The 56,148-nt window shown below is 68.2% G+C and carries 55 protein-coding genes and 2 tRNA genes (2 of these 57 running past the window's edge); 24 read left to right on the top strand and 33 right to left on the bottom strand.

The annotated features are described in order from the left end of the window. A protein-coding gene (locus MF609_RS09110) for an arylesterase (protein WP_242415981.1) crosses the window boundary here: on the top strand, positions 1-300 show its 3' portion. 432 nt of this gene lie to the left of the window's left edge; 300 of the gene's 732 nt are visible here — the last part of the coding sequence; its start codon lies beyond the left edge, outside the window; its stop codon occupies positions 298-300. A gap of 140 nt (positions 301-440) precedes the next feature. Continuing rightward, a complete protein-coding gene (locus tag MF609_RS09105) occupies positions 441-2,543 on the top strand; it encodes a TonB-dependent siderophore receptor (RefSeq protein ID WP_242415980.1) in 2,103 nt (700 codons plus the stop codon). A 59-nt stretch (positions 2,544-2,602) separates the two neighbouring features. Here MF609_RS09105 and MF609_RS09100 read toward each other — a convergent pair whose 3' ends face one another. From MF609_RS09100 to MF609_RS09055, 10 genes are all read right to left on the bottom strand, one after another. Further along, positions 2,603-3,784 (bottom strand): M24 family metallopeptidase, encoded by a 1,182-nt coding sequence (locus tag MF609_RS09100; protein ID WP_242415979.1) that lies wholly within the window; start codon positions 3,782-3,784, stop codon positions 2,603-2,605. A gap of 109 nt (positions 3,785-3,893) precedes the next feature. Beyond that, positions 3,894-3,969 (bottom strand) — tRNA-Phe (locus tag MF609_RS09095). Positions 3,970-3,998: 29 nt separating this feature from the next. Next, positions 3,999-4,199, bottom strand: coding sequence for a DNA gyrase inhibitor YacG (locus MF609_RS09090; protein ID WP_242415978.1), 201 nt, complete (start codon positions 4,197-4,199; stop codon positions 3,999-4,001). Continuing rightward, complete coding sequence (locus MF609_RS09085) at positions 4,177-5,151, bottom strand: ribonuclease (protein ID WP_242415977.1); 975 nt, start codon at positions 5,149-5,151, stop codon at positions 4,177-4,179. The genes MF609_RS09090 and MF609_RS09085 overlap by 23 nt, the downstream gene beginning before the upstream one ends. Beyond that, complete coding sequence (locus MF609_RS09080; protein ID WP_242415976.1) at positions 5,144-5,713, bottom strand: Maf family protein; 570 nt, start codon at positions 5,711-5,713, stop codon at positions 5,144-5,146. The genes MF609_RS09085 and MF609_RS09080 overlap by 8 nt, the downstream gene beginning before the upstream one ends. Positions 5,714-5,755: 42 nt before the next feature. Continuing rightward, complete coding sequence (gene infA, locus MF609_RS09075; protein ID WP_003049127.1) at positions 5,756-5,974, bottom strand: translation initiation factor IF-1; 219 nt, start codon at positions 5,972-5,974, stop codon at positions 5,756-5,758. A 299-nt stretch (positions 5,975-6,273) separates the two neighbouring features. After that, positions 6,274-8,211 (bottom strand): alpha/beta hydrolase family protein, encoded by a 1,938-nt coding sequence (locus MF609_RS09070; RefSeq protein ID WP_242415975.1) that lies wholly within the window; start codon positions 8,209-8,211, stop codon positions 6,274-6,276. Between the two features lie 138 nt (positions 8,212-8,349). After that, entirely contained in the window at positions 8,350-10,524 is a 2,175-nt protein-coding gene (locus MF609_RS09065; protein ID WP_242415974.1) for a sodium-translocating pyrophosphatase, read from the bottom strand. A gap of 123 nt (positions 10,525-10,647) precedes the next feature. Further along, positions 10,648-11,523, bottom strand: coding sequence for a thiamine-phosphate kinase (gene thiL / locus MF609_RS09060; protein ID WP_242415973.1), 876 nt, complete (start codon positions 11,521-11,523; stop codon positions 10,648-10,650). Beyond that, positions 11,520-12,551 (bottom strand): DUF2332 domain-containing protein, encoded by a 1,032-nt coding sequence (locus MF609_RS09055; protein ID WP_242415972.1) that lies wholly within the window; start codon positions 12,549-12,551, stop codon positions 11,520-11,522. Before MF609_RS09055 ends, thiL begins: the two co-directional genes overlap by 4 nt. A gap of 50 nt (positions 12,552-12,601) precedes the next feature. On the opposite strand from MF609_RS09055, the gene hisG reads away from it, so the two are divergent. From hisG to nusB, 3 genes are all read left to right on the top strand, one after another. After that, complete coding sequence (gene hisG / locus MF609_RS09050) at positions 12,602-13,252, top strand: ATP phosphoribosyltransferase (RefSeq protein ID WP_242415971.1); 651 nt, start codon at positions 12,602-12,604, stop codon at positions 13,250-13,252. Further along, positions 13,249-14,556, top strand: a complete 1,308-nt coding sequence (hisD, locus tag MF609_RS09045; RefSeq protein WP_242415970.1) for a histidinol dehydrogenase — start codon at positions 13,249-13,251, stop codon at positions 14,554-14,556. Before hisG ends, hisD begins: the two co-directional genes overlap by 4 nt. Positions 14,557-14,995: 439 nt before the next feature. Next, positions 14,996-15,463, top strand: a complete 468-nt coding sequence (gene nusB / locus MF609_RS09040) for a transcription antitermination factor NusB (RefSeq protein ID WP_242415969.1) — start codon at positions 14,996-14,998, stop codon at positions 15,461-15,463. Positions 15,464-15,779: 316 nt separating this feature from the next. Here nusB and MF609_RS09035 read toward each other — a convergent pair whose 3' ends face one another. From MF609_RS09035 to MF609_RS09020, 4 genes are read right to left on the bottom strand one after another with little or no spacing between them, the layout of a single operon-like run. Further along, positions 15,780-16,658, bottom strand: a complete 879-nt coding sequence (locus MF609_RS09035; protein WP_242415968.1) for an alpha/beta fold hydrolase — start codon at positions 16,656-16,658, stop codon at positions 15,780-15,782. After that, a complete protein-coding gene (locus MF609_RS09030; protein ID WP_242415967.1) occupies positions 16,655-17,557 on the bottom strand; it encodes a pirin family protein in 903 nt (300 codons plus the stop codon). The genes MF609_RS09035 and MF609_RS09030 overlap by 4 nt, the downstream gene beginning before the upstream one ends. Beyond that, positions 17,557-18,261: a glutathione S-transferase gene (locus tag MF609_RS09025; protein WP_242415966.1), complete on the bottom strand. Its 705-nt coding sequence runs from the start codon at positions 18,259-18,261 to the stop codon at positions 17,557-17,559. The genes MF609_RS09030 and MF609_RS09025 overlap by 1 nt, the downstream gene beginning before the upstream one ends. Next, on the bottom strand, positions 18,258-18,548 hold the full coding sequence (locus tag MF609_RS09020; RefSeq protein ID WP_242415965.1) for a BolA family protein: 291 nt from the start codon (positions 18,546-18,548) through the stop codon (positions 18,258-18,260). The genes MF609_RS09025 and MF609_RS09020 overlap by 4 nt, the downstream gene beginning before the upstream one ends. 90 nt (positions 18,549-18,638) lie before the next feature. Here MF609_RS09020 and MF609_RS09015 point away from each other — a divergent pair, with 90 nt between their 5' ends. After that, positions 18,639-19,199 carry a J domain-containing protein gene (locus MF609_RS09015; protein ID WP_242416020.1) on the top strand — a complete coding sequence of 187 codons (561 nt, stop codon included), beginning with the start codon at positions 18,639-18,641 and terminating at the stop codon, positions 19,197-19,199. Between the two features lie 184 nt (positions 19,200-19,383). On the opposite strand, the gene MF609_RS09010 is transcribed toward MF609_RS09015, so the two are convergent. The 4 genes from MF609_RS09010 to MF609_RS08990 are packed head-to-tail and all read right to left on the bottom strand — an operon-like array spanning position 19,384 to position 21,753. After that, positions 19,384-19,845, bottom strand: coding sequence for an SRPBCC domain-containing protein (locus tag MF609_RS09010; RefSeq protein WP_242415964.1), 462 nt, complete (start codon positions 19,843-19,845; stop codon positions 19,384-19,386). Continuing rightward, positions 19,842-20,609 (bottom strand): VOC family protein, encoded by a 768-nt coding sequence (locus MF609_RS09005; protein WP_242415963.1) that lies wholly within the window; start codon positions 20,607-20,609, stop codon positions 19,842-19,844. The genes MF609_RS09010 and MF609_RS09005 overlap by 4 nt, the downstream gene beginning before the upstream one ends. Further along, entirely contained in the window at positions 20,606-21,331 is a 726-nt protein-coding gene (locus MF609_RS20155; RefSeq protein ID WP_473829126.1) for a DUF1428 domain-containing protein, read from the bottom strand. The genes MF609_RS09005 and MF609_RS20155 overlap by 4 nt, the downstream gene beginning before the upstream one ends. After that, positions 21,328-21,753 carry a VOC family protein gene (locus MF609_RS08990; RefSeq protein WP_242415962.1) on the bottom strand — a complete coding sequence of 142 codons (426 nt, stop codon included), beginning with the start codon at positions 21,751-21,753 and terminating at the stop codon, positions 21,328-21,330. Before MF609_RS08990 ends, MF609_RS20155 begins: the two co-directional genes overlap by 4 nt. A 68-nt stretch (positions 21,754-21,821) precedes the next feature. On the opposite strand from MF609_RS08990, the gene MF609_RS08985 reads away from it, so the two are divergent. The 4 genes from MF609_RS08985 (at position 21,822) to MF609_RS08970 (ending at position 24,576) form a co-directional block, all read left to right on the top strand. Next, the gene (locus MF609_RS08985) at positions 21,822-22,502 is read left to right on the top strand and encodes a winged helix-turn-helix transcriptional regulator (protein ID WP_242415961.1); all 681 of its coding nucleotides are present in this window, start codon (positions 21,822-21,824) and stop codon (positions 22,500-22,502) included. A 60-nt stretch (positions 22,503-22,562) separates the two neighbouring features. After that, positions 22,563-23,561, top strand: a complete 999-nt coding sequence (gene cobS, locus MF609_RS08980; protein ID WP_242415960.1) for a cobaltochelatase subunit CobS — start codon at positions 22,563-22,565, stop codon at positions 23,559-23,561. Between the two features lie 211 nt (positions 23,562-23,772). Beyond that, positions 23,773-24,159 (top strand): acyl-CoA thioesterase, encoded by a 387-nt coding sequence (locus MF609_RS08975; protein WP_055758154.1) that lies wholly within the window; start codon positions 23,773-23,775, stop codon positions 24,157-24,159. A gap of 123 nt (positions 24,160-24,282) precedes the next feature. Then, complete coding sequence (locus MF609_RS08970; RefSeq protein ID WP_242415959.1) at positions 24,283-24,576, top strand: hypothetical protein; 294 nt, start codon at positions 24,283-24,285, stop codon at positions 24,574-24,576. A gap of 189 nt (positions 24,577-24,765) precedes the next feature. On the opposite strand, the gene MF609_RS08965 is transcribed toward MF609_RS08970, so the two are convergent. Further along, the gene (locus tag MF609_RS08965; RefSeq protein ID WP_242415958.1) at positions 24,766-26,604 is read right to left on the bottom strand and encodes an AcrB/AcrD/AcrF family protein; all 1,839 of its coding nucleotides are present in this window, start codon (positions 26,602-26,604) and stop codon (positions 24,766-24,768) included. A 56-nt stretch (positions 26,605-26,660) separates the two neighbouring features. Here MF609_RS08965 and MF609_RS08960 point away from each other — a divergent pair, with 56 nt between their 5' ends. Next, positions 26,661-27,131 carry a GtrA family protein gene (locus tag MF609_RS08960; protein WP_242415957.1) on the top strand — a complete coding sequence of 157 codons (471 nt, stop codon included), beginning with the start codon at positions 26,661-26,663 and terminating at the stop codon, positions 27,129-27,131. Position 27,132: 1 nt separating this feature from the next. Continuing rightward, positions 27,133-27,855 carry a class I SAM-dependent methyltransferase gene (locus tag MF609_RS08955; protein WP_242415956.1) on the top strand — a complete coding sequence of 241 codons (723 nt, stop codon included), beginning with the start codon at positions 27,133-27,135 and terminating at the stop codon, positions 27,853-27,855. Here the strand turns inward: MF609_RS08955 and MF609_RS08950 are convergent. The 3 genes from MF609_RS08950 to MF609_RS08940 are packed head-to-tail and all read right to left on the bottom strand — an operon-like array spanning position 27,845 to position 31,333. Next, complete coding sequence (locus MF609_RS08950) at positions 27,845-29,170, bottom strand: S41 family peptidase (protein ID WP_242415955.1); 1,326 nt, start codon at positions 29,168-29,170, stop codon at positions 27,845-27,847. The two genes, MF609_RS08955 and MF609_RS08950, sit on opposite strands and share 11 nt — an antisense overlap. Before the next feature lie 4 nt (positions 29,171-29,174). After that, the gene (locus MF609_RS08945; RefSeq protein ID WP_242415954.1) at positions 29,175-30,401 is read right to left on the bottom strand and encodes an ABC transporter permease; all 1,227 of its coding nucleotides are present in this window, start codon (positions 30,399-30,401) and stop codon (positions 29,175-29,177) included. Next, the gene (locus tag MF609_RS08940; RefSeq protein ID WP_242415953.1) at positions 30,398-31,333 is read right to left on the bottom strand and encodes an ABC transporter ATP-binding protein; all 936 of its coding nucleotides are present in this window, start codon (positions 31,331-31,333) and stop codon (positions 30,398-30,400) included. Before MF609_RS08940 ends, MF609_RS08945 begins: the two co-directional genes overlap by 4 nt. A gap of 59 nt (positions 31,334-31,392) precedes the next feature. On the opposite strand from MF609_RS08940, the gene queG reads away from it, so the two are divergent. Then, positions 31,393-32,457 (top strand): tRNA epoxyqueuosine(34) reductase QueG, encoded by a 1,065-nt coding sequence (gene queG / locus MF609_RS08935; RefSeq protein ID WP_242415952.1) that lies wholly within the window; start codon positions 31,393-31,395, stop codon positions 32,455-32,457. Here the strand turns inward: queG and MF609_RS08930 are convergent. The 3 genes from MF609_RS08930 to MF609_RS08920 form a co-directional block, all read right to left on the bottom strand. Then, complete coding sequence (locus MF609_RS08930; protein ID WP_242415951.1) at positions 32,437-33,912, bottom strand: GGDEF domain-containing protein; 1,476 nt, start codon at positions 33,910-33,912, stop codon at positions 32,437-32,439. The genes queG and MF609_RS08930 overlap by 21 nt on opposite strands. A 49-nt stretch (positions 33,913-33,961) precedes the next feature. Continuing rightward, positions 33,962-34,621 carry a peptidoglycan-binding protein gene (locus MF609_RS08925; RefSeq protein WP_242415950.1) on the bottom strand — a complete coding sequence of 220 codons (660 nt, stop codon included), beginning with the start codon at positions 34,619-34,621 and terminating at the stop codon, positions 33,962-33,964. 69 nt (positions 34,622-34,690) lie between these two features. After that, a complete protein-coding gene (locus MF609_RS08920) occupies positions 34,691-35,032 on the bottom strand; it encodes a hypothetical protein (protein ID WP_242415949.1) in 342 nt (113 codons plus the stop codon). A gap of 98 nt (positions 35,033-35,130) precedes the next feature. Between MF609_RS08920 and MF609_RS08915 the strand changes: the two genes are divergently transcribed. Beyond that, on the top strand, positions 35,131-36,147 hold the full coding sequence (locus MF609_RS08915; RefSeq protein WP_242415948.1) for a glycosyltransferase family 2 protein: 1,017 nt from the start codon (positions 35,131-35,133) through the stop codon (positions 36,145-36,147). 254 nt (positions 36,148-36,401) lie between these two features. Here the strand turns inward: MF609_RS08915 and MF609_RS08910 are convergent, their stop codons facing one another. The 3 genes from MF609_RS08910 to MF609_RS08900 form a co-directional block, all read right to left on the bottom strand. After that, positions 36,402-36,653, bottom strand: coding sequence for a ribbon-helix-helix domain-containing protein (locus MF609_RS08910; RefSeq protein ID WP_242415947.1), 252 nt, complete (start codon positions 36,651-36,653; stop codon positions 36,402-36,404). Further along, complete coding sequence (cobT, locus tag MF609_RS08905; protein ID WP_242415946.1) at positions 36,650-38,479, bottom strand: cobaltochelatase subunit CobT; 1,830 nt, start codon at positions 38,477-38,479, stop codon at positions 36,650-36,652. Before cobT ends, MF609_RS08910 begins: the two co-directional genes overlap by 4 nt. Positions 38,480-38,591: 112 nt before the next feature. Continuing rightward, positions 38,592-38,759, bottom strand: a complete 168-nt coding sequence (locus tag MF609_RS08900; RefSeq protein ID WP_242415945.1) for a hypothetical protein — start codon at positions 38,757-38,759, stop codon at positions 38,592-38,594. Between MF609_RS08900 and MF609_RS08895 the strand changes: the two genes are divergently transcribed. Further along, on the top strand, positions 38,758-39,753 hold the full coding sequence (locus tag MF609_RS08895) for a ligase-associated DNA damage response exonuclease (RefSeq protein WP_242415944.1): 996 nt from the start codon (positions 38,758-38,760) through the stop codon (positions 39,751-39,753). The genes MF609_RS08900 and MF609_RS08895 overlap by 2 nt on opposite strands. A 147-nt stretch (positions 39,754-39,900) precedes the next feature. On the opposite strand, the gene MF609_RS08890 is transcribed toward MF609_RS08895, so the two are convergent. Together MF609_RS08890 and MF609_RS08885 are read right to left on the bottom strand one after the other, a co-directional pair. Next, on the bottom strand, positions 39,901-40,266 hold the full coding sequence (locus MF609_RS08890) for an immunity 8 family protein (RefSeq protein ID WP_242415943.1): 366 nt from the start codon (positions 40,264-40,266) through the stop codon (positions 39,901-39,903). 169 nt (positions 40,267-40,435) lie between these two features. Continuing rightward, entirely contained in the window at positions 40,436-41,131 is a 696-nt protein-coding gene (locus MF609_RS08885; RefSeq protein WP_242415942.1) for a hypothetical protein, read from the bottom strand. A gap of 284 nt (positions 41,132-41,415) precedes the next feature. Here MF609_RS08885 and MF609_RS08880 point away from each other — a divergent pair, with 284 nt between their 5' ends. The 5 genes from MF609_RS08880 (at position 41,416) to MF609_RS08860 (ending at position 46,023) form a co-directional block, all read left to right on the top strand. Further along, entirely contained in the window at positions 41,416-41,850 is a 435-nt protein-coding gene (locus MF609_RS08880) for a DUF3576 domain-containing protein (RefSeq protein WP_242415941.1), read from the top strand. 10 nt (positions 41,851-41,860) lie between these two features. Continuing rightward, entirely contained in the window at positions 41,861-44,356 is a 2,496-nt protein-coding gene (gene leuS, locus MF609_RS08875) for a leucine--tRNA ligase (RefSeq protein WP_242415940.1), read from the top strand. After that, positions 44,353-44,850, top strand: a complete 498-nt coding sequence (gene lptE / locus MF609_RS08870) for an LPS assembly lipoprotein LptE (RefSeq protein ID WP_242415939.1) — start codon at positions 44,353-44,355, stop codon at positions 44,848-44,850. The genes leuS and lptE overlap by 4 nt, the downstream gene beginning before the upstream one ends. After that, positions 44,847-45,851 carry a DNA polymerase III subunit delta gene (gene holA, locus MF609_RS08865; protein WP_242415938.1) on the top strand — a complete coding sequence of 335 codons (1,005 nt, stop codon included), beginning with the start codon at positions 44,847-44,849 and terminating at the stop codon, positions 45,849-45,851. The genes lptE and holA overlap by 4 nt, the downstream gene beginning before the upstream one ends. Positions 45,852-45,936: 85 nt before the next feature. Further along, positions 45,937-46,023: transfer RNA gene (locus tag MF609_RS08860), tRNA-Leu, on the top strand. A gap of 43 nt (positions 46,024-46,066) precedes the next feature. On the opposite strand, the gene MF609_RS08855 is transcribed toward MF609_RS08860, so the two are convergent. Together MF609_RS08855 and MF609_RS08850 are read right to left on the bottom strand one after the other, a co-directional pair. Next, positions 46,067-47,584 carry a hypothetical protein gene (locus MF609_RS08855; protein ID WP_242415937.1) on the bottom strand — a complete coding sequence of 506 codons (1,518 nt, stop codon included), beginning with the start codon at positions 47,582-47,584 and terminating at the stop codon, positions 46,067-46,069. Further along, positions 47,581-49,287, bottom strand: coding sequence for an Hsp70 family protein (locus MF609_RS08850; protein ID WP_242415936.1), 1,707 nt, complete (start codon positions 49,285-49,287; stop codon positions 47,581-47,583). The genes MF609_RS08855 and MF609_RS08850 overlap by 4 nt, the downstream gene beginning before the upstream one ends. A gap of 148 nt (positions 49,288-49,435) precedes the next feature. Here MF609_RS08850 and MF609_RS08845 point away from each other — a divergent pair, with 148 nt between their 5' ends. The 3 genes from MF609_RS08845 to MF609_RS08835 are packed head-to-tail and all read left to right on the top strand — an operon-like array spanning position 49,436 to position 55,068. Continuing rightward, entirely contained in the window at positions 49,436-52,174 is a 2,739-nt protein-coding gene (locus tag MF609_RS08845) for a TonB-dependent receptor (RefSeq protein ID WP_242415935.1), read from the top strand. Positions 52,175-52,207: 33 nt separating this feature from the next. Further along, positions 52,208-54,025 (top strand): methyl-accepting chemotaxis protein, encoded by a 1,818-nt coding sequence (locus MF609_RS08840; protein ID WP_242415934.1) that lies wholly within the window; start codon positions 52,208-52,210, stop codon positions 54,023-54,025. A gap of 5 nt (positions 54,026-54,030) precedes the next feature. Next, on the top strand, positions 54,031-55,068 hold the full coding sequence (locus MF609_RS08835; protein ID WP_242415933.1) for a DUF2332 domain-containing protein: 1,038 nt from the start codon (positions 54,031-54,033) through the stop codon (positions 55,066-55,068). Here the strand turns inward: MF609_RS08835 and MF609_RS08830 are convergent. Further along, positions 55,055-55,645, bottom strand: a complete 591-nt coding sequence (locus tag MF609_RS08830; protein ID WP_277991134.1) for a phosphoribosyltransferase — start codon at positions 55,643-55,645, stop codon at positions 55,055-55,057. The genes MF609_RS08835 and MF609_RS08830 overlap by 14 nt on opposite strands. 337 nt (positions 55,646-55,982) lie before the next feature. Between MF609_RS08830 and MF609_RS08825 the strand changes: the two genes are divergently transcribed. Further along, positions 55,983-56,148: the beginning of an alpha-L-fucosidase gene (locus MF609_RS08825; RefSeq protein ID WP_242415931.1), read on the top strand. It continues 1,517 nt past the right edge of the window; the window shows 166 of its 1,683 coding nt (coding positions 1-166); the start codon lies at positions 55,983-55,985; its stop codon lies off the right edge, out of view.

Below are 56,148 nucleotides of genomic sequence, written 5' to 3'. Positions count from 1 at the left end.
GCGGAAACGCGGGCGAATTTCGTCGCGATGCTGGACGAACTGAAAGCACGCGGCATTCCGGTGGTGCTGACCGGCATGATGGTGCCGCCCAATCTGGGGCCGGACTATGCCGCGCAGTTCAACCGCATCTGGCCCGACATGGCGAAGCGGTACGACGCGACGCTCGACCCGTTCATCCTCGCCGGGGTGATCGGCAACCGCGCGCTGATGCTGCCGGACGGGATTCATCCCAATGCGCAGGGGGTGGACCGGATCGTGGCGCGGTTGGGACCGGTGGTGGCGGCGCGGTTGCGGGGGTAGGCGCCGGCGCCGCGAATCGGGTCATCGCGCGGTGTCTGGCAGCAGAATATTACGCGAACCCAACAACATGCCACAATGCTATTGCGAGTATGTATCAATAGCAATATTGGGCCTCACATCTCATGAGGGGGACCCAATCGATGAAGTCTGTCATTCTAGGCGGCGTGGCGCTGGCAACGTTGGTCGGCGCGCCGGCATGGGCCGCCGCGCCGGACGAGCGGGATCGTGCGACGTCCGCCGTCGCGGAAGAACCGGACCAGCACGAAATCCTGGTGGAGGGGCACCGGGACAAAATGTTCACCGGTACGAAGACTGATACGCCGCCGATCGAGGTGCCGCAGCCGGTCACCGTCATCTCCGATGATGTCTATCTGGCGCAGGGGGCGATCAACATCGCCGATACCGTCCGCTATGCCGCCGGGATCAACGCCGACCCCTATGGCCGCGATACCCGCGTGGACAGTTTCGTCATTCGCGGGGTCAATGCGCTGCAGTTCCGCGACGGTATGCGCGACATCTTCAGCTTCTATGCCAGCATCGCCGCCGACCCCTATAACTTCTCGCGGGTGGAGGTCGTGCGCGGCCCGGCGTCGGTCCTGTTCGGGCAGGGGTCGATCGGCGGACTGGTGAACCTCGTGTCGAAGACGCCGCTGTTCACCAACAGCGCGAATATCGACCTCGTCTATGGCAGCTATGACCGCAAGGAAGCGCTGGCCGATGTCAACGCCGTGCTGGGCGACCGCGTGGGGGCGCGGGTCGTGGCGCGGGTGCGCGATGCCGATACCTATGTCGACCATGTGCCCGACGACCGGGTGATGCTCGCGCCGTCGGTTACCTGGCGTCCGGGGGAGCGTACCGACGTCACGCTGCTTGGCTTGTATCAGGAGGACCGGACCGGTTCGACGTCCAACTTCCTGCCGGTGATCGGCACGCTGCGGGACAATCCCGGCAACCCGCCGCTGTCGCGTTACCTGTTCGTCGGCAAGCCGGGATATGACCGGTATGACGGGCGGCTGTTGCAGGGTTCGGGGATCGTCACCCACCGCTTCACCGACGATGTGAAGCTCAGCCTGAAGGCGCGCTACATCGACAGCGACGTCGATTATTACGCGCATTATGCCGACAGCTACAGCAACCCGACCAACCCCTATGTGCCGGGCAGCAACGGCCGGCGCATCGGCCTATATGCCGGGTCGTCGGTGGCGCGGTTGAACGTGTTCTCGACCGACAACAACGTCCAGTGGCGCTTCGACACCGGGCAGGCGGTCGAGCATGTCCTGCTGGCCGGCGTCGATTACAGCTGGAACCAGGTGCGCAAGAGCGACAACTACGCCTATCAGGTCATCGACCTCTACGATATCGACTATGGATCGATCATCGAGCCGCCGCTGACCGCGCCCTTCACCCGTGAGACGCAGAAGCAGCTGGGCCTGTATGTTCAGGACCAGATCCGGCTGTGGGATCGCGTTTCGGTCGTGCTGGGCGTGCGCCGCGACCGGGTGCGCGGGTCCAGCCTGAACACCGTGACCGGCATCACCACCCGCACCACCGACAATGCCACGACGTTCCGCGCCGGTATCATCGGCGAGGTGGTCGCGGGCCTGTCGCCGTTCGTCAGCTATACCGAAAGCTTCCGGCCGATCGCGGGGCGGACCACCGCCGGCACCCCCTTCCGCCCGCAGACCGGCAAGCAGTTCGAAGGCGGCGTGAAGTGGGCGGCGGACGGCGCGACGCTGGTCACGCTCACCGGTTTCCACATCACCGAACGCAACCGGCCGGTGCCCGACCCCGCCAACCCGCTCGGCCAGATCCAGGCCGGGGAACTGACGACCAAGGGGTTCGAGGTGGAGGCGACGCGCGCGCTGCCCGACAATTACGATCTGACGCTGGCCTATGGCTTCAACGATGTCGACGGCGATACGGGTGAGGTCGGCTATCTGTCGCGGCATACCGCGTCGGCCTGGGCGACCAAGACGATCCCGTTCGACCGGGCGACGCTGCGGCTGGGCGCGGGCGTGCGCTATATGGGCGAACAGGTGTCGAGCAATGCCGCCTGGACCCTCGTCACCCCGGCCCGCACGATGGTCGACGCGCTGGTGGAACTGGCGCGGGACCGCTGGCGGCTGCGGTTGAACGTCACCAACCTGCTCGACGATCGCAGCTTCGCGACCTGCCTTGCCCGCGGCGACTGTTTCGTGTCCGCGCCGCGCAACGTGATGCTGTCGATGGGCTATCGGTTCTAGAGCGCGGGGCCACGGGCGGGGGGCGGCAGGATCGCGGCAGCGCCCCGCCGTCCGGGTCGCTACCCGAATGGCCGATCGATCGACGGCTGCGGCTGCGTGAACCACCTCGCCCCGTCCTCCGTCACATGGAAATGATCCTCCAGCCGGATGCCGAAGCGGTCGGGGACGACGATCATCGGTTCGTTGGAGAAGCACATGCCGGGCGCGAGCGGGGTCGTGTCGCCGCGCACCAGATAGGCCGGTTCGTGGATCGAGAGGCCGATGCCATGGCCGGTGCGGTGGGGCAGGCCCGGGAGGCGATAATCGGGGCCTAGCCCTTCGCGGACCAGTATCGCGCGGGCGGCGGCGTCGACCTGCTCGCACGGGACGCCGGGGGCGGCGGCGGCGAAGGCGGCGGCCTGCGCGGCATGTTCGATGTCCCAGATCGCGCGGACTTCGTCGGCAACGGGTCCGAAGGCATAGGTGCGGGTGATGTCGCTGTGATAGCCCTCCACCCGGCAACCGGTGTCGATCAGCACCAGTTCGCCTTCCGCCAGCGCGCGGTCGCCGGGCAGGCCGTGGGGAAAGGCGGTGGCACGGCCGAACTGGACGATGCAGAACGTCGACCCGCCGCCGCCGATGGCGCGGTGGGCGTCTTCGATGAAGCGGATGACTTCGCTCGCCAGGATGCCGGGGCGTAAGGTCCGCGCGGCGGCGGCCTGTACCGCCAGCGTCATGTCCTTCGCCTGTTGCAGCAGCGCGAGCTCGGCGGGGGATTTGACCATGCGGCAGCCGTCGATCGCCGGCGCGCCATCGGTCAGCGTCAGGCCATGGCGGGCGAGCTTCTGTCCCCAGGCGAAGGGCAGCAGCGGGTCGACCGCGAGGGTCGCACCGGCGGGCAGGGCATCGGCGACCAGCGTGGTCGGGTCGGCATCCTCCTCCCACAGCAGCAGCTCGGCGGGGATGGTCAGGTCGGCCTCCAGCGTGCCGCGCTCGAATGCCGGGCAGACGATGCGCGGGGTGCCGGCGACGGGCAGCAGCAGCGCGACCATCCGCTCGCTCGGCCCCCATGGGATGCCGGTGAAATATTGCAGCGACGCGCCGGTATGGACCAGCAGCGCCTGTGCCCCCGCCGCCTCGGTCAGGGCGCGGGCGCGTTCGATCCGCGCCAGGCGTTCGGCCGTGGTGATCGCCGGGGCGGGGGTGGCCCAGGGAGCGATCGCCGCCAGCTGCGCCGCTGCGTTCGATCCGCCGATGGTCATGTCCGCACTCCCGATATCGTTGCCGACGCGGCATAGCGTGCGGCGCCGGTGATGGCGATATGGCAGGCGCGGTCCTGCGCGGGCTGGTCGGTCAGCAGGGAGGGGAAAGTGGTGCCCGGAGACGGATTCGAACCGCCGACACTGCGATTTTCAGTCGCATGCTCTACCAACTGAGCTATCCGGGCACGCCCGGTTGTCCGGGAGAGCGCGCCTGTTAGCGGGGCGAATCGTCGCTGTCCAGCCCGGTATCGCGATTTTCGTCGGACGATGCCGCCGGGCCGGCGATGCGATAGCCTTCGCCCATCCAGTTCAGCATGTCGCGGTCGCGACAGCCGCGGCTGCAGAAGGGGCGATAGGCGGCGTCCGTCGGGGCGGAACACAGCGGGCAGTTGTTACGGGAAGCGGGCCTGGACATCGCCGCCGGATATGGCGAGGCCGGCGTCGCCCCGCAAGGCGAGCGTCGCACCGAGCGTGCGTTCCACGGTGCTAACCCAATCGGGACGCGCGGCGATGGCGGCGAGGACGGCGGGGTGCGCGGTCAGCGTGCGCTCGCCGCTGCCGCGGTCGCGCTCGGCCTGACGCAGCAGGGCGCGGGCATAAGCGGGGACGTGCGCGAAGAGTTCGGGGAGCGAGGCGCGGGTGCGGCGGCGCACGATCTGCAGGAAGCCGAAGCCATTGACGGCGGTGCGCTCGAAGGGTTGCGGCAGGACGGCGTCGACCGCTTCGGCGGCGGCAAGGCGCACGCCCTTGTCGCCGACGGTCGGCAGGTCAATGCCGATCGATCCGGCAAGGTCGAGCCGGGCGATGGCGCGGGCGGCTTCGCGTGCGCCGGTGACCGCCAGTTCGGCGGGAGCGAGATCGCCGTCGATGTCGATCAGCGTCATGGCAGGCGTCAGCGAAATGGTCAGCGCGCCGCCGGGAAAACCGACCTGCCCGGTGGCCGCTTCCTCGATCAGCAGCGGCCAGCCGGCATCGCCCAGCAGGTCCCGGTCGAACGGGCCGACGATGCGCGCTTGCGGAAGATCGGCGAGCGAGGGGCCGTCGCACGGGGTCGCGTCGGGCAGGGCAGGGCGGGCGCGGGCGCGCTTGGGCTTGCCGGGTTCGGGCGTGGCGGGGCGGGTGATCTCGACCAGCAGCGTCGCGCCTTCGGTCACGGTGCGGGGCAGGGGGTGGAGCAATGCTTCTCCGCCGTCCCAGGCGACGATCCCCTCGTTGCGCACGGGAATGCGGCGGACGAGGCGGGCGGGGAGGATCGTGCCGGCGCGGAGTGCATCGTCGGGTTCGATCCGCGCCTCGACGATGGCGTCATTGACGATGCGCGCGGCACGGATTTCACCGATGCCGCGCTCGACGATCCAGTCAGCCAAGCGGGACGCCGGCGGTTTCGAGCAGCGCCCGCGTGTCGAACAGCGGCAGGCCGATCACGCCGGAATGGCTGCCCGACAGGAAGCGGACGAACGCTTCGGCCCGACCCTGGATGGCATAGCCGCCGGCCTTGCCCAGCCCCTCGCCGCAGGCGACATAGGCGTCGATCTCACGCTGCTCCAGCCGCTTGAAGGCGACGATGGTATCGGCGATGCGCACGCGCGCGGTGCCATCGGGCATCAGCAGGCAGATGGCCGACAGGCAATGGTGACGGCGACCCGACAGCAGGCCGAGCAGTTCGCGCTGGACGTCTTCGGTGGTGGCGGGCGGCAGGATGCGGCGGCCGAGCGCGATGGTCGTATCGCCGGCCAGCACGACCGCTTGCGGCTGCGGACCGATCGCGCGCGCCTTCGCCTCGGCAAGGCGCTGCGCATAGGGGCGCGGAAGTTCGCCCTTCAGCGGGGTCTCGTCGATATCGGGTGCCTCCACCCGGTCGGGCACCGCGCCGATCCGCGCCAGCAGGTCGCGGCGACGGGGCGAGGTCGAGGCAAGGATCAGGCGCATGGGATCGGGCACTGGGCCGTCGAACCGGACACGCGAACCCGCTTACTTGAAGCGGTAGGTGATGCGACCCTTGGTCAGGTCATAGGGGGTCAGTTCGACGAGAACTTCGTCCCCGACCAGCACGCGGATGCGGTTCTTGCGCATCTTGCCGGCGGTGTGCCCCAGGATTTCGTGATCGTTCTCGAGCCGGACGCGGAACATCGCGTTGGGCAGCAGTTCGACCACCTGGCCGCGCATTTCGAGAAGTTCTTCCTTCGCCAAACAAATACCTCATGAGATTATGGCGCACCGGCAACCGGGCGGGTTCCCATAGGCGCTAAACGATAAAAAGGAAAGCGCGAACGACCGGACCCGTGCGGGGCACGGCCGGTCGATGCTGTCGGTATGAGATAGGGGGTGGGGAAGGGGAGGGCAAGGGTGGCTCCACCTTCGTCATTCCCGCGAAGGCGGGAATCCATAACCGTCGACCTCACGGCAGGAGGCGCGACCGCCCCGTCTATGGATCCCCGCCTTCGCGGGGATGACGAACGCATGGGGCAGGCGGGGGCGGCGAGCGCCCCCTATGACGGGTTGTGCTCCTTCAGGAACGCGGTCATCTCGCTCAGGAATTGCAGCCGGTCCTCGCTGCGCGAGAAGAAATGGTCGCCCAGCGGCTGTTCGACATAGCGGTACGGCTTTCCCGCACGCTTCAGTTCGGCGGCGAGGGTGCGCGACTGGGCGACCGGCACGCGCTTGTCGACCTTGCCATGCATCAACAGGATCGGGGTCGAGAAGTCGGCGGCGTGGAAGCGCGGCGAGATCAGCTGGAAATCGGGGGCCTGGGTCTTCAGCCAGTCGCCGATGGTCCGGCCGTTCAGGAACTGGCTGTCATAGCGGCGCAGCGCGGCGAGGTCGGACACGCCGGCATAGCTGATCGCGCAGCGATACAGCTTGCCGTCGCGCTGGGCTGCGCGCATCGCCGCATAGCCGCCGTACGAAGCACCGACCATGCAGACGCGCTTCGGGTCGGCGATGCCCTGTTTCGCGAGATGGGTGACCGCGTCGTTCAGGTCGTCCTGCATCTTCAGGCCCCATTCGCCCGCGCCCTTCTTGGCGAAGGCGACGCCATATCCCGACGATCCGCGATAATTGGGCTGGATCACGACATAGCCGATCTCCGCCAGATATTGCGTCCACCAGTCCCAGCCTTCGCTGTCGCGCGCCGACGGGCCGCCATGCGGCAGGACGATCAGCGGCAGGTTCTTTTGCCCGACGCGGTGGCGCGGCATGGTCAGCACCGCTTCGATCGGGGTTCCGTCGCGCGCGGCATAGCGGATGGTGCTGACGGGGGAGAGGCGGCGGCTTTTCAGCGTATCGCTGTTCCACGCGATGCGGTTCATCCTGGGATTGCCGGTGTCCCAGAAATACAGGCCGCCGGGCTGCGACGGCGCGCCGACCTCGATCAGGAAGCGGCTGCGGTCGCGGTTCCACGAGATGATCTGCGCGCGGCGGTCGCCGACCGAACCGTCGATCGCGGTCTGCAATTCCTTCAGCCGTTCGTCGAACCAGATCGAACGGCCGTGACGATCGGTCACACGCGCGCCGATGACGTCGTTCTCCTGCTGGTTGTCGACGATCCCGTCGACGTCATAGCCCTCCAGCCCGTAGAGTTTCCGGCCGAGCTTCAGGTCGGGCAGCGACACTTCGTAAAGCGAGGTGAAGCCGTCTTCATCATCGAACGCAACGGCGCTGGCGCCGTCGGCGCGGAAGGTCAGCGGGATGGTGATGCCGTCCTCGTCCTTGCGCGCGCGGCGCGCGATGGTGCGGAACGTGTCGCGGTTGTTGGCGCGGTAGAGCAATGCGGCGCTGCGCGAGCTGTCATTATACTGATAGGCGGCGCGGACCTGCCCCTCGCCATCGGCATACCAGTTGTAGACGTTGGGACGCCCCTCCGCCACGCGGCGCGATTTGCCGGTGGAAACATCGATCTCGAACACCGACGGGTTGAAATCGGCTTCGGTTTCGATGCCGGTCTGTTTCGACAACAGGATGCGCGGGCTGCCGTCATGCGCGACCCACAGGACATTGTCGGCATGGATGCCGGAATTGGTCCAGTCGAGCTTGCGGGTGGTCTTCAGGTCGGTGCTCAGCGCCAGCACCCGGGTGACGTAGATTTCATGCCCGAAATAGTCCTGCTGCGCGCCGAGGCCGACGATGACCCAGTCGTCATTGACCCAGCGCCACCAGTTGATGTCGGTGTTCTCGGGCGCGCCCATGGTATGGCGCTGCGTGGCGTCGACCAGCGAGGTGAGGAGCAGGACCTGGCGTCCGTTCACCGCGCCCTTGGCCATCACGCGGGTGCCGTCGGGCGACAGGCTGGGCGATTCGAGCAGCGGCAATTCGGCAAAGGCGGTGATCGGCACGGGGGCTGCCGGATCGACCGCCGTCGCGGGCGGTGCCGGGGTCTGCGCCGGCAGGGCGGTCGCCAGCGCCAGTCCGATCCATGGTAACAGCCGCATTCCGATCCCCCCAGATGCGGCGGGGTCGGGGGGAGCGCGCCGCCGCCCCCCGGTAGCGTGCATCCGTCCCCGATCGAAAAGCCCCCGCCGTTCGGACGCGATGGTAGCGTGGCCGCTGCGGGGCGCAATCCGCAATCGTCAGCCGGCACCACCCCCGGCGAGCGCGGCGAGCAGCAGCAGCGCGACGATGTTGGTGATCTTGATCATCGGGTTGACGGCCGGGCCGGCGGTGTCCTTGTACGGATCGCCGACCGTATCGCCGGTGACGGCAGCCTTGTGCGCCTCCGACCCCTTGCCGCCATGATTGCCGTCCTCGATATATTTCTTGGCATTGTCCCATGCGCCGCCGCCGCTGGTCATCGAGATGGCGACGAACAGGCCGGAGACGATGACGCCGAGCAGCATCGCGCCGAGTGCCGCGAAGCCCTGCGCCTGCCCCGCCACCAGCTTCACGATGTAATAGACCGCGACGGGCGACAGGACGGGGAGGAGCGAGGGCACGATCATCTCGCGGATCGCGGCGCGGGTGACGATGTCGACGGTGCGGCCATATTGCGGGCGGCTGGTGCCGGCCATGATGCCGGGATCGGCGGCGAATTGCGCGCGGACATCCTCCACCACCGAACCCGCCGCGCGGCCGACCGCGGTCATGCCGAACGCCCCGAACAGATAGGGGAGCAGCGCGCCCAGCAGCAGCCCGACGATGACATAGGGGTTGGACAGCGAGAAATCGACGGTCAGGTCGGGGAAGAACAGCTTCAGGTCGGTGGTGTAGGCGCCGAACAGGACGAGCGCGGCGAGCGCGGCCGAGCCGATCGCATAGCCCTTCGTCACCGCCTTGGTCGTGTTGCCGACGGCGTCCAATGCGTCGGTGCGGTGGCGGACTTCGTCGGGCAGATTGGCCATTTCGGCGATGCCGCCGGCATTGTCGGTGACAGGGCCATAGGCGTCGAGGGCGACGACCATGCCGGCCAGCGCCAGCAGCGCGGTCGCGGCGAAGGCGACGCCGATGATGCCGGCGAGCTGGTAGGAGGCGATGACCGCGACGACGATCACCAGCGTGGGGAGGGCGGTCGATTCGAGGCTGATCGCCAGCCCCTGAATGACGTTGGTGCCATGGCCGGTGACGCTGGCGCGCGCGATCGACTTGACCGGGCGATAGGCGGTGCCGGTGTAATATTCGGTGATCCACACCAAAGCGGCGGTGACGCCGAGGCCGATCATCATGCACCAGAACAGGTCCATGCCGGTGAACGATGCCCCCGCGACCGGGGCTTGCGCGCCCAGTGCCCCCTCGACCGTCAGCGCGTCGCCGGCCGGATCGAGGAAGCCCGCGCCGCCGATGACGGCGTTGAGGTCGCCCAGCGCCCAGCTGGCGGCGAAATAGATGGCGGGGACGGCGAGCAGCGCGGTGGTCCAGAAGCCCTTGTACAGCGCGCCCATGATCGACTGACCGCGTCCCAGCCGGACCATGTAGGTGCCGAGGATCGAGGTGACGATGCACACCCCGCCGACGACCAGCGGCAATGCCATCAGGCGGAGCAGTTCGGCGGGCGGCGCCTGGATCAGCAGCGCGATCGACACCATGGTCAGGCCGATGGTGACGACATAGGTTTCGAACAGGTCGGCGGCCATGCCGGCGCAGTCGCCGACATTATCGCCCACGTTATCGGCAATGACGGCGGGGTTGCGGGGGTCGTCTTCCGGGATGCCCGCCTCGACCTTGCCGACGAGGTCCGCGCCGACGTCGGCCGCCTTGGTAAAGATGCCGCCGCCCAGCCGCGCGAAGATCGAGATCAGCGATGCGCCGAAGGCGAGGGCGGTCAGTGCCTCGACCACCTCCCGGTCGCCCGGACCGTGCCCCGCGATGGCGACGAGATACCAGAAGATGCCGGCGATCGCGAACAGGCCGAGGCCCGCGACCAGCATGCCGGTAATCGCGCCGGAGCGGAACGCCATGGTCAGGCCGCCCTGCAGCGATCCGCGTGCGGCCTCCGCCGTGCGGACGTTCGCGCGGACCGAAATCTCCATGCCGGCATAGCCCGCCACGCCCGACAGCACCGCGCCGATGACGAAGCCGACCGTCGACAGCGGGCCGAGCGTGGGAAAGAGGATGATGGCGACGATGACGCCGACGATGGCGATGGTGCGATACTGGCGGCCGAGATACGCCTTGGCCCCTTCCTGAATGGCGGCGGCGATATCCTGCATCCGGGCGTCGCCGGCGGGTGCGCGCAGCACCTGCATGGCGGTGAAGATGCCGTAGAGCACGGCCAGTGCCGCACATGCCATGGCCAGATAGACGATCGTCATCCGCAAACCCCTCCTGAACGGGGCCGCCCGGCTGTCTCGTCGGGTCGATGCCCTTGAAGCGCGGCAGCTTATGCCGATGGGCGGGGGGTGCAACCTTTAAATCCGCCCCGGCGCGGGGAGGGGCTAATGCTGGTAGCCGAGGCGGTCGGGCAGGGGGATGGGATGGCCGTGCCGGAGCAGCGTCAGCCCCGCGCCCTCCACAAATCGCCCGATGCGGGTGGCGGGGACCGGCGGCTCGGTGTCGCAGGCGAACAGCAACTCGTAATCGTCGCCTGCCGTCGCCGCAGTCAGGGCATCATGGCCGAACGCCTGCAGGTCGTCGGACAGCGGAACGGCGGCCACGTCGATCTCCACCACAAGGCCGCTGGCTGCCGCCATCCGGCCGGCGTCGATCAGCAGGCCGTCGGACACGTCCATCATCGCATGGACATGGCGGGCGAGCGCCTGTCCTTCGGCCAGACGCGGGGTCGGACGACGATAGCGGGCGAGGAGCGAGGCCGGTCCGGCAGCGCCTTTTGCGATGGCAAGGCCGGCGCCGGCATCGCCGATCGTACCAGTTATCCACAGGCTATCCCCAGGTCGCGCGCCGCCCCGGCGGGGGGCATGGGCGCTGCGACCGAGCGCGGTCAGCGAGAGGATGCGGGGGGCATCGGGCGGCAGCTTGACGGTGTCGCCGCCGAGCAGCGGGCAGTCGAACGCGCGCAGCACCGCATCGAGGCCGGAGAGGAAGGCGCGGTCCCAGTCGTCGTCGCCGATCGGGTAGCCGAGCATCACGCCGACCGGCACCGCGCCCTTGGCGGCGAGGTCGGACAGGTTGGTCGCGACCAGCTTCCACGCGACGTCGGTGGGCGGGTCGCTGGGCAGGAAATGGACGCCCGCGACGATCATGTCCTTGGTCAGCACGAGGTCGCCGAGATGGGCGGCATCGTCGGTCAGGTCGTGCGCCCCGGCATGGAGCGGCAGGCGGCGCAGCGCGGCGATGAAGTCGGCCTCGGTCACAGCGCCTCGATCCACGCGCCATGGGCGTGGGCGGTGGCGAGCATCCGGGGTTCGGGCCGGCCCGGCCAGTGCTGGACGATCAGTTCCTGGCGTTGCAGCACGCGGTCCGGCTCCATGCGGACCCAGGCGAGCGGGCGTTCGGATGTCGCGCGGGTCGCGGCGTCCTGCATCATGGCGGCGATCGCGGCGCGGCGGGCGTCGCCCAGATATTGCCAGACGACCGAATGCAGCAGCACGCGGGTGACGCCCATCGGCTGCGGTTCGGCGAGGCGGGCGCGGAGCCAGTCGACCGCATCGCCCTGTACCAGATCAACCGGTCGTGCCCGCTGCATATCGATGGCGGCGGACAGGCGCGCCTGCCGCTCGGGCTGGTCGGCCCAGATATAGCCGGCGAGGCGGGTGGCGACGGCCGGGTCGGTGGCGTCGAGCGGCTGGATATCGACGCCGCGTACCGAGCGGATGGCGACCGGCACGGCGGGCGGCGGGGGACCGCGCCAGTCGGGACGAATCGTTACCGGGCTGCCGTCCGGCCCGACCATCACCCCGCCCAGGTCGAAGCGATAGCGGTCGATCAGCAGGTTGAGGCCGGCGCTCGACCCGATCTCCAGCAGCTCGACCGCCGGACCATGGGCGGCGGCGACCGCCAGCAGCCCGGTCATCAACACGCCCGATCGCATCGGTTCGTTGGTCTGCGGCGGGCCGTCGAGCCACGGGAGCAGCGCCGCGTCGTGTTCGACCAGCACGCGGCGAAGGATCGCCATCGCGTCGCCCTGTCCGGCGAACAGCGCGGTCAGATCCATGTCGCTGCCCGTTCGGGCAAGGGCGTGAAGACCGCCGACCAGCCGGAGCGGCAGCGCGTCGGTGATCGGTTCGCCGGGCCAGTCGAGCGTGCGGCTTCCCGTTTCGCTGTCGGCCGAGAGCGCCTCTGCCAGCGCGGCACAGACCCGTGCAGTGATCGGTGCATCCATCGCCGCGCAGAACGCCGCCTGCTGGCGAAAGGCGTCACGATTCGTCGGTTCGTCGGCCATGGCCCGTCTGTTGCGCCCGCGATGCGCCCCAAGTAAAGCCCGGCCTGCCCATGACCGATCCCATCATCATCGCCGTGCCCAAGGGGCGCATCCTCGACGAAGCCATGCCGCTGCTCGCCCGCGCCGGCATCGTGCCCGAAGCGGCGTTTCGCGATCCCGACAGCCGCGCGCTGCGCTTCAGGACCGACCGGCCGGACATCGACCTGATCCGGGTGCGGGCGTTCGACGTGGCGACCTTCGTCGCGCATGGCGCGGCGCAGCTGGGCATCGTCGGGTCGGACGTGCTGGCCGAGTTCGACTATTCGGAGCTGTACGCGCCGGTCGACCTGAAGATCGGCCATTGCCGCATCTCCGTCGCCGAACCTGCCGGCATGGCGGCGACCGACGATCCGCGCGGGTGGAGCCATGTGCGCATCGCCACCAAATATCCCCACACGACGCAGCGCCACTTCGCCGCGCGGGGCGTTCAGGCGGAGTGCGTCAAGCTGAACGGCGCGATGGAGCTGGCCCCGGTGCTGGGCCTGGCGCCGCGCATCGTCGACCTGGTGTCGTCGGGCCGGACGCTGAAGGAGAATGGGCTGGTGGAAGTCGAAACCATTGCCGAGGTGACGTCGCGGCTGGTCGTCAACCGTGCGGCGTTCAAGACGCGGGAACAGGTCGTGCCGCTGGTCGACGCGTTCCGCCGGGCGGTGGCGGCATGATCCGGCTGGATGTCGGTGCGGCGGGCTTTGCCGCCGACTTCGCCGCGCTGGTCGATGCACGGCGCGAGGCGGACAGCGACGTGGCGCGCGACGTGACGGCGATCCTGCGGTCGGTGCGCGAGGATGGCGATGCGGCGGTGCGCGCCTTTACCGAGAAGTTCGACGGGCACGACCCGGATGCGACCGGCTGGCGGATCGAACTGGCCGAATGCCGCAAGGCGCTGGACGGCCTCGACCCCGATCTGCGCGCGGCGCTGGAACTCGCGCACGACCGGATCGCGGCCTATCACGCCAAGCAGCGGCCCGAGGATCGCGACGAGGTCGACGCCGATGGCGTACGGCTGGGCGCGCGGTGGAGTGCGGTCGAAGCGGCCGGGGTCTATGTTCCCGGCGGGCGCGCGGCATATCCGTCGTCGGTGCTGATGAACGTGGTCCCGGCCAAGGTCGCCGGGGTCGAGCGGATCGTGATGGTGACGCCGACGCCGAAGGGCGAGGTGAACCCGCTGGTGCTGGCCGCCGCGGCGCTGGCCGGCGTGGACGAGGTGTGGCGGATCGGCGGGGCGCAGGCGGTTGCCGCGCTCGCTTATGGTACCGACCGGATCAAGGCGGTCGATGTCGTGACCGGCCCGGGCAATGCGTGGGTCGCGGAGGCCAAGCGGCAGCTGTACGGCGTGGTCGGCATCGACATGGTCGCGGGGCCGTCGGAGATCGTGGTCGTCGCCGACGGGCAGAACGATCCCGACTGGATCGCCGCCGACCTGCTGAGCCAGGCCGAGCATGACCCGACCAGCCAGTCGATCCTGTTCACCGACGATGCCGGTTTCGGGGATGCGGTGGCAAAGGCGGTCGACGCGCAGATCGCCGAGCTGGCGACCGGACAAGTCGCGCGCGCCAGCTGGGACGCGAACGGGGCAATCGTGATCGTGCCGACGCTCAGCGATGCGATGCCGCTGGTCGACCGGCTGGCCCCGGAGCATCTGGAGCTGGCGGTCGGCGATCCCGAGCCGCTGTTCAAGGCGGTACGCCATGCCGGGTCGGTGTTCCTCGGGCGCTATACGCCGGAAGCGGTCGGCGATTATGTCGCGGGGCCGAACCATGTGCTGCCGACCGGGCGGCGGGCGCGGTTCGCATCGGGGCTGTCGGTGCTGGACTACATGAAGCGCACCAGCTTCCTCGGGCTGGACGCGGCGGCGCTGGCGAAGATCGGGCCGGCGGCGGTGACGCTGGCCGGGGCCGAGGGGCTGCCGGCGCACGCGCGGTCAGTGGCGATTCGGCTGGACGCGCCGGGCAACGGGGCAGCGTAGCTGCACCGAGCCGCACGAGGCGCGTCCGGCCGGCGGCGTTGGCAGCGCCGTCCGACGGCACGGGCTTTGCCCGTGACGGGCCTGTCCATTCCCGGCCCGTTGTCGAGGACAGGCGCATTTTTGGCCCAAAGTTCACAAAGTTCACACTCGCCACGCATTTCGAATGCGCGTCGTCCCGGCGCAGGCCGGGGCCTTTCGCGGCGAGGAGGGCGCTTCCTCACCGGGAGATCCCAGCCTTCGCTGGGATGACGGGCGGGGCGGCGGGCGACCAGCTTTCGCGTCGAAGTTCACACTCGCGCGCAATTCGCGTGCCGGACGGATGGCGGCGTGCGGGATGGCGGACGGTTCAAAGAGCTTTTTGCCACGCTGGCAGGGTCGGCGTGTGTAGGAAAGCGGCCCCTCGACTTACGCCCCCGGGTGGCGCTATGGGGCGGCGCTTATGACCAGCAAGAATTCCCGTCCGCGCGGTGCCCGTCAGGCGCGCGCCGCCGCCCGGTTGGCCGCCGTGCAGGCGCTGTACCAGCATGAGATGGAAGCGACGCCGATCCCGGTGCTGCTCCATGAATTCCACCAGCACCGGCTGGGCGCGACGATCGAGGACGTCGAATATGCCGAGGCGGACGTTCATTTCTTCGACGATGTGGTCAAGGGCGTCGATGCCCGCCGCGAAGAGATCGACGCGCTGATTTCGACCAAGCTGTCGAGCGGGTGGACCATCGACCGGCTGGACAAGCCGATGCGCCAGATCCTGCGTGCCGGGACGTACGAACTGCTCGCGCGGGTCGATGTGCCGGTGGCGGCGGTCATCAGCGAATATCTCGACGTGGCGGATGCGTTTTACGACCGGCGCGAGAAGGGGTTCGTCAACGGGCTGCTCGATTCGGTGGCGAAGCAGGTTCGGGGGTAGGTTTTTCCGCCTTCTTCCACCTACCCCGTCCGTTCGCTTCGAGCGCAGGTTCGAGCCTGTCGAGAACCGTAGTCGAGAAGGGGGTGCCCCGAACTCCGCGGTTCTCGACGGGCGCTTCTCGACAAGCTTGAAGCTGCTCGAACCGAACGGGGTGGGTGGGGATGCGCAGCTTCACCCCGTTTGTCCTGAGTAGCCACTGAGCCTGTCGAAACGGCGTATCGAAGGACGGTCATAGGCGCTTCGATACGGGCCTTCGACTTCGCTCCGTCCCTGCTCGGCACAAACGGGGTGGGTTTGGGGTACGTTGGGTTGGCCGTCAGACCAGCCACGCCCGCACCGCCGCATTTACCGCCTCCGGGGCCTCCCACGGCACGAAATGCCCCGCCTCGACCTTCACCACCGTCAGGTCGGGCACATAGTCGGGCAACGCCTCCAACTGCACCGGCAACAGGGCATGGTCCTGCACGCCCCAGATCACCAGCGTCGGCTGGGTCACCGGCGGAAAGGGGCCGTCGAGCCATGCCGGGCGCTCCGGGGTTTCGTCCGGCGCCGGAACGATGATCGGCGACGCACGATACCAGTTCAGCATCGCGGTCATCGCGCCGGGATGGCCCCATTCGGCGAGATACGCTGCCTTGTCCTCGCCCGCGATCGCCCGCGTGACGAACTTCGCAAAGCCGTTCGCGAAGAAATGTTCGAGACCGGCGCCGACCAGTCCCCGGTCGAGCGACGTGTCGCGGAAGCGGGTCATGTACTGGCTGGCGGCGCGCTGGTCCGGGTCGTCGAACAGCGAGCGCTGGAAGACCAGCGGATGCGGCGCGTTCAGGATGACGAGCCGTTCGATCCGGTCGGGATGGTTGAGCGCCGCCATCCACGCGATCGCGCCGCCCCAGTCGTGGCCGACGAGCGTGAAGCGATCGATTTCCAGCGCATCGGCCAGCGCGATCAGGTCGGCGACGATGCGCGCGGGGGCGTAATCCTCGACCGCCGGCGGCTTGTCCGAGGCGGCATAGCCGCGCTGGTCGGGGGCCACGACATAATGGTCGCGGGCAAATTCGGACAGTTGGTGCCGCCACGTCCGGTGCGATTCGGGAAAGCCGTGGAGGAAGATCATCGCCGGATGCGCCGGGTCGCCCGCCACGGCCACGTCGAGCGACACGCCGGTGGACAGCGCGATGCGGCGAAGATCGGTCATGGATAGCTCACCGTCTTGGGGATTTCGGGGATCGGGATGAACTCTTCGGCATCGTCGGGCACCTTGGGGAAGTTGCCGGCCTTCCAGTCGCGTTTCGCCTGATCGATGCGGTCGCGGCGCGACGAGACGAAGTTCCACCAGACGAAGCGGGGCGTGGTGAACGCCTCCCCGCCGCACAGCATTACCCGCGCCCCGGCCGACGAGCGCAGCGTCGCGGCGATGCCGGGGCGCAGGACGTAGAGCGTCATCGGTTCGAGCGTGACGCCGTCGAGCGCGGCATCGCCATGCGTCAGGTAGAGCGCGCGTTCGTCGGCGCCCGCATCGATCGGGATCGCGCCGCCGGCCTCCAGCACGATATCGGCATAGATGGTCGCGGCGTACTGGGTGGTGGGGGCCGACACGCCCCACAGGTCGCCCATGACGACGCGGGCGGTCGCGCCGCTGGCGGAGACGACCGGCAGCTTGTCCGCTTCGACATGTTCGAACGCCGGGTCCATCTCTTCCCGGTCCTCGGGCACCGCCAGCCACGTCTGGATGCCCGAGAGCAGCGGGCCGCCGGCACGTTCGTCAGCCGGCGAGCGTTCGGAATGGACGATGCCGTGGCCGGCGGTCATCAGGTTGACCGCGCCGGGTTCGATCCGGGCGAATGTGCCGAGCGAATCGCGGTGGTCGATCGCCCCGCCGAACAGATAGGTGACGGTGGCGAGGTTGATATGCGGGTGCGGGCGCACGTCGATCCCCTGTCCGGGGTCGAGTTCGGCGGGGCCCATCTGGTCGAAGAAGATGAACGGGCCGACCATCGTGCGCGTCCGGGTCGGCAGAGTGCGATGGACCTTGAACCCGCCCAGGTCATGGGTCACCGGCTGGATCGTCTGGAGGAAGAAGCGGTCGTTTTCCATCAGTCGGCGTCCAGTTCGGGATAATGGCGAAAGATGCCATCGGTATTGAAGGCGATCCGGCGGTCGCTGGCAAGATAGGCGGCGATGCCGGGCAGCTTCGCCACCTGATCGTGGATCGCGATCAGCCGGGACAGGCGGCGCTCCAGCGTCGCCATCCGCCGGGGAAAGGCATAGCGCAGTCCCGCGACCAGCTGGAACAGCGAGGTGTCGACCGTGGTCCAGCGATGGTCGATCGCCCAGGGGCCGCTATGTTCGTCGAGCAGCGTTTCGAAATAGTGCAGATATTTGGGCAGGCGTTCGGCGAGGAACTGCGCAGCGTTGCGCGCCGCCTCCGCGCGCTGGTCGTCATACCAGGCCGACACCGCGACCGGATGGTGCGTGGCGTGCACCTCGACCAGCAGGTCGGCGATGGTCAGCTGCCACTGGTTCGCCCATTGCCGGTCGCGGATGCTGGAGAGGGCGAGGCCGTGGCGCTCGCCCAGATATTGCAGGATATTGGCGACCTGCGCGATGCGGATGCCGTCGAGGTCGAGAAAAGGCGGGGCGAAGGGGGCGCGGGGGCTGCGGTCCAGCTGTTGCTGCATCGCGGCCACGCCGTCGATCCGGGCGCGGTCGCGATAGTCGATACCGGCCGCCTCCATCGGCAGGCGGACGAATTCGCCGCGTCCCTGAATGGTGGGCCAATACCAAAGGTCATAGGTCAATCGCCGTCTCCGGGCGCGCGGGCGCGAATCGCCAGCGCATGAATGCGGGTCGCCAGCAGATCGGCCAGCGCGCGGTTGACCAGCCGCTGCCGCGCGACCCGCGACTGGCCGGTGAAGGCGTCGGCGACGATGTCGACCGAGAAATGCGTCTCGCCGGTGCCGTCGTCGCCCATATGGCCGGCATGGTGATGGCTGTCGTTGGTGACGGTCAGCGCGGCGGGCGCCAGCGCCTCGCGCAGGCGGGCTTCGATCAGATCGGCGAGGGGCATGGTAGCGGTGTCGGTCATGCGACCTATATAACGCGTTTTGCCAAAGGGAGTCGCGTGGCGCGCGAGAGAATATCCAAGGATCGCCCCAATGCCCGGTTTCACGGCCGGATGGAGGCGAACGGTCGCCCGTGCGAAGTGCCCGGATGCCCCGAATCGGGCGAATTCCGGGCGCCGCCGCTGGAGGGTGCGCCGCAGGGTGGCGACCGGCCGAGCGCCTATCGCTGGTTCTGCCTCGACCATATCCGCGCGTTCAACGCGGGCTATAACTATTTCGCGGGCATGACGGCGGAGGAAATCCACGACGCCCAGCGGCCCTATGCCGGATGGGAGCGCGAGACGCGCGCCTTTGCGCGCGCCGGGACCGATCCGGGGCCGGCCTGGGCCGACTTCGCCGATCCGCTGGACGCGATCGGGGCGAAGTTCCGCACCGCGCGCGAGGCGCGGGCCGAGCGGCAGGACGGGCGGCCGCTGTCGCCGGCGGACCGGTCGGCGCTGAAGGTCATGGGGCTGGCGGTCGATGTCGACCGGATGGCCCTGAGCAAACGCTATTCGGAGCTGGTCCGGCTGTATCACCCCGACCGCAACGGCGGGGACCGCAGCCATGAGGCGGCGTTGCAAAAGGTGATCGCGGCGTATCAGCAGTTGAAGGGCGCGGCGGCGTTTGCGTGAGGGGTTTCCCTTCCACCCATTCCGTTTGCTTCGAGCGGAGGTTCGAGCCTGTCGAGAACCGTAGTCGAGAAGGGGTTGCCCCAGGCGAACGGGTTCTCGACGGGCGCTTCTCGACAGGCTCGAAGCTGCTCGAACCGAACGGAGTGGGTAGGGCGAGGGGATGAGGAGTCAGGGCTGGGGTGGTTTAGTCCAGCCCCAGCGCCACCGCCTCCAATTGCTGCGCGACCATCGCCCAGCCGCCTTCGAACCCCATCTCCGCGTGCATCTTCGCCGTTTCCTCGTCCCAGTGGCGGGCGGCGGCGCGGTAGAGCGTCGCGCCGTCGCCGTCCGCGTCGAAGGTGAAGACGCCGACAAAGGCCAGCCGCTGCGGCTGCGGTATCCAGCCGGGGGCGAAGGCGTTGGTGAAGACGATCCGCTGCTGCGGCACGACGTCGAGGATCACGCCCTCGCCGGTCATCGCCTCGCCGCCCGGACCGCGCATGGTGGTGGCGAACCGGCCGCCGGGGACGAGGTCGAGGGCGAGCAGCTCGGTGGTCCACGGACGCGGCGCCCACCATTTGGGCAGATGCTGCGTCCATGCGCGCCAGACCGTGGCGACGGGGGCGGAGATGCGGCGTTCGATGGCGAGTTCGTGTTCGGGTGTCATGGGCGCGCTCCTGTCAGGCCGAAACGTGCCCTCATAGGATCGCAGGCGACGACCGAAAAGCCGCCGCCGGGGATCGGGTCCGGCCCCTGCAACACGTCGCCGCCCCGGGCCGCGATCCGCGCGGCGGCGGCGTCGATATCGGCGACGTGGATGAAATATTGCCAGCCGGCCTGCCCGCCCGGCACCATGCCCATCGCCGCGCCGATGCCCGTGTCGCCGCTGTGCAGGAACTTGTAATCGCCCCATGCCCCCATCGGCATCGACCCTTCCTGTCGCCAGCCGAACCGGTCGCGATAGAAGGCGATGGCGGCATCGGGATCGGCGGCCATCAGCTGGTTCCAGACGAAATGGCCCGGCGTCGCCCGGTCGGCGGGCTGGAATACGGTGCTGGTCTCCGCGCTCTCGCTGCACATGATGTAGAGCGCGGCGTGCTGCGGATCGGCCAGCATCGCCATGCGGCCGACGCCGGGCAGGGTGGTCGGCGGCATATGCTGCGTGCCCCCGGCGGCGACATAGTCGGCGGCGGTAGCATCGACATCGTCGACCGCGACATAGCCGAGCCAAATGGGGTCTGGCATCCCGCCGGGCATCGCCATCAGCCCGCCGACCATCGTGCCGTCGGGGGCGACGAACAGGCGATAGTCCATGCCCGACATCCCCGAATCCTGCACGGTCCAGCCGATGACGTCGCCATAAAAGGCCGCCGCCGCGTCGATGTCGCGGGTCAGCAGTTCGTACCAGATGAAGTCGCCCTGCCGGTTCATGCGCCGGCCCCCATGCGGCGATCGACGATCGGCACGAAGCCGCCATAGACCATGCGTTTGCCGTCGAAGGGCATGTCCCGCCCGGCCATGCGCGGGTCGGCCATCACCGCCTGCCAGCCGGCATCGCGCGCGTCCTTCGACGGCCATTCGATCCACGAATAGCAGGCGACCTCGTCCGGCTGCAGCGCGACGGCGCGGGCATAGTCGGTGTGGGTGCCGGCGGGAACGTCGTCGCCCCAGCCCTCCACGACGCGCAGCGCGCCATGGTCGCGGAACAGCTGCGCCGATCGGGCGGCGAAGGCGAGATAGGCGTCGCGGTCGGCGGCGGCGACAGGGGTCAGGCAGCCATCGATATAGCCGGGCGTCGCCAGTTCGCCGCTGACCATCGCGGCGTCGAACCCGCCATAGATCATGCGCCTGCCGTCGAACGGCATGTCGAGTGCGGCCATGCGCGGATCGGCCATCATCGCCGCGCCCGCCGCGTCGCGCGTCGCCCGGTCGGGATATTCGATCCAGCTGAACAGGATGTCCTCACCCGCCTGCAACGCGACCGATCGCGCAAAGTCGGTATGCGTGCCGGCGGGCACATCGTCGCCCCAGCATTCGACCAGCCGCGTCGCGCCGAGATCGGCGAAGATCGCTGCCGCCTGCGCGACATGCGCTTCATAGGCGGCGCGGTTGGCGCGCGGCACCGGGGTCACGAACCCGTCGAGATAGGTCATGCGCAGGCCCCCTCGTGCGCGGCCTGCGCCGCCGTCATGTCCATGGTGAACGGGCCCCAGCCATGGCCGTCGAGATCCTCGAACGCGCGGCTGTACATATCGCCTTCGTCCTCGGGATCGTGCAGTTCGCGCCCGCCCGCCGCCAGCGCCGCTTGCGTGATCGCATCGACACCGGCGCGATCGTCGAACGAGAGCGCGAGCAGCACGCCGCTTTCGGTCTTGGTATCGATGATCCGCTTGGGCGTGAAGGTCGCGTAGAATTCGCGGTCGAGCAGCATGACATGGATGCTGTCCGACCACGTCATGCCCAACCCGCGCTCGTTCGAAAAACGTTCGTCCTTCACGAACCCGATCGCTTCGTAGAAGCGCGTCGCGGACGCCACGTCGGCGACCGCGAGGTTCACGAAAATCATCTTCGGCATCGGCCCTCTCCCGGCTTGCTCGAATCGTCGTTTGTATTGGATGCGCGTCGAGGTTAGAAAAAGCAACGATGGAGTTAGAAAAAGTAACCAAGGCAGACAAACGGCGCTATGACGATGCCTGCGGCGCGGCGCTGGGGATGGAATATGTCGGCGAACGCTGGGCGTTGCTGCTGATCCGCGAGCTGTTGCTGGGGCCGCGCCGCTTCGGCGAGTTGCGTGGCGGTTTGCCGGGGATCAGCGCGAACGTGCTGACGCAGCGGCTCGCCGGACTGGAGGCGGCGGGGATCGTCGAGCGCCACCGGTTGCCGCCGCCGGCCAATGCGCAGGTCTATGCGCTGACGCCATGGGGGCAGGAGGCGGAGCCGGTCGTGCTGGCGCTGGCGAAATGGGCGCTGCGCGCGCCGACGCACGATCCGACGCTGCCGTTTTCGGCGGTGTCGCTGATGCTGTCGCTCAAGATGCTGCTGGTGGCGGAGCGGGCGGGGGAGTGGCGTGCGCGGATCGCGTTCCGGCTGGGCGACGATCCCTATGTCGCGACGCTGGCGGACCGGGCGCTCACCGTGGCGCGGGGCGTCGCGGAGGAGGTCGATGCCACGCTGTCCGGGCGGCCGTCGGCGTTCCTGCCGGTCGTCTTCGGCCGGCGGTCGCTGGACGATGCACTGGCCGAAGGGGCAATCGCGCTGACCGGGAACCGCGCCACCGCCGAACGGTTCGTCACGTTGTTCCAACTGCCGCCGAAGGTTGAGTAGGTGGCCTGCTTCGTCCTAAAGGACCGCGGGCGCTCTCCCACGCCCACGCGAAAGGCCCGCATGACTACCGATACCCTGCCCCAGCCGTCCGAAACCACGATCCTGAGCGCGCCCGACCGGATGGTGAAGGTGCGCGAGATGTTCGGCATCGACAGCGACCTCGAAGTGCCTGCCTTTTCGGTTGCCGACGAACGCGTGCCCGATGCCGATCCGGCCTATGTGTTCGATCCCGACACGACGCTGGCGATCCTCGCGGGCTTCGCGCACAACCGGCGGGTGATGGTGCAGGGCTATCACGGTACCGGCAAGTCGACCCATATCGAACAGGTCGCGGCGCGGCTCAACTGGCCGTGCATCCGCATCAACCTCGACGCGCATATCAGCCGCATCGACCTGATCGGCCGCGACGCGATCGTGCTGAAGGACGGGCAGCAGATCACCGAGTTCCGTGAGGGGCTGCTGCCATGGGCATTGCAGACGCCGACCGCGCTGGTGTTCGACGAATATGACGCCGGCCGCCCCGACGTGATGTTCGTGATCCAGCGCGTGCTGGAGACCGAGGGCAAGCTGACGCTGCTCGACCAGAATCGCGTGATCCGGCCCAACCCCTGGTTCCGGCTGTTCGCTACCGCCAACACGGTCGGGCTGGGCGATACCTCGGGGCTGTATCATGGCACGCAGCAGATCAACCAGGGGCAGATGGACCGGTGGAACATCGTCGTCACGCTGAACTACCTGCCCGCCGCGACCGAGGCGCGGATCGTGCTCGCCAAGTCGGGCGAATATGACAAGGTCGGCGGCAAGGAGACGGTCGAGAAGATGGTGCGCGTCGCCGACATGACCCGGCGCGGCTTCGTCAACGGCGATATCTCGACGGTCATGAGCCCGCGTACGGTCATCACCTGGGCGCAGAATGCGCTGATCTTCGGCGATGTCGGTTTCGCGTTCCGCCTGTCGTTCCTGAACAAGTGCGACGAGGCGGAGCGGGCGCTGGTCGCGGAATATTATCAGCGCGTGTTCGGCAAGGATTTGCCGGAGAGCGTGGTGGGGAAGGCGTAACCTGTTCCGTCACCCCGGGCTTGACCCGGGGTCCCGCTTTTGCCGACAGCAGCAGAAGAAGCGGGACCCCGGATCAAGTCCGGGGTGACGATAGGGTCGGGTAGTCGCGGCAGGGATAGTGGCCGGCGCGGGCCGTCGCGGGGGTGTCGCAATCGCCCAATCCGCCGCGACTCGCATTGACTCGGGTGTCAGCAACGCCCATCCCATTCCCATGGCTCACCAGCATCCGCTCGCCGTCGCACCCGGCGACATCGACCATATGGGTCACGTCAACAATGCGGTGTACCTGTCATGGGTACAGGACGCGGTCGTCGCCTATTGGGAGCGGGTCGCCCCGGCCGATGCGGTTGCCAAGCACCTGTGGGTCGCGCTGAAGCACGAGATCACCTATCGCCGGCCCGCTTTCCTCGACGATCCGATCGTCGCGACGGTGGTGGCCGAACGGGTGGAGGGCGTGCGTGCCTATTTCTCGACTCTCATCAAGCGCGGTGAAGAGGTGCTGGCCGAGGTGCAGAGCACCTGGTGTTCGCTGGACGCGATCACCAAGCGGCCCGCACGTCTGGCGCGCGACGTGGTGCATCGCTTCCTGCCCGAATAACGATTTCGTTTTTTGCAATCACGCTGAAAACCTGTGCAGTTGCGATATTGCGCTGCACCATGCATTCCTCCGGTCAACGAACGACGCCCGAGCGTCGACCTTCAACAGACCGGAGACAGACCCATGCGCAGCTTTGCCGCCGCCGCCGCCTTTCGCGTTGCCCTCGTCGCCGCGGGCATGTTGATCCCCGCCCTCGCCTCGGCCAACGAGATCGAGCGCGACGGGTACAAGTTCGACTATAGCCGCAGCGTCACCGACAAGGGCGACACCGTCCTGTCGGGCACCGTGAAGTCGACCGGCGAGCCGTTCCGCCTGGTCGTGCGCGACCGCACCGTGACCGGTGACGTCGGTGGCCGCGCCGTCCGCTTCCGCATCGCCAAGCCGCTGCCGACCGCCGAGCAGGTTGCCGCGCGCTAAGCCGTCGACCTCTCCCGGTTGATGCGCCCGTTCCCGAAAGGGGGCGGGCGTTTTGCGTCGTGGGGGGACGCTTCGAACGGGGCGTCATCCCGGCGAAGGCTGGGACCGCCCCGTGACAGCACGCAGCAGGAGTCGCGAGAGGCCCCAGCCTTCGCTGGGGCGACGTTTTGCGGCCAGGGGACCTGCCGCCTAGTTCGCCGCCATCCCGCTATACTCGATCCGCCACAGTTTCAGCGGCGACCCCTTGGGCAGGGCAACGGGCGTCAGCCAGCCGGGCACCTTGCCATGCGCCAGCTGGTCGTAGAATCCGCCGGGCGAGCGCGCGCGATACACGGTGGTTTCCGCCATGTTGGGGCAGGTCAACAGATAGGTCGCGCCATGCCGCCGGGTGATGGTGCGGAAATTCTCCGGATCGCCCTGAAACGCGTGATGTACGTCGAGGATCGCGTCGCCGTTGCGGTGGTAGGGGCCGGTGATGCCGTCATGATGCGTCGCGACGATCAGGCGGGGGCCGAGGTCGACATGGGTGAACATCACCGCCGCCGGGATGCGGTTCAGCGCCTGCAGCGCGGGCAGGCTGGCGCAGCGGGCGCCGGCGCGCAGCACCTGTTTGGTGCGCGCGTCCTGCGGCTTGATGCGGACATGCTTGGCAAGGCCGCTGTCGGGCAGCATCGACAGCCACTTGCCGACCTGATCGACCGCCAGGTTGCCGAGCAGCAGCAGCGACACCAGCGCCGCCGTTCCCAGCACGCGCACCGCCGCGCTGTTGCGGGCGAGCAGCCACGGGATCACGATCCATGCGAGCGCCACGGTGCCGGGAATCGCGAGCAGCTGCGCGGCGGGGCCGGAGCGAATCTGCCAGAACAGCATCGCGACCGCGAACAGGGTGAACAGCGTCGTCACCGCCCAGCCGACGAAATTGGCCGACCGGCGCGCGCGCCACGTCGCGACGATCGCGCCGAACAGGCCGATGATGGGGCCGGTCACGATCAGCAGGATCGTGCGACCGGGCATGGTGTAGAGCGGTTTCGCCTCGCGCACATTGTTGAGCCAGGTGCGTGCCAGTTCCTCCGACACGCCTTCGGGCCGCTGCAGGCATTGCGGAAACAGCGTCGCGAAGGCGGCCGCCAGCACGCCGCCGGCGATCAGGGTGAGCACCAGCCGCACCGCCCATGAACGCGGGCTGAGCCATGCCAGGAGTACGAGGAAGGCGCCGCCCGCGATCACCGCCGACAGCCAGACCGGGGTCAGCGCGTCGCAGCGCATCGCGTAATTGGCGTTGGAGGCGAAGGCGACGAAGCCGATCGCGCTCGCCCCGGCAAGCGTCGCGCCATAGACGGTCAGGCGACGTGCCTCCGCCCGGTCCCAGACCCAGCGCAACGCCACGATCCCGCCGGCCATCGCGCAATAGGGGAGCAGTTCGAGGCCGATGGTCAGCGAATAGGCCGAGGAGAAGCCGACGACCGCCCCGCCGCGCGCGCGCTTCGGGTCGGCAAGCCCGGCGACGGTCCAGGCGAGACAGGCAAGCTGCCAGCCATGATGGTCGATGCGTTCGGGCATGAACATCAGCAAGGTCGACGAACAGCCGAGCAGGAACAGCACCGCGAGTGGCCACGCGACCGGCGCGACCAGCCGCCGCGCCGTCACCGACAACGCGGCCATCGCCACGCCCATCGGCAGCAAAGGCGCGATGCCGACCGCGAGTTTCTCCGCCCAGACGGGGCCGGCGAACGGCTTGAAGAGCAGGATCAGCCCGGCGATCGGCAGGTCGACCAGCCGCGACCAGTGGATGTCCAATCCGCCCGGCGGGTTCAGCCGGTACTGGCGCAGGTCGTACCAGCCCTGGCCGCCCATCCACGCCCGCACCTGCATCAGCCGCATATTGTCGTCGGTGTCGGACAGGGCCAGCCAGTGGACCGCGTTCCAGCGTTGCCACAGGAACCATGCCGCGATCGCCACCCAGGCAAGCAGCAGCCAGCGCCGCCAGTGACGGTCGAGTTCGGTGAGGCGCGCGGGGGTGTCGGTCAAAATCGCTTTCCCAAGGCCCCCGCGCATTCTACGGCGGCTGTCCTGCCATGGTGGCAGTGGCCAAGCGCTGTATCGGATGGCGCGCAAAGGACAAGGGTGGCACGCGGGTGATCGCGCGGATCGAACGGTTGATGGCGGACGGGGTGCTGGGGCAGTTGATCCGCTTCGGCATCGTCGGCGGGCTGTCGACGGTGATTTATTCGGCGGTCTATCTGCCGCTCGTCTATCATGTCCTGCCGACCGGCTATGCGTTCGTCGCGGTGATCCCGGCGTTTATCGTTGCGGCCGCATTCGGCTGGTTCGCGCATGGCCGCTGGAGCTTTCAAGGCCATGGCACACGCACCGGGGGCGCCGAACAGCCGATCAAGTTCCTGGTGGTGCAGGGGTTCGGCATGGTGCTGAACGGGCTTTTCACCTACGGGATGGTCGATCTGGCGGGGCTGGCGGACTGGACCCCGCTGATCCCGGCCGTGCTGGTCACCCCCTTCGCCACCTTCGCGCTCAACCGTTCATGGGTATTCGGATAAGATGGACCGCATCGTTTACGACCGCATGGCGGCGCACGACTCGACGCATTGGTGGTATCGCGCCCGCCGCGAGATCCTGGCGGACTATGTCGAGCGCTATGCCGCGCTGAAGCCCGGCGCGCGCATCCTCGAGATCGGGTGCGGCACCGGCCACAACCTGCCGATGCTGGGCGCGTTCGGCGAGGTCGACGCGATCGAGATCGATCCGGCGGCGCGCGCGATCGCCAGCGAACGGCTGGGCAAGCCGGTCGGTACCGCGCCGCTGCCGACGCTGGCCGGCGTGACCGGCCAGTACGACCTGATCGCGGTGCTGGACGTGGTCGAGCATATCGAGGACGATGTCGCGACGTTCCGCGGCATGGCCGAGCGACTGGCCCCCGGCGGCAAGATCCTGGTCACCGTGCCCGCGCACCAGTGGATGTGGAGCGCGCACGACGTGGTGAACCACCATCATCGCCGCTATTCGAAGGCGACGCTGGCGAAGGCGATCGCCGATGCCGGCCTTCGCCACAACGGCCTGCGCTATTTCAATTCGCTGCTGTTCCCCGCCGCCGTCGCGGCACGGGTGGCGGGGAAGCTGACCGGCAAGGACGACAGCGACGATTCCCCCCCGCCCAAGCCGCTGAACAAGGCGTTCGAGGCGATCTTCCGGCTGGAGCGGTTCCTGATCGGCCGCGTGCCGATGCCGCCGGGGCTGTCGATCGTGACGCTGGTCACGAAGTAGGGCTGCCGGCCGCCGCCATCTCGGCCGCCAGGCGCGCGAGAACGGTCGCGTGGTTGGGCAGGAACGGGGCCACCGGGTCGGCCGGTGGAATGCCACTGCCTTCGTAATAGCGCCCATCGGCCGCGCGATAGGTCTCGGCGGGCAGGGTCAGCGTCCAGCCGTTTGGCAGCGGCTTGACCAGCTGGTCCGACAATGCGCCGCGCGTCCGCGCACCGACATGGCGGACATTGGGCAGGGCGCGCATCGCAAGGGTGAAGGTTTCGCCCGCGCTGACGGTCACGTCACTGGTCAGCAGGACCACGGGGCCGGTGTACCGGATGCGCGGCGACGGTTCGACGCGGAACGGCTGCCACACGGTCGATCCGACCGGGGCCTTGGCATAGGCACCGGCTGCGCGGGCGGCGAAGCGGCCGGCGATCCGCAGGCCGATGCCGTCATAGCCGCCGCGATTGTTGCTGACGTCGACGATCACGCCGGGCAGATCGCGGAAATCCGCGAGCGCGGCGTCGAGCGCCGCATCCAGCACGGGCAGGTCGTCCCCTCCGGCTTCGGCAAAGCCGCCCATCGTCAGGACGTTGAGATAGCCGATCCGCCCGATCCGGCCCCACAGGATGCGGCGATGCGCGACCAGATGGCCGCCGCCAGCCAGCAGGCCGGCGATGCCGATGCGATATCGATCGTTCCACGCCCGTTCACGGGCGGCGGGATCCGGCCCGTGTGCGGGATCGCGCCGCACTGCGCGCAGCGTCGGTGCCTCGCCGCTTTCCATGCTGCGTTCGTGCCCGTCGATGGTTGCGGAGAGCGAGACATGCGCATCGTCCAGCGGATCGAGCGCGTCCGCCAGCCGATCGAACAGGTCGGCGGAAACCGTGTCCGCGGCAACCGTCGCCAGCCGTGCGTCAAGCTGTCGCCGGTGCCGCTCGCGCACTGGGGTGCGCGGATAGAGGTCGACGAACGTTGCCGCGACCAGCCGCGCAATGTCGCCGCCCGACCAGCGGCGAGTGGTCCGGCAGGCGGCGGGAAGCGTCGCAATGCGTCGATAGACATAGCGCGTCTGGCCCGGCCCGTCCGAAAAGGCGATGCGGTCGGGACCAAGCATCGTCATCGCCTGCCTGAGGATCGCCTGTGCGCCATCGGTGTCGGGATCGGGGTAACAATAGGGGCCGGCGACGTGGTAGAGGACCGATCGGTCCGCCGTTACCGCCAATAGCTGTCCATAGCCTTCCGCCCGCCACAGGCCGGTCGGCATCGCTGGCGCTGCGCCGAGCGTCAGCGGCAGGAGCGACAGGACGGCGAGGTGGCGCAGCGACGGCAATGGCTCAACCCCGCTTGAACCATTTCCACTTCGGCCCCGCCGATTGCAGCACGCCACGTCGGAACAGCCGTGCGCCGAGGCCGATCGTGATCGCGACCCAGAGCAGTTGCCAGGCGAGCGCCGCGACATGCGGCCAGATCGCGGCGCTGGTCGCGGCGCGGCCAGCCATGGCGAAGGGGGAGCTGAAAGGGAACAGTTCGGCCGCCGTCGCGACCCAGCTGTCGGGGCGACCGATCGCGGCAAGGGCGAAGCCGAACATTGCCATCTGGAAGATGGTGATCGGCAGCGACAGCATCTGGATTTCGCGCGGGGTCGATGCCTGCGCGCCGACGGTCAGGAACACCGATCCGAGCAGCATATAGGCAAGCGTGAAATAGAGGATGTAGAGCATCACGAACCCCGGGAAACCGATGGCGGGCGCGATGCCCGACAGCCCCTCGGCGAAGTCCGGCGGCAGCAGCGCGCCGATATTGGCCCCGACCGCCGCCCAGAAGGCGAGGAACAGGATCGCCACGCCGAACATGCCGATCAGCTTGCCCAAGAACACCGATTCGAGCGGCACGGCGGCGGCCAGCACCTCGATTACCTTGTTTGAGCGTTCCTCCGCCATGGTGCCGACCGCCTGTCCCGCCAGCATCAGCGTGACGACGAACAGGGTGACGACGGCGAAGGTGCCCGCCGCGCTCTTGCCGCCCAGCGACGTGCTGTCGCGTTCGACCCGGGTGAAGGTCGGTCGCGACAGGGGCGCGCCGTCCAGCCCCGCGCGCCGGTCGCGTTCGGCCTGTTCGGCCAGTGCCGCCAGATATTTGACGGTGGTCGAGGCAGGGTTGGCATGGATCAGCTGCGGTCGGTCGAGCGGACCGTACAGGACCGAGGGCACGTCGATATCGGGATCGGACAGCAGCGCGCGCGCCTGTGCCGCGGGATCGGCGGCGGGGGCGACGGTCGCGAGCGGCGGCAGGCCGCGTTCGGGGGACAAGGCGGGACGCAGCCGCGCATCGGCGGCCCGCAACCGCGCGGCATCGTCGGGCGTGGCGATGGCGTAGATTTTTTCCCTGCCCTCCGCGCCCTGACCCACGGTCATCGCGCCTAGGCTGCCCATCAGGCCGAAGCCGATGAACAGCAGCGGGGCGAGCAGGAACAGCAGGAACATCGGCGTCATCACCGTCGCGGTGAAGTCGCGCCGCGCGATGGTCAGCGTCTGGCGGATCAGCTTGCGGGGCGTGCTCATGCCGCATCCCCCCGCGCGGCGTCGCCGACGATGCGGACGAACGCGTCGTGCAGCCCCGGCCGTTCGATCGACAGCCCCGAAATGCCGTAGCCCGCGTCGATCAGCCGCACCAATGTCCCCTCTATCCCGTCCGCCGGCAGCGTGAAGCGCCAGCCGCCGCGATCCTCCTGCGCATCGGCGGGCAGCAGCGCCGCAATGCCGGGCGCGGGATGGTGCGGCACGTAATGCGCCTTCATCGGCAACAGCGCGCGGGCATCGTCCACCGTCCCTTCGAACCGGCGACGCCCGCCCGCGATGACGCACAGCCGGTCACATAGCCGTTCGGCATGGGCCATGACGTGGGTGGAGAACAGGATGGTCGCCCCCCGGTCGCGCTCGGCGCGGATCAGCGCCTCCAGCCGTTCCTGGTTGACCGGATCGAGGCCGGAAAAGGGTTCGTCCAGAACGAGGAAGTCGGGGCGGTGGACGACGCTGCCCAGCAGCTGCACGAACTGCGCCATGCCCTTGGACAGTTTGCGAATCTTGCTGTCGATCGCATGGCCGAGACCGGCTTGCTCCAGCATCTCCGCCGCGCGCCTGCGCCCGACCTTCCAGTCGAGGCCGCGCAGCGCGCCCATGAAGGCGATCGCCTCGCGCGCCTTCATGCCGGGATAAAGGCCGCGTTCCTCGGGCAGATAGCCGACCCGGTCCGATGCGTCGCGCGGGGAGGCATGGCCGAGCAGGCTGCGCGACCCTTCGTCCGGTTCGATGATGCCGAGCAACATGCGCAGCGTCGTCGTCTTACCCGCGCCATTGGGGCCGAGCACGCCGTACACCGCGCCGGTCGGCACCGACAGGTCGATGCCGTCGACCACGCGGCGGTCACCGAACCGCTTGACCAGCCCGGTCGCGTGCAGCGCCGGGGCATTCCGGGCCAGATGATCGTCGCGCAACACCATATCCCCCCAACGACGCTCTTTAGCGTGCGCTATGAAAAGCGTAGCGGGGGGAAGTGATCCAAGACAAGGCCATCCCGACCGATATTGTCGCGCGGATTCGTGCCAAGGCGGCCGAATGCGGCTTCGTCGCATGCGGTATCGCCCGCGCCGACGCCGCGCCGCGCACCGCAGAGCGGCTGCGCCAATGGCTGGACGAGGGGCGGCACGGATCGATGATCTGGATGGAGGAGCGTAGCGAGCAGCGCGGATCGCCCGCCGGATTGTGGAGCGAGGTGCGTTCGGTCATCGCGCTCGGGATGAGCTATGCGCCCGGCGGCGATCCGCTGGCGCTGGCCGGGGTCGGTGACCGGGGGCGCATCTCGGTCTATGCGCAGGGCGGCGATTATCATGACGTGGTCAAGAAGGCGCTGAAAGCGCTCGGCCGCTGGCTGGCGCAGGAATCGGGCTGTGATCTCAAGGTATTCGTCGATACCGCGCCGGTGATGGAAAAGCCGCTCAGCGAAGCGGCGGGGCTGGGGTGGCAGGGCAAGCACACCAATCTGGTCAGCCGCGACCATGGCAGCTGGCTGTTCCTCGGCGCGATCTATACCACGCTCGACCTAACGCCCGACCGGCCGGGGCGCGACAGCTGCGGGTCGTGCGATGCATGCCAGCGGGTTTGTCCGACCGACGCCTTTCCCGCTCCGTACCGGTTGGATGCGCGGCGGTGCGTCTCGTACCTGACGATCGAACATGCAGGACCCATCCCGCATGACCTTCGCGAAGGGATCGGCAACCGCATCTATGGCTGTGACGACTGCCTGGCGGTGTGTCCGTGGAACAAGTTCGCCGAGGCGGCAGCGGCGAACCGGGCGTTTGCCGGGCGGGCGGAACTGGCGGCGCCGCGCCTCGCCGACCTGATCGCGCTGGACGATGCGGCGTTTCGCGAGGTGTTTCGCGGGTCGCCGATCAAGCGGATCGGGCGCAACCGGATGGTGCGCAACGCGCTGATCGCGGCCGGTAACAGCGGCGATGCGGCGCTGATCCCCCCGGTGCGTGCGGCCTGCGCCGATCCCGATCCGGTGGTCGCCGAGGCGGCGGACTGGGCATTGGAAAGGCTAGGCCGCCTGCCGCGCTAGATTGGAGGCATCGAGCCATTCGATGCGGTTCCGCCCGCCATGTTTGGCGCGGTACAGCGCCTCGTCCAGCCCGCGCAGCAGTGCCGGCGGGTCGACCGGCCGGCGATCGAGGTGGAACGCGCCGATGCTGGCGGTCGCGCGGATCGCGGTGCCGTGCCAGTCGACGACCAGGGCCGCGATGGCCTCGCGCAAGCGTTCGGCGACGACCGCGCTGGCCGTCGCGTCGCTCGTGACCACGGCCAGCGCGAATTCCTCGCCGCCCAGCCGTGCCGACAGGTCCTCGGGGCGGCAGCTGGCGTCGATCGTCGCTGCCACGGCGCGCAGCACCGCATCGCCCGCCGGATGGCCGTAGCGGTCGTTGATCGCCTTGAAATGGTCGAGGTCGAGCCAGAGGAGCGCCAGCCCTTCGGCACCTGCACCCCGGTCGAGTCGCTGGTGCAGCCGGTGTTCGAACGCCCGGCGGTTGAGCAGCCCGGTCAGCCCGTCATGGTCGGCCGCCCGCTGCAATTGCGCCATCAGATCGTCGCGCACCGCCATCGCGCTGCTGATCGTCAGCGGGACCAGTGCTAGGAACGCGACCGCGATCCGTATCGAAACGACCATGCGCGGGATCGCCATATCCTGTCCGATATCGACCATCCCCAGCCCGATGGCCACCATATAGCCGCTGCCCAGCACCATGGTGATGAGCGCGGCGGTCGACACCGAATAGGTCAATGCGCAGAGCAGCAGCGCGGGCATGGGGAACATCATGCAGCCCGGCCCGTCGCAATAGACCGACAGCGCGCAGGATGCGGCGAGGAACAGGATCGGCCATATCGGCTTGGCCTTCCGGGCAGTCGCGGCGATCGTCGCGCGGCGTTCGCGTTGCCATGGCGGCCGTACGGTCAGTATCGCCGGCAGGAAGATCAGGTAGTTGGCGATCTCGCTGGCGGTCCAGGTCATGATCGTCTGGGTCGGCGACCCGTGGAACTGCACGACGACCATGACCGCACCGATCGCGGCCGCGACGAGGCTGCCCGGCAGAAGTCCGACCGAGATGCGCAGCACCGAATGCACCCGCCGCAGGCCGAGGTCGCGCGGACCCAATCGTCGCAGCAGCAGGAAGACGGTCAGCGAACCGGCGACATTCGCCGCGGCGAACCAGCCGCTCAGTACCGGGGTCTGGCCCCCGATCAGGTCGGCCAAAAGGAATCCCGTCACGGCGCCCGCCCAGCCCGCCGAGCGGGAGAGATGTGGCGCGCGCAGCATCATTCCGGCGAGAATCGCATTTGCCGGCCAGAACGCGACCGAAAAGGCATGGCGGGTAATCAGCCCGAGCGCGGCGGCGCTGCCGACCATAGCACCGACCAGCAGGAAGGCGCGGACCATGTCGAGCGCCGCAACAGGGCGGCGCGCGGCGGGTGCGCTCCGCTCGTCGTCGGATCGCACGCCGGTCGGGACGATGGTCGGCATGGCACGACAAATTATATACGGTCCGTAAATTTTCGGTAAGAGGTCGCCGCTACGCCCGGCTTTCCCGCCGAACGGCGGCGAGGTCGCCATTGGGTCGACCCTGCACATGCGCCCAGTCGCGGAATTTCCAGTCGCCGCCCCAGACCAGTCCTTCCGCCTTCGCCGCCTTGCCCAGCGCGCGGAAGAAGACATGGGCGTCGGGTTCGCGCCAGTACCAGCGTTCGTCGACGAGATCGGCGGCCCAGGCGGCGGGCAGGCCGTCGGGCGTCTGCGCATTGTGGAAGCTGAAGCGCACCTTGCTGCTGCCGGCGCGGAACAGCCGCTGCTGCACGTCGACCGAACGCCAGCCATAGACGAGGACCGGGCGGAAGCGGTCGGCGCGCAGCCGGGCCATCACCGCGACGACGCGCGGGCGGAAGCGCGGGTGGAGGCTGGCGAGCTTGCGTGCCTGCGGCCAGTTGCTGCTGTCGCCATCCCAGCGCGCCGGTGCCGCACGCAGCCGGGCGAGCGTCGCGCCGCCGGGATCGACGCGGCCGTCGGTTTCGATCTCGAACCGGTCCTGCGCCAAGCGGATCGCCGCAATCAGGCGCGGCCCGGCGATGCCGTCGATCCCGCCCGGTTCGATCCCGATGCGCAGCAACAGCCACTGCACCGCGCGCACGTCGCCCGCGCGATTCGCGCCGCCTTCGCCGACCGCCGCCTCGATCATCGCCCGTCCCTTGTCCTGTTGCTGGGGCCGGGGACGCTGGCGGTGGAAATCCTACATTTCAAGCGCGGTTCAGCGTCGCCGTGCGCGCGCCGCCGCGACCTGTGCGCCGAACGCGCGGGCCCGTTCGTCGAGCGCGGCGGTGTTGGTCCAGGCGGGGCCGCCGGCCCTGGCCTGTTGCGCGAGGCGTTCGATCATCGCGCTTTCGGCGCGCAGCGTGCGGGCTTCGGCGCGGCTGAGGTCGCCGCGCCGCCGCCCGTCGCGGATCGAACGGTTCGCGTCGCTCAGGTCGCGGCCGAAGGTCGCGCTCGGTGCAGCAGGCATTTCGCGCATGGCGGAACGACCCCCGTCCCAGATCTGCGCACCGGCCGGTGTCGCGAGCAGGATAGGGAGGATCGACAGCAGGGCACGCATCGGCGGTCTCCGGGATGGGTTCGCCGATCCTATCGTCGCATCGCGATCCGCGCCATCCGGCTTTTCCTGTCGCGCGGCTTGGGGTAACGCCACCGCCCATGATCCGTCCCGCGCTATCAATCGTCGTTCCCTGTTATAACGAGGCCGCGTGCCTCGACGTGCTGCACACCCGCATTTCGGCGGCGGCGCGTGCGGTGGTCGGCGACGATCATGAGATCGTGCTGGTGAACGACGGGTCGCGCGACCAGAGCTGGGCGGTGATGGAGCGCCTCGCCGCGGCCGATCCCCGGCTGGTCGCGATCAACCTGTCGCGCAACCACGGGCATCAGCTGGCGCTGACCGCCGGCCTCGACCTGTGCGCGGGTGAACGCATCCTCATCATCGATGCCGACCTGCAGGACCCGCCCGAATTGCTCGGCGACATGATCGCCGCGATGGAGGCGGAAGGGGCCGATGTCGTCTATGCGGTGCGGCGCAAGCGCGAGGGCGAGACCTTCTTCAAGAAGCTGACCGCCGCCGCCTTCTACCGCGTGCTCGACCGGGTGACCGATACGCCGATCCCGCTCGACACCGGCGATTTCCGGCTGATGAGCCGCCGGGCGCTCGACGCGTTCCTGTCGCTGCCCGAACAGGCGCGCTTCATCCGGGGCATGGTGGCGTGGGTCGGGTTCCGGCAAATACCGTTTCCCTATGATCGCGACGAACGGCTTGCCGGAGAGAGTAAATATCCGCTGGGCAAGATGATCCGCTTCGCGTTGGATGCGGTCACCGGCTTTTCCACCGCGCCGCTGCGCCTGGCCAGCCATATGGGGCTGGTGCTGACCGCGCTGTCGCTGCTGCTGTTCGCCTATATCGCGGTCGGTTGGATTTCGGGCAGCGCGGTGCAGGGATGGACGTCGACGATGCTGGTCGTCGTGTTCCTGGGCGCGGTGCAGATGTTCGTGCTGGGGATGATAGGCGAATATCTTGGGCGGCTCTATGTCGAATCGAAGCGGCGGCCGCTGTACTTGGTCGCCGACGTGGCCGGGCCGGTGAAGGGACGGGCGAGTTTGGGGTATCGGGCCGGGGATCGCGGCGAGGTCACGGTGTCGCCGGTGCTGCCGGAGCAGCAGTAGAGTCGGTTTCACGCGAAGGCGCGGAGACGCGAAGAAGAAGGTAGATTTCGCGCAGAGACGCGGAGGCGCAGAGTGGTTACGATCGCGGACAGCTTTTCCGCGATAGCGGCCTCATTCGTCGTTGCAGCGAAAGATGCCGTCTCCCGATCGCGCGCGCTCACGTCGCACGAACCCTCTCTGCGCCTCCGCGTCTCTGCGCGAACCCATTCCTTCTTTTTCTTCTTCGCGTCTCCGCGCCTTCGCGTGAAAACGACTTATCGCGCACCAACCTCGCCCAGCAACCAGGACCGGATCGCACTCGCCAGATTGGGCGGATCGTCTCCTTCGATCCGCACCGCATCGATCGCCGCGACCAGCGCCGACAGCGGCAGCGACCGTCGCGCCGCCGCGTCCTCCAGCGCCGCCCAGAAGCCGGGTTCGAGACTGATCGAGGTCGCGTGGCCGGCGATGGTGATCGACCGCTTCACCGGCCCGCGAAAGCCGCCCGGCGGGGCGACCGGCTTCATGGCGTGTCGAACAGCGACGCCAGCTGTTCGATCATCGTGCCGGCCAGTTGCTCGGCATCCATGATCGTGACCGCGCGGTTGTACCAGCGGGTGACGTCGTGGCCGATGCCGATCGCGACCAGCTCGACCGGCGACTTGCCCTCGATATAGGCGATCACCTGGCGCAGGTGCCGCTCCAGATAACTGCCCGAGTTGACCGACAGCGTGGAATCATCGACCGGCGCGCCGTCCGAGATGACCATCAGCACCTTGCGATCTTCGGGACGCGCGATCAGCCGGCCATGCGCCCACAGCAAGGCCTCGCCGTCGATATTCTCCTTCAGCAGCCCCTCGCGCATCATCAGCCCGAGCGACTTCTTCGCGCGGCGCCACGGTTCGTCGGCCTGTTTGTAGACGATGTGGCGCAGGTCGTTGAGGCGGCCGGGCTGGGGCGGGCGACCGGCGGCGAGCCATGCCTCTCGGGATTGCCCGCCCTTCCACGCCCGCGTGGTGAAGCCGAGAATCTCGACCTTCACGCCGACGCGTTCGAGCGTGCGGGCGAGGATGTCGGCGCTGATCGCGGCGATGCCGATCGGGCGGCCGCGCATCGAGCCTGAATTGTCGATCAGCAGCGTGACGACGGTGTCGCGGAATTCGGTATCCCGCTCGATCTTGTAGCTGAGCGACTGTGCGGGATTGATGACAACCCGCGCCAGCCGCGCGGCGTCGAGCAGCCCTTCCTCCTGGTCGAAGTCCCAGGAGCGCGACTGTTGTGCCATCAGCCGGCGCTGCAGCCGGTTGGCGAGCTTGGTCACCACCCCCTGCAACTGCACCAGCTGCTGGTCGAGATAGGCGCGCAGCCGCTCCAGCTCGTCGGCGTCGCACAGCTCGGTCGCGGCGATCACCTCGTCGAACTTGGTGGTGAAGGCGCGATAGTCGAACTGTGCGTTCAGGTCGGCAAAGGGGCGGTTGGGACGCACCGGCATCATGCCGCCCTCATCCTCGCCATCGGCCATGTCGTCGCCCTCGGCATCGACATCCTCGGACGGGTCGTCGGATCGGGCCTCGGCCTGGTCGTCGCTGCGATCCTCCCCGCGCGCCTCTACCTGACCCTCGCCGCCCTGCTGTTCGCCTTCGTCGTCGCCGTCGTCCTGCGGGGTTTCCTCGTCTTCCCCTTCCGAATCGTCGCCGCCGTCGTCGGCCTGTTCCGGCTCGACCTCGCCCTCGACCAGTTCGAGGTCCTGCAGGATGCGGGTGATGCCGCGTCCGAACGCCGCTTGATCGCCTGCCAGTGCGGCGAGGCTGTCGAGCTGCGTGCCGGCGCGTTCCTCGATCCAGTCGGTTATCAGCGCCATTGCGGGAATCGCGGCGGCGGGCGGCATCCGCCCGGTCAGCCGCTCGCGCACCATCAGCTGGACGGCGGTCGACAGCGGCACTTCGGCCCGCGTCCGCGCGCGCGTGATCGGGTCGGACCGCATCCTGAGGTCGAGCGCATGGTCGAGATTGTCGGCGATCCCGTCATAGCCCGCCGAGCCGACCGCATCGACCCGCGCCTGTTCGACCGCATCGAACACCGCGCGCGCCACCGCGTCGCCCGGTGCCGCGCGGGCATGGAGCGCGGTGTCGTGGTAGCGCATCTTGAGCGCGAAGCCGTCGGCCAGCCCGCGTGCCTCCGCCACCTGGTCCGCCGGCAGCGCGCGGGCGGGCATCGGCACCTTGATATGCTTGCCGGAGGCGACCGGCGCGTCGGCGGTGAAGCCCAACTCCACCTCCGGTTCCTCGGCAATCGCGCGCGACGTGCCGCGCAGGACGTCGCGAAACCGGTCGAGTGGGGATTCCTGTGCCATGGCGACTGCTTTGGGGATTGCCCGGAGCAAGGGCAAGAGGCTGGTGCGGCCCGTAGGGGCAGGGGGGCGCTCACGCATCGAGTCTATTGCGCGGTTGCAAACCCGCCTCGCTTCACCTCGACCCGTCGCGCCGCGCACGCACCAGGCGAATGGAACCGCATTGTCCTGACGACGAAGCGCCGGCTGCCACGGCAGCGTCGACCGGCGCGTCGCTGTTGAGGCGATATCTCCGTTCGACGACCTTGGCACCGGCACGCTTGCGCCCCATGTCGTCGTCCATGGCCCTTGCCCGATGGATCACCCCGCATCCCAGCGGCATTCACCTGCCCGCGATCGACGTCTGGATCGATCCGTCGGAGCCGGTTGCGCGGGCGATGGTCACGCACGGTCATGCCGATCATGCGCGCGGTGGGCACGGGCAGGTCTGGGCGACGCTGGAGACGCTGGCGATCATGGCGACGCGCTATGGCCCGCAGAACGGCGCGCCGGTCGCCTATGGCGAGAGCATTCGCATGGGCGACTACGACATTTCCTTCGTGCCCGCCGGCCATGTGCTGGGATCGGCGCAGATCGTGCTGGACCATGGTGGCGAGCGGGTGGTGGTATCGGGCGATTACAAGCGCCGCCCCGACCCGACCTGTGCGCCGTTTCAGCCGGTGCCGTGCGACGTGTTCGTGACCGAGGCGACGTTCGGCCTGCCGGTCTTTCGCCATCCCGAAACCCGCGACGAGATCGACAAGCTGCTGGCGGCGCTCCGGATGGAGCCGCAACGTTGTGTGCTGGTCGGTGCCTATGCGCTGGGCAAGGCGCAGCGGGTGATCGCCGAGGCGCGGGCGATGGGGTTCGACGATCCGATCTATCTGCACGGCGCGATGCAGCGTCTGTGCGACCTCTATGTCGAACTGGGCGTCGATCTGGGCGAGTTGCGCCCGGTGGCAGGCGCAACCAAGGCGGAGTTGCAGGGGCGGATCATCGTCGCGCCACCATCCGCGCTCGGCGATCGCTGGTCGCGGCGTCTGCCCGATCCGATCACCGCGATGGCCAGCGGCTGGATGACGGTCCGCGCCCGCGCCCGGCAGCGCGGGGTCGAACTGCCGCTGATCCTGTCCGACCACGCCGATTGGGACGAACTCACGCAGACCCTTACCGAGATCGCGCCCAGGGAAGTATGGGTGACGCATGGCCGCGAGGACGCGCTGGTCCATTGGTGCATGACGCGGCAGATCAAGGCGCGCGCGCTCGACCTCGTGGGGTTCGAGGATGAGGATGATTGAGGGGCAAGGCCAAGGATGCGGTGCGGCTTCCTGTTCGGCGCTGGTTGATATCCGGGGATCGTAAGTCCCACTACCGCCTCTGCCGACCGCCCGACTGCTGCGAACGGACAGCGCATCTCACCTTCCCTGGCAATACCGGCCCGGTGATTATCGCTCCGGTGGCGACGCTGTGTAATCTTCGAATTCCCAATGTGACCATCGCGCCAGCTTCGTAGCGACTTCGTCCCAGTCCGCGCCGGTTGCCTGCGCAATCCGGTTGGCAACATATCGTTCGACCGCGTCATAATCGAACTGCGCCATGAACAGGCGGAAGCGGCCGGATACCACGCCGTCGCGCTCTACCTCCGCCGTAAGCCACAAGGGTGAGCAAATGTCGAAGTCGAACGACTCCTCGCCCGGCAGGCCGCTCGGTCCGATCAGTGCGTGCAGCGTAATGCAGAAGCGGTCGCCCGGTGCGGAGGACCGCAGATCGTCGACGTCGGTGCTGAAAAGGGAACGAAGTTCGGCTTGCATCTGGTCGTCAGGGCGAAGCGATTTGGGGAAAGCTATCGTTCAGTAGCGCAAAACCGCCACATCGCTCAAACGGGTCGCACAGTCGCTTCGATGGGAAGGCCGCTACCGGCGCTCGATCATCCACTTCGCGCCGCCCGGGGAAAGGGCATCAGACGGCCCGTACCTCAAATCAGAAGCGGAACGCGGTTCCCACATAAACCGCCTGGCCCTCGCGGCGATCCGGGCTGACACGCAGCATCCGTTCGCGGTCGGTGCGATAGCGCATGCCTGCCGTCACATCGAGGTTGCGGGTCAGCTTGTACGATCCGCCACCATCAAGCGAGTAGCCCGAGGTGTCGGCGACCATCTTGGTCGACGGGTCGGTCAGCGCATGGTCGGCGGTAATCGAGGTTCGGGTGCCGAACTTGCGCGCCGAATAGCCCATGCCGATCGGATCGCGGCTGCCCGGCTGCGTGCCGAGGTCGAGTCGGGTCAGGTCGCCGATCGCGGCCAGCCGCTTGCCGCCGACCGATCCGCCCAGGTTGTAGGCGACCGGATTGAGGGTAAGCGTCGGCGTCACGGCGGCGACGCGGTCGGTCGGGCGCTCCGCCTGCAACGTGGCGCTGCGGACGGCGGCCTTGATCGCGCGGCTGCCGATGACGGCGCCTTCGGACGGGGTAAACTGGAAACCGGTCGGGTTCAGCGCCGTGCGGGACAGCGCGGCGGCGAGTCGCGGATCGGCCGAGGCCGGGGTGAACGATCCGAAGCCCGCCAGCGGCATCCGGCCCATGTCGAGCTGCTTCAGGACACGCGGGGCGCGCTGTTCCTGCGCGAAAAGGGCAGGCGACGCACCAAGCCCGGCGGCGATCATCGCCCCCAGTCCCATGCCAGCCAAGATCCTGCCACCCGTCATGTCAAACCTCACTCCCCGCTAATGGCGATATCATGATTCGGTTTCCTGTATCCACCGCCCCCGGTCGCTTTCCGTGACAGTGTTGCATCGAACACACATATTTGTCTGACCAGAACCTCCGCTGTGCCTTGCCCGGCGAAGGGCCGCCGATTTCGCCCGCTGCACGACCCTTGCCACCAACCCGCTTGCCGCGTCCGCGCCACCTCCTATAGAAGCGGGCCGAACTGCCATATTGGCCTGTAGTCAAGGAACCGCCTATGAACCGCCCGCTGCTGATCGCGTTGCTGGCAACGCTTGCTTTGCCGATGGCCGCGTGCAGCGGGGGCAAGGGGCGCATCGCGGGCGACCTTGCCGCGTCGAAGGTCACCACGATCGGTGTGAACAGCTATCTGTGGCGTGCCAGCCTCGATACGCTGTCGTTCATGCCGATGGCGCAGACCGATTCGAACGGCGGCGTCATCGTCACCGACTGGTATGTGAACCCGGCCATCCCGACCGAGCGGACCAAGGTGACGGTCACGATCCTCGACCAGGACCTGCGCGCCGATGCGCTGCGCGTCGCGCAGATTCGCCAGGTGAACCAGGGCGGCCAGTGGGTCGAGGCACCGGTTGCTGCCGCGACCGTGCAGAAGCTGGAAGACATCATCCTGACCCGTGCGCGCGACCTGCGCCGCGGTGCCATCACGGGCTGACCTGACGACCATGACTCCGCGTTTTTCGCCGGCCGAGGCCGATGCCCGCTGGCAGGCCGCATGGGATTCGGCGCAAACTTTCGTCGCCGACGACCATTCGCCGCGCCCCAAGCGCTATGTGCTGGAGATGTTCCCGTACCCCTCCGGGCGCATCCATATGGGGCACGTTCGCAACTATACGATGGGCGACGTGCTGGCGCGTTTCCTGCGGATGACCGGCCATGAAGTGCTGCATCCGATGGGCTGGGATGCCTTCGGGATGCCGGCCGAGAATGCGGCGATGGAAAAGAAGGTCCATCCGGGTCAGTGGACCTATGCCAATATCGCGGCGATGAAGGCGCAGCTGAAGCGGCTGGGCCTCGCCTTCGACTGGAGCCGTGAGTTCGCGACCTGCGATCCCGAATATTACGGCCATGAACAGGCGCTGTTCCTCGAACTGCTCAAGGGCGGGCTGGTGTACCGCAAGGAATCGGCGGTCAACTGGGACCCGGTCGACATGACCGTGCTGGCCAACGAACAGGTGATCGACGGCCGCGGCTGGCGGTCGGGCGCGCTGGTCGAGAAGCGCAAGCTCAGCCAGTGGTTCCTGAAGATCACCGACTTCGCCGACGACCTGCTCGCAGGGCTGGGCAGCCTCGACCAGTGGCCCGACAAGGTCCGGTTGATGCAGGAAAACTGGATCGGCAAGTCGGAGGGGCTGCAATTCTCCTTCGCCCCCGTCGAACCGTTCGGTGAGCGGATCGAGGTCTATTCGACCCGCCCCGACACGATCTTCGGCGCAAGCTTCGTCGCGATCGCCGCCGATCACCCGATCGCGCGGGTGCTGGCGGATGCGAACCCCGATGCCGCCGCGTTCATCGAGCTGTGCAAGCAGGGCGGGACCACCGCCGCCGAGCTGGAAACGGCGGAGAAGCTGGGCTTCGATACCGGCTATCGGATGCAGCATCCCTTTGATGCGAGCGTGGAACTGCCGGTCTATATCGCGAACTTCGTGCTGATGGACTATGGCACCGGCGCGGTGATGGGCGTGCCGGCGCATGACCAGCGCGACCTCGACTTCGCGCGGAAATACGGCCTCGACGTTCGCCGCGTCGTCGCCGATGGCGAGCTGGCCGATCCGGTGTTCGACGGCTCCGAAGCCTATACCGGTCCCGGCCGCCTGGTGAACTCCGACTTCCTGAACGACATGGACGTCGCCGCCGCCAAGCGCGCGGTGATCGACCGGGCCGAAGCGGGCGGCTGGGGCAAGGGCACGACGGTGTGGCGCCTGCGCGACTGGGGGGTGAGCCGCCAGCGTTACTGGGGCACGCCGATCCCGATCGTGCATTGCGACGCGTGCGGTGTCGTGCCGGTCCCGACCGAGCAGCTGCCGGTCAAGCTGCCCGACGACGTGTCGTTCGACATTCCCGGCAATCCGCTCGACCGCCATCCGACGTGGAAGCATGTCGACTGCCCGGCCTGCGGCAAACCGGCGCGGCGCGAAACCGACACGCTCGACACCTTCGTCGATTCGTCGTGGTATTTCATCCGCTTCGCTAGCCAGCCTACGGACAAGCCGTTCGACCGGGCGGTCGCGGAAAGCTGGCTGCCGGTGGGGCAGTATATCGGCGGGGTCGAACATGCGATCCTCCACCTGCTCTATGCCCGCTTCTGGACGCGGGCGCTCAACCATGTCGGGTTGATCGACCTGAAGGAGCCGTTTGCCGGGCTGTTCACGCAAGGGATGGTCACGCACGAGACGTACAAGTCGGCGGATGGCCGCTGGCTGGCCCCGTCCGAAGTGACCGACGGCATCGAAACGGCGACGGGCGGCGCGATCACGGTCGGCCGCGTCGAGAAGATGTCGAAGTCGAAGAAGAATACGGTCGATCCCGAACCGATTCTCGATCGCTACGGTGCCGATGCCGCGCGCTGGTTCATGCTGTCGGACAGCCCGCCCGAACGCGACCTGCCGTGGAGCGAGGCCGGCATCGAAGGCGCGGAACGCTTCGTCAGGCGCGTGTGGAAGCTGGTCGCGAACCATATACCCGGCGGCGCAAGCCCGGAGGCGCTGACTCGCGCCGTCCATCGCACCATCGCCGGCGTCGCCGACGACATCACTGCGCTGCAGTTCAACAAGGCGGTGGCCAAGCTCTACACGCTGCTGGGCGAGGCGGAGAAGGCGAGGGGCATGTCGGACGCCGACATGGACGCGCTGCTGCTGCTGGTCAGCCCGATGATCCCGCATCTGGCCGAGGAAGCGTGGTCGCAGCTGGGTCGTCCCGGCCTGATCGCCGATGCGGCCTGGCCGCTGGTCGACGCGGCGATGCTGGTCGAGGCCGAATCGACCATCGCGGTGCAGGTCAACGGCAAGCTGCGCGACACCATCGTCCTGCCCAAGGGCATCGCGAAGGAAGAGGCAGAGGCCGCCGCGCTGGCGAGCGAGAAGATCGTCCGCGCGCTGGAGGGCAAGGCCCCGCGCAAGGTCATCGTCGTCCCCGACCGCCTCGTGAACATCGTCGCATGATCCGCGTCGCCGTCCTCGCCGCCGCGCTTCTGTTGGGCGGTTGCGGCCTGCGCCCGCTCTATGCCGGCGGCGAGGGCGGGGTGGTGCGCCAGACGCTGTCGGGCGTCGAGGTCGCGCCGATTGCGGGCCAGAATGGCTGGCTGGTCGCCAACGCACTGCGCGACCGGCTGCGGGCGGAAGGGCCGGCGCGCTACCGGCTGGAGATCAAGCTCGACGACGATATCACCGGTCTGGGCGTGCGGCGCGACGATTCGATCACGCGCGAACGGCGGACGCTGCGCGCGCGCTATCAGCTGATCGACCTGTCGAACGGGGCGGTAACGCTGGATGCGACGGCGGGGTCGGATGCCGGGATCGACGTGGTGCGGTCCGAATATGCGACCATTGCCGCCGAACGCACCGCGCTCGAACGCCTGTCGGTGATCGTCGCCGACCAGATCGTGACCCGGATCGCGCTGAACCTGCCCAGGAACGGCCAGAAGCCGGGGTCATGAAGCTTCGGCCCGAGCAGGTCGCGGCCAAGCTCGACCGGCCCGGTCCGGATATCCGGCTCTACCTGTTCCACGGCCCCGACACGGCCGGCGCGCTGGCGCTGGCCGCGCGTCTTGCAAAGGGTGTGGGCGAGGGGGCCGAGCGCGTCGACATGGACGGCGCGATGCTCAAGAGCCGTCCCGGCCTGCTCGCCGACGAAGCTGCGTCGATGTCGCTGTTCGGCGATGCGCGCTTCATCCGCGTGACGGGCATGGGCGAGGAATCGGTCGAGGCGGTGACGCTGCTGCTCGCCGCGACAAGCGCCGGCAATCCGGTCGCCGCCATCGCGCCGACGGTCAAGGGCACGTCGAAGCTGGTGAAGCTCGTGACGGCGTCGCTCAACGCCGTGGCCGTTGCCTGCTACGTCCCCGATGCGGCACAGGCGGCGAAGCTGGCGGTGGCGATGGCGCGCGACCAGGGCCTCCGTCTGCTGGGCGACGTGCCCGACCGGCTGGCGGCGGTGACGGCGGGCGACCGCGCGGTGCTGGCGAGCGAGATCGAGAAGCTTGCGCTGTATTTGGACGCTTCGCCCGAACGGCCGCGTGATGCCGATGGGGAGGCGTTCGATGCGATCGGCGCGTCGATTGCGGACGCGGAAATGAACGGGATCGTCAGCGCGATGATCGCCGGCGATGCGGCCGCCGCCGCGCTGCCCGAAATTCCCGGCGGCCCGATTCCGCTGCTGCGGGGTGTCGCCCGGCGGCTGCTGTCGCTGGCGGAGATGCGCGCCGATATCGACGAGGGGGAGAGCGTCGACCGGGTGATGGAGCGCCACCGCGTGTTCTTCAAGGAGCAGGCCGCGACCGCGACCGCGCTGCGCCGCTGGGACGCGCCGCGCCTTGCCCGTGCACTGGAGCGGGTGCGTGATGCGGAGCGGGCGGCGTTGTCGGGTAGCGGCCTTGGCGACGTGATGACCGCCGCCGAAGCCATCGCGATCGCCCGTGCGGCGGCACGTGGACGATAACGCATAAAAGCATTTGCACGACCGCCAACGCGCTGCTAGGGGCACCCTCCTGCCAGCCAAGGGGGCGACCCCAAGGTGTTCACGTGCGGTCGTGGCGGAACTGGTAGACGCGCAACGTTGAGGTCGTTGTGGCCGAAAGGCCGTGGAAGTTCGAGTCTTCTCGACCGCACCATTTCCCGTTCCGTGATCGGAACGGGGCTATTCCGACAATCGCATCAGGATATCGTCCCCGGTTCCGCCGGAACGACGACCAGCGGTTGCAGGTCGCGCAGCAATTTCATCCCCACGCCGTTCTGCGCCGCAAGGCCCGCTTCGCGCAGCGCGATCTCCAGCGTGCAGCGCGCCGGGGAATCCTTTCCGTCGCGCAGCACCTGCTGAACCTTCGCTACCGGCCATCCGGTCCGCTGCGCGACATCGTCGACGATCTCGCCCGGCACGGTGAACCGGGTGCGGATATTGGCCGGCGCATAGCCGCTGGTGTTCAGCATGACGTCGTGCAGCAACGCACGCTGTTGTTCCCGCATCGGTTCCGGCACTCGGCCAAGTTCCGTCGCGACATTCGCGGCGACGCACGCAGCAGGCGAACGTTGTCGCAATATGCGCATTGCGCTGACGTCGAACCGGGTGAGGCGGACGAGCAGGTCGTCGGGCGGGTTGCTCATGCCCGCCTGCAGCCGCTTGGCGATCAGTTCGCCGATCAGGGTTTCGCGGGTCTTCGTCTCGCCGCTGCGACCGGCAGACGATTCTGCATTGGCGACGGCGGCGACGATGTCGACGGCCAAGCTGGGGTTGATCTTCTGCACCTCGAGCAGATGCTTGCCCGCCACTGCCTGCGCGATACGGTCGGCGTCCAGCTTTGGCGGATGGACGGGCGTCAAGAAACTCGTGCCGATCCGGGCGGCTACGAACAGCAGCGCCAGCGCAAGCCATAGCCGCATCCGTATGCGCGGACTTTTGCCGAACACCTTCGTCCATCGGGCGACCCGATTCGGGTTCATCCGGCTTTCGGCTTCGGGGTAACGTTGCCGCACCGTCGTCAGCAGATCGCGGATGTCGGTCGGCGAGGTCAGCCAGTTTCGCCGGCTGTCGTCGTCGCGCGTAAGCTCGACCCATGCCCTGTGCAGCCGATGCTTCGGATCGCTTACCAGCGCCGCGAACCGGGTCGCGGCGATGCGTTCGATGATCGCGTGGGCGTCTGCCGACAGAGCATAGTCGTCGCGGCGGTTGATCCAGCCGAACGCGGCCGCCGCCGGTTCGAGCAGCGGATCGGAGCGGGGAATGCTCGCCGCCAGCGTCTCGGCGAACCAGCGTTCGGCACCGGTCGCGAAATCGACCTGTTCCAGCCGGGGATCGGCCAGCAGCGCGCGGCCGTGATGGTCGATCTGCGCCTGTTCCTCTGCGGTAGGCGCGGCGTCGTGGCCGGGGAAGAGCAACGCTTCGAGCGCATGAAAATGCGCGTTCATCGCCTCGGCCAGCGGATCGACTTCCGGCTCCGGTTCAGGCTCGACCCGTGCGGCGCGCAAGGTATCCGTCAGGACCGGTTCGACGTCGACCGCCGCCACCGGATCGGCCGCACGCGCCAGTGCGGCGTCACGGGCGTCGCGCAATGCTTCGAAGGCGTCCGGGTCGGCATCGACGTCCATCGCCTTCAACCGCGCGGCATAGGCGCGGCGGATCGCGGCGCGGTCGGTGGTCGGGTCGCAGTCGAGCGTTGCCCAGATGCCGTACCTCACAGGAACCGCTCGCCTTCGATCTGGTCGAGCGCCGCACCGAAGGCGGCGCGTGCCTCGGCGATCAGCCGTTCGTCCTGCGTTGCCAGCACCCCTTCGAACTGGCCAAGCATATGGCCGATCGCTGCGCGGGTATCGCCCAGGAACGATTCATAGGCCCGCCGCGCCCGCGCCAGCAGTGCGGCGTTGACCGCATCGTCGCGCGGATGAACCTTGAGCGCGGCCAGTGCCGCGCGCCGCTTTTCCAGTTCGGCCGGGTTGGGCGCATCCTCGTCATCGACGATCACCAGGTTCCGGGTCATGCCCGTCTCCGGCACGGTGATGTCGACCTCCAGCAGACCCGAACTGTCATAGCTGAAGCGGCAGTCGAGTGAGACATGCCCGGCGGGTTTCGGCGGGACCGCGACGGTAATCTCGCCGAGCTTGACGTTGCCCGACACTTCGCGCGCCTCGCCCTGATAGATGCCGAACTGCACCCTGCGCTGCTGGTCGCTGACCGTCGAGAAACTCGACACGCGGCTGATCGGCACCGCCGAATTGCGTTCGATGATGGGGGAGAACAATCCGGTGCGAAAGCCGCCGCGCCCGTCCGGCTCGCTGGTATCGACGCCCAGGGTGAAGGGGCAGACATCGCTCAGCCGGATCTCGTCCAGCCCGGCGTCGCGCGCCAGCAGTCCGGCCTGCACCGCCGCGCCCATCGCGACCGCATGGTCGGGATGCACCGTGGTCGCGGGAAAGCGCCCGAACATGCGGGTGACGGCACGACGCACGACCGGCATCCGCGTCGCGCCACCGACCAGCACGACTTCCGACAGCGTGGCGGCAGCGATGTCGCTGTCGCGCAGCGAACGCAGCACCGGTTCGCGAATCCGTGCCAGCAGCGCTGCGGCATGGTCCTCGAACGCGGCGGCGGTGACGGCCATGCGGAGCGCGGCATCCTCGATCGTCACCGCGAAGTCGGCCGAATCGCTTTCGCTCAGTGCGCGACGGCAGCGTTCGGCGGCCTGCGCCAGCAATGCCGTGGCGCGATCCGGCGGCAGCGTCGCGAGCAACCCGTCGGGGTCGAGCGTCGGGCGGACCAGATCGATCAGGCAGTCGTTGAAGTCGTCGCCGCCCAGCCGATTGTCGCCGGCCGACGCGCGCACCTCGATCACGCCGTCGAACATCTCGACGATCGACACGTCGAACGTGCCCCCGCCCAGGTCGAACACCAGGAACGGTTCGCGGTCGCCCCGGTCGGCGATGCCATAGGCCAGCGCGGCGGCGGTCGGTTCGTTGATGAGCCGCCGGATCGGCAGCCCGGCCAGCTCGCCCGCGCGCCGGGTCGCCTTGCGCTGGCGATCGTTGAAATAGGCCGGGACGGTCACGACCGCGCCGGTCACTGTTTCGCCGGCAAAGGCCTCCGTATCGCGCTTCAGGCTGGACAGGACCAGCGCCGACAGCGCCTCCGCGTCGAAGTCGCGTCTGGCCAGCCGCGCGGTTTCGCGCGTGCCGATGCGCCGCTTGAAACTGGTGACGGTCCGGTCGGGGTGCGTCGCCATCCGGTCGCGTGCCGCGCGCCCGACCAGTACCGCGTCATCCTCGCCGATGCTGACGGCGGACGGGGTCAGAAACTCGCCAAGCGCGTTCGGCACCATCACCGGTTGGTCGCCCTGCCACAGGGCGCAGGCGCTGTTGGTGGTGCCCAAATCGATACCGACGATCATGTGCTGCCTCGTTGTTGCTGCGCATCGATGTAGCGGTTGGGCGGCGGCTGACAACGCGGGATTGCCGGGTCCGTGTTAACCGGCTGGTATCCACCTCCCCTTTAAGCCTGCTCTCATGAACCGAATAAGGTTCGGGGGGATGCTTGTAATGCGGAACTGGGGACATTTGCTGGCGGCGACCGCCTGTGTGACCGTGGCGGCGCCGGTATCGGCACAGGGCCTTCGCGGAGTCGTGCCGACCGCGGGCGACAAGTCGGAGGCGAAGCCGACGGAGGAGCAATCGGCCAACACGGCGGACATCGTCGTCACCGCGACTCGCCGGTCGCAGCGCCTGTCGAACGTGCCGATCGCGGTCAGCGCCTACAGCACCGCCGCGCTGCAGAATTCGGGCGCGACCGACATTCGCCAGATGGCGCAGCTGTCGCCGTCGCTGATCGTGTCGTCGACCGGATCGGAAGCCAACGCGACCGCCCGCCTGCGCGGCATCGGCACGGTCGGCGACAATCCCGGCCTCGAAAGCTCGGTCGCGGTGTTCATCGACGGCGTCTATCGCAGCCGCACCGGTTCGGGCCTGAACGACCTGGGCGAGGTGGAGCGGATCGAGGTGCTGCGCGGGCCGCAGGGCACGCTGTCGGGCCGCAATTCGTCGGCCGGTGCGATCAGCATCTACACCAAATATCCCTCGTTCGATTTCGGCGGCTATGGCGAGGCGACCTATGGCAATTTCAACGCCGTCCGCCTCGCCGGTGCGCTGACCGGTCCGATCGTCAAGGACAAGCTGGCGTTCCGCGTCGACGGCGTGTTCGGCAAGCGGGACGGCTTTTACCGCGATGTCGTCAACGACACCGACTATAACGACCGCAACCGCTATTTCGTGCGCGGGCAGCTGTTCTTCCGACCGGTCGACAATTTCTCGATCCGGCTGATCGGCGACTATACCTATCGCGACGAAAAATGCTGCGGTGCAGTCTATGTCGATACGCAGGAGAAGGTCGATCCGACGCCGGGCGTCGCGGGCGACTATGCCCCGGCGGCGCGGAACCGCATCGTCACGATCCTGCAGAGCCTGGGCGGCGTGCTGCCCAGCGACGGCGATCCGTACAATCGCCAGATCGCCAACACACGCGGCCGCGCCTATGCCAACGTGACCAAGGATTATGGCGGATCGGCGCGGATCGGCTGGACCTTCGCCAACATGCAGCTGATCTCGATCAGCGCATATCGCGAGTACAAGGCCGGGGGCGCTGCCGATCTCGATTACGGCAATGTCGACATCGGCTATCGCCCCGATGACGGCAACGCCTATCGCCAGTTCCGCACCTTTACCCAGGAAACGCGGCTGAGCGGCGGGTTGTTCGGCAATCGGCTGGACTGGATGGTCGGCGGCTATTACGCCCATGAAAAGCTGCAGGTCGCCGACAATCTGCGCTTCGGTGCCGATTATGGCGCGTTCGCCGCGTGCCGCGTCGTGGCGACGATCAACCCGCTGGACGTGCTGCGCGCCCCGCGCGCCACCGGCTGCCTCAGCGCCACCGGTCGCGCCGCACTGACCCCGGCGGTCGGACAGGCGATCATCGCCGGCATCGATCGCCTGTCGACGCTGAACGACCTGGGTAGCATTCGCGACACCTATGACCAGACCAGCAGCAACTATGCGTTCTTCACGCACAATATCTTCAAGGTTACCGACACGCTCAGCCTGACCGGCGGCCTGCGCTACACCAACGAACGCAAGCAGCTGAACGCCAGCTTCCTGAACAACAACACCGTCTGCCCGGCGCAGCAGCGCGCGCTCGGCCCGCTGCTCGGCAGCACCAACGCGACGCTGCGGTCGCTGGCGGCGGGCATCGTCACACTGACCTGCACCGGAAATTCGACCGAAGCACTGACCGGCGTGCCGATCCGCGATTCGCTGCGCGAGGGGCAGGTGACCGGTACGACCGTGCTGTCATGGAAGCCGGTGCAAAGCACTTTGCTCTATGCGTCCTATGCGCGCGGGTACAAGGCGGGCGGTTACAATCTCGACCGCTCCGATCTGTCGGCGACCGTCTTCGCCACGCCGACCGCGGCGAGCGCATCCAACCTGCGCTTCGACCCGGAAACGGTGCAGGCGTTCGAAGTCGGCGTGAAGTACAGCTCGGCAAAGTTCACGGCGAACCTCGCCGCGTTCCGCTCGGCGTTCCGCAACTTCCAGCTGAACACCTTCAACGGCACCAACTTCATCGTCCAGAATATCAGTTCATGCGCCGATTCGCTCGGCGGTGCCGATCGCGACAATGATTCGGCGACCGGCCGCTGCACCGGAAAGGTCGGCGCGGGCGTCGTGACGCAAGGCTTCGAACTGGAGGCCGGTGCCTATCCCGCGCCGAATGTCGCGTTCAACATCGGCTATACCTATGCCCATACCCAGTATCGCCGGAACCTGGTTGGCAGCGAAGCGGGCGAGCCGCTGAACGCCGCGCTGTTCCTGCTGCCGGGCAACCAGATGTCGAACGCCCCGCGCCACACCATCACCAATTCGGCGGTATGGACTCCGGCGGTGTCGCGTAACCTGACCGCGCTATTCTATGTCGATAGCCGGTTGTCGAGCGACTATAATACCGGGTCCGACCTGTTCGCCGAAAAGCGGCTGGACGGCTTCTTCCTGATGAATGCCCGCATCGGCCTGCGCGGTCCCGAACAGCGCTGGGCGATCGAGTTCTGGGGGCAGAACATCCTCGATACCGATTATCAGCAGGTCGCCTTCGCCGCGCCGTTTCAGGGATCGGGCAGCGTGTCGCAGGTGACGCGCTTCGGTTCGCCCGCCTTTGCCGTCGGCAATGCGATCACCTCTTCCTACCTCGCCGAACCGCGCACCTATGGCATCACGCTGCGGTCGCGGTTCTGACATGATTATCTTGTTACCAACGGATCGGCTCCGATGAAGATACCGCGCAAGCTTGGCCTCTCGTTCCTGACGATCAACGCGTCGGCGGCGGTGGTCATGCTGGTGTTCCTTGCCAGCATCCTGATGATCGCCCGCACGACCGAGCGGAACAATCACAGCCAGGACATCTATGCCAAGGCGTTGACGCTGGAGACCGCGATCCTGCGCCAGAACAGCCAGTTTCGCGGCTTTCTGGTGACGGGCGACGTCAGCTACCTCAAATCCTATGAGGAAGCGCGGGTCGAGTTCGACGCGACGGCGGTCGAACTGGCGGCGTTGCTGACGGTCGCGTCGGAACAGGAACAACTGGCCGAGGCGCGACGCGAGACGCTGGCGTGGCGGCGCAACTGGGGCGACCGGCTGATCGCGCGAGTGAAGGCGGGCGACCGCGATGCCGCGCAGCAGGAGGTGCGCGACGCGGGCCAGAAGGTGCTGGTCAGCAAGATCGCGCTGCCGCTGCGAGCACTGCGCGCGACCGAAACCGACGCGATGGCGGCCCATGCCGGCGATCAGGCGTCGGCGATCCGCATGGCGTTGATCGCGCTGGTGGTCGGCGGCATCGCGCTGATCGCGATCGCGGTCGCACTGGCGATGCTGCTCAGCCGGCAGATCGCGCGACCGATCACGACGCTGACCGGGGCGATGGCTGACCTTGCCGCCGGGCGGCACGATATCGATGTCGGCGCCGCAGGACGCACCGACGAACTGGGCGACATGGCGCGCGCGGTGCTGGTGTTCCGCGACACGGCGGTCGCCAAGCTGGCCGACGACCGCGACCGCGAGGCGGCGATGACCGCGATCGGCGGCGGCCTGCGCAGCCTGTCGCAGGCCGACCTGACCGCGCGGCTGGCCGATGTGCCGGCAGCATTCCGCGCGCTGTCCGACGACTTCAACCTCGCCACCGCCAGCCTCAGCCAGGTGCTGGGCGATGTCCGGGGCAGCGTCGATTCGATCAAGCGCAATTCGGGCGAGATCGCGCAGGCCGCCACCGACCTTGCCGAACGGACCGAGCGCGAGGCGGCGGCATTGCAAGAATCGTCGTCCGCGCTGGACGAGGTCACGCGGTCGATCCGCGAAGGCGCGGTCGCGGCGATCGACGCCAGCAGCGCGATGGCCGATACCCGCGGCGAGGCGGAGCGGGGCGACGCGGTGGTGCGACAGGCGATCGCCGCGATGCACGGCATCGAACAGGCGAGCGACGAGATCGCGCAGATCATCACCCTGATCGACGGCATCGCCTTCCAGACCAACCTGCTGGCACTGAACGCCGGGATCGAGGCGGCGCGGGCCGGGGAAGCGGGCAAGGGCTTTGCCGTCGTCGCTTCCGAAGTGCGCGCGCTGGCGCAACGCTCCGCCGATGCCGCGACCGAGGTGAAGGCCAAGGTGAAGGCCGCATCGACCCATGTCGGTGCGGGCGTCGCGCTGGTCGAACAGACCGGGGAGGCACTGGCCGCGATCATCGAACGGGTGGCAGGCGTCGGCTCCTCGATCGATGCGATTGCGCGCCAGTCGGATCATCAGGCGACCAGTCTGGGCCAGATCAACGTCGCCATCGCCGAAATGGACGCGATGACGCAGCAGAACGCGGCCATGGTCGAACAGACCTCCGCCGCGTCGCGCCAGCTGGTCGCGGAGGCGGAGGCACTGGCGATGTCGGTCGCGACCTTTGCGATCGATGCGGCCGCCGATGCCGCTCCGCGCGCGCCGGCGACCGTGACCCCGCTGCAGCCCAAGCGCACGTCGCGTCGCTGGGTAACACCGCCCGAGCCCGCCCCGCTGAAGGTCGCCAATGACGATTGGGATGCGTTCTGATCCTCATGACGAGTCCACTGGCCAGGCAGGCCCAGGTCGTTCGCGCCCTGGGCTCCGAATTCGTCGCGGCGATACTTTCGGCGGGTGAGCGGCATTTGCATCGCGCGCCTCGAACCGCCCGGCTGATCGATGACTGGCCGGGCGATCCGGCGGCGGACGCGGTGGCGATGCGCTTCAACGGCGCGCTGCACGCACTGGCGCGCCGCGGCGACTGTGCGGCGTTGACCGACCTCTATGCCGCACGGGCCGGGGATTTCGACCGGGTGATCGGCGGAGCGATGGCCGCCTTCGACGACTTCATCGCCGACTGGATGCGCGAACCGCCACAGACCAACGAGGTCGCCCGCAGCGCCGCGATCATGGCCGCGCTGATGACCCTGCGTGCAGAGGTCGACCTGCCGGTCGAACTGCTCGAACTGGGGGCAAGCGCCGGACTGAACCTCAATCTCGGCCGTTACGCCTTCGACCTGGGCGGGGTCCGGGTCGGCGATGCCGCGTCGCCGGTGCGGATCGCGCCCGACTGGCGCGGGCCGCCGCCGCTCGCTCGACCGGTCGAGGTCGCCGCTGCGCGCGGTGTCGACCTGCGGCCGTTACAGGTCGGCGACCCGGCGGCACGCGAACGGTTGATGGCCTATGTCTGGGCCGACCAGCCCGACCGTGCCGCGCGGCTGCACCATGCGCTTGCCATCGCCCGCGCGCATCCGCCCTTGGTGGAGCAGGGCGATATCGTCGACTGGCTGCCGCGCGAACTGTCCCGCCCGGCGGGTGCGCAGGTCTGCCGCGTGGTCGTCCACGCCATGTCGCTGCAATATTGCGGTGCCGCCACCCATGCGACCGTCGCTGCCGCGCTGGCCGCTGCCGAGACGCCGATCGCCCGCATCGGGTTCGAATGGACCGAGGCGCGCGACGCGGTGCATCTGACGCTTACGACCTATCCGGGTGGTCGCGCGCGCCATCTGGCGACGTGCCATGCCTATGGCCACTGGATCGAATGGCACGGCCCGACCAACGACGCGCGGGTGCCTTCGCTCAGCGCAGGATGATCGCGGCGCCATGTTTGTGCGCGCGGATTTCGTCCTCGCTCAGACCGTTGATCTCGTGCGGGAAGATCAGCCAGTCGTTCGTTTCATGTACGAAGAAGTCCGGCGCGAGGTCGGTCACGTTGCGTGACGGCTTGTAGTAGACGGTCGCGACCTTCAGCTCGGCCGGCAGGTCCGCACCGCATCGCTCGCTGAGTTCGCGCAGCACCGCGCGGATCGACCGCCCGGAATCGAACACATCGTCGATCAGCAACAGGCGATCGTCGCGCGTCAGCATATCGACCAGATAGCCCAGCCCATAGACGCGCACCTCCGCTTCCTGCCGGTCGATGCCGCTATAGGATGCGGTGCGGATCGCGATATGGTCGCTCTGCACGCCGCGATATTCCAGCAACTCCTGCACCGCGATGCCGACCGGCGCACCGCCGCGCCAGATGCCGACGATATAGGTCGGATGAAACCCGGCGTCGAACACCCGGTTGGCGAGGCGGAACGAATCCTCCAGCAAACGATCGGCGGACAGATAGACTTTGGCGCTCACGAAATTTCCATTGTGACGGGATGCGGACGACGCGGCCATCGCCGCGGATCGTCCGGGATATGGCGGAGGCGGCGGCACGCTGGCAATCATGGCTCCTAAAAAATGCAAATATGGAGATGGATTAAATCGTATAAATAAGCGGTTGTCCCGATCATATCCGCAAGTTAGGTCTGATCGGCACTGTTAAGGTGCGATTGGCGATGCTTTCGCGAAGGAGAGGAGCCCGCCCGAAGAGGCGGCACCGAGCGCTGTGCCGACCGGGACGTTCGTCCGGGCGGGCACCCGTGCCTTCGCCGTCGGTAGCGTTCCCCGTCGCATCCGGTGATGTCCCGCGCAGGGTTGCTGCGCAGACCAGACAACGATCGGGAGACGGACGATGGAAGCAACACGGCGGCAGATGATCGGTGGCAGCGTGGCGACCGTCGCGCTGGCCCCGGCCGCGGCGAAGGCGGTTTCGACCCTGCCCACCCCGACCGGCCCCGGTCGTGCGCTGACGGTGCCGGCACCCGCGCGCTTCACCCCCGACTGGCAGTCGCTGACCA

Source organism: Sphingomonas panni (assembly GCF_022664435.1).
Classification (GTDB): Bacteria; Pseudomonadota; Alphaproteobacteria; order Sphingomonadales; family Sphingomonadaceae; genus Sphingomonas; species Sphingomonas panni.
The sequence above is the reverse complement of the archived record's forward strand: the minus strand, read 5'-3'. Positions and strand labels throughout refer to the sequence as shown.

Excerpts from the sequence above, each read along its gene's own strand:
- MF609_RS09030 (WP_242415967.1), bottom strand. The coding sequence starts at position 17,557 with ATGGAAAACGACCGCTTCTTCCTCCAGACGATCCAGCCGGTGACCCAT.
- MF609_RS08900 (WP_242415945.1), bottom strand. The coding sequence starts at position 38,759 with ATGGACGACGACATGGGGCGCAAGCGTGCCGGTGCCAAGGTCGTCGAA.
- MF609_RS09010 (WP_242415964.1), bottom strand. The coding sequence starts at position 19,845 with ATGACACCCGAACACGAACTCGCCATCGAACGCCGCATCTCCGCCCCC.
- holA (WP_242415938.1), top strand. The coding sequence starts at position 44,847 with ATGAAGCTTCGGCCCGAGCAGGTCGCGGCCAAGCTCGACCGGCCCGGT.
- MF609_RS08970 (WP_242415959.1), top strand. The coding sequence starts at position 24,283 with ATGCGCAGCTTTGCCGCCGCCGCCGCCTTTCGCGTTGCCCTCGTCGCC.
- lptE (WP_242415939.1), top strand. The coding sequence starts at position 44,353 with ATGATCCGCGTCGCCGTCCTCGCCGCCGCGCTTCTGTTGGGCGGTTGC.
- MF609_RS08985 (WP_242415961.1), top strand. The coding sequence starts at position 21,822 with ATGGAGTTAGAAAAAGTAACCAAGGCAGACAAACGGCGCTATGACGAT.
- cobT (WP_242415946.1), bottom strand. The coding sequence starts at position 38,479 with ATGGCACAGGAATCCCCACTCGACCGGTTTCGCGACGTCCTGCGCGGC.
- MF609_RS08910 (WP_242415947.1), bottom strand. The coding sequence starts at position 36,653 with ATGAAGCCGGTCGCCCCGCCGGGCGGCTTTCGCGGGCCGGTGAAGCGG.
- MF609_RS08885 (WP_242415942.1), bottom strand. The coding sequence starts at position 41,131 with ATGGGACTGGGGGCGATGATCGCCGCCGGGCTTGGTGCGTCGCCTGCC.
- MF609_RS08930 (WP_242415951.1), bottom strand. The coding sequence starts at position 33,912 with ATGCCGACCATCGTCCCGACCGGCGTGCGATCCGACGACGAGCGGAGC.
- cobS (WP_242415960.1), top strand. The coding sequence starts at position 22,563 with ATGACTACCGATACCCTGCCCCAGCCGTCCGAAACCACGATCCTGAGC.
- MF609_RS08925 (WP_242415950.1), bottom strand. The coding sequence starts at position 34,621 with ATGATCGAGGCGGCGGTCGGCGAAGGCGGCGCGAATCGCGCGGGCGAC.
- MF609_RS09035 (WP_242415968.1), bottom strand. The coding sequence starts at position 16,658 with ATGACCGATCTTCGCCGCATCGCGCTGTCCACCGGCGTGTCGCTCGAC.
- MF609_RS08895 (WP_242415944.1), top strand. The coding sequence starts at position 38,758 with ATGGCCCTTGCCCGATGGATCACCCCGCATCCCAGCGGCATTCACCTG.
- nusB (WP_242415969.1), top strand. The coding sequence starts at position 14,996 with ATGACCAGCAAGAATTCCCGTCCGCGCGGTGCCCGTCAGGCGCGCGCC.
- MF609_RS09105 (WP_242415980.1), top strand. The coding sequence starts at position 441 with ATGAAGTCTGTCATTCTAGGCGGCGTGGCGCTGGCAACGTTGGTCGGC.
- MF609_RS08915 (WP_242415948.1), top strand. The coding sequence starts at position 35,131 with ATGATCCGTCCCGCGCTATCAATCGTCGTTCCCTGTTATAACGAGGCC.
- MF609_RS08880 (WP_242415941.1), top strand. The coding sequence starts at position 41,416 with ATGAACCGCCCGCTGCTGATCGCGTTGCTGGCAACGCTTGCTTTGCCG.
- MF609_RS08840 (WP_242415934.1), top strand. The coding sequence starts at position 52,208 with ATGAAGATACCGCGCAAGCTTGGCCTCTCGTTCCTGACGATCAACGCG.
- MF609_RS08945 (WP_242415954.1), bottom strand. The coding sequence starts at position 30,401 with ATGAGCACGCCCCGCAAGCTGATCCGCCAGACGCTGACCATCGCGCGG.
- MF609_RS09015 (WP_242416020.1), top strand. The coding sequence starts at position 18,639 with ATGGAGGCGAACGGTCGCCCGTGCGAAGTGCCCGGATGCCCCGAATCG.
- MF609_RS08990 (WP_242415962.1), bottom strand. The coding sequence starts at position 21,753 with ATGCCGAAGATGATTTTCGTGAACCTCGCGGTCGCCGACGTGGCGTCC.
- MF609_RS09070 (WP_242415975.1), bottom strand. The coding sequence starts at position 8,211 with ATGCGGCTGTTACCATGGATCGGACTGGCGCTGGCGACCGCCCTGCCG.
- MF609_RS08890 (WP_242415943.1), bottom strand. The coding sequence starts at position 40,266 with ATGCAAGCCGAACTTCGTTCCCTTTTCAGCACCGACGTCGACGATCTG.
- MF609_RS08955 (WP_242415956.1), top strand. The coding sequence starts at position 27,133 with ATGGACCGCATCGTTTACGACCGCATGGCGGCGCACGACTCGACGCAT.
- MF609_RS09080 (WP_242415976.1), bottom strand. The coding sequence starts at position 5,713 with ATGCGCCTGATCCTTGCCTCGACCTCGCCCCGTCGCCGCGACCTGCTG.
- MF609_RS08845 (WP_242415935.1), top strand. The coding sequence starts at position 49,436 with ATGCGGAACTGGGGACATTTGCTGGCGGCGACCGCCTGTGTGACCGTG.
- MF609_RS08835 (WP_242415933.1), top strand. The coding sequence starts at position 54,031 with ATGACGAGTCCACTGGCCAGGCAGGCCCAGGTCGTTCGCGCCCTGGGC.
- hisG (WP_242415971.1), top strand. The coding sequence starts at position 12,602 with ATGACCGATCCCATCATCATCGCCGTGCCCAAGGGGCGCATCCTCGAC.
- MF609_RS09065 (WP_242415974.1), bottom strand. The coding sequence starts at position 10,524 with ATGACGATCGTCTATCTGGCCATGGCATGTGCGGCACTGGCCGTGCTC.
- MF609_RS08850 (WP_242415936.1), bottom strand. The coding sequence starts at position 49,287 with ATGATCGTCGGTATCGATTTGGGCACCACCAACAGCGCCTGCGCCCTG.
- MF609_RS09055 (WP_242415972.1), bottom strand. The coding sequence starts at position 12,551 with ATGGCCGACGAACCGACGAATCGTGACGCCTTTCGCCAGCAGGCGGCG.
- leuS (WP_242415940.1), top strand. The coding sequence starts at position 41,861 with ATGACTCCGCGTTTTTCGCCGGCCGAGGCCGATGCCCGCTGGCAGGCC.
- MF609_RS09005 (WP_242415963.1), bottom strand. The coding sequence starts at position 20,609 with ATGAACCGGCAGGGCGACTTCATCTGGTACGAACTGCTGACCCGCGAC.
- MF609_RS08975 (WP_055758154.1), top strand. The coding sequence starts at position 23,773 with ATGGCTCACCAGCATCCGCTCGCCGTCGCACCCGGCGACATCGACCAT.
- MF609_RS08830 (WP_277991134.1), bottom strand. The coding sequence starts at position 55,645 with ATGGCCGCGTCGTCCGCATCCCGTCACAATGGAAATTTCGTGAGCGCC.
- MF609_RS09100 (WP_242415979.1), bottom strand. The coding sequence starts at position 3,784 with ATGACCATCGGCGGATCGAACGCAGCGGCGCAGCTGGCGGCGATCGCT.
- MF609_RS09020 (WP_242415965.1), bottom strand. The coding sequence starts at position 18,548 with ATGACCGACACCGCTACCATGCCCCTCGCCGATCTGATCGAAGCCCGC.
- MF609_RS20155 (WP_473829126.1), bottom strand. The coding sequence starts at position 21,331 with ATGACCTATCTCGACGGGTTCGTGACCCCGGTGCCGCGCGCCAACCGC.
- MF609_RS09090 (WP_242415978.1), bottom strand. The coding sequence starts at position 4,199 with ATGTCCAGGCCCGCTTCCCGTAACAACTGCCCGCTGTGTTCCGCCCCG.
- hisD (WP_242415970.1), top strand. The coding sequence starts at position 13,249 with ATGATCCGGCTGGATGTCGGTGCGGCGGGCTTTGCCGCCGACTTCGCC.
- MF609_RS08920 (WP_242415949.1), bottom strand. The coding sequence starts at position 35,032 with ATGCGTGCCCTGCTGTCGATCCTCCCTATCCTGCTCGCGACACCGGCC.